The sequence below is a fragment of the Parviterribacter multiflagellatus genome, from assembly GCF_056863265.1.
Genome location: NZ_JBXPIZ010000002.1, coordinates 444,817 through 498,579, shown reverse-complemented (window position 1 = coordinate 498,579; position 53,763 = coordinate 444,817). Strand labels below are relative to the sequence as shown.

The window sequence follows — 53,763 nt, the reverse complement described above, 5'->3', positions numbered from 1 at the left end:
GCCGGCGTGCGTTGGCGCGCTCCCACCAGCCGGCCCGGTCGGTCCCGCCCGCGCGCGAGCGCGAACCCGACGCCGGACGCGCGCCGTGGAAGACTGGGCGGTGATGCAGATCCGTGCTGCCGTTCTCGAGCGCTTCGGCGAGCCGCTCGTGGTCCAGGACGTCGAGCTCGCCGCGCCGAAGCAGGGGGAGGTGCTCGTCCGCCTGCATGCCTGCGGCGTGTGCCACACCGACATGTACACCGCGTCGGGGGTCGACCCGTCGGGCTACTCGCCTTGCGTGCTCGGGCACGAGGGCGCGGGCGTGGTGGAGGCGATCGGGCCGGGCGTCGAGTCGCTCGCGGTCGGCGACCACGTCGTGACGCTCTTCTCGCCGCAGTGCGGCACGTGCGTGAACTGCCGCTCGGGCAAGACGAACATCTGCGTCGCGATCCGCGAGCAGCAGAACGCCGGCTACCTCCCCGACGGCACGACCCGGCTGTCGCGCGGCGGCGACGAGCTGCGGCACTTCATGGGCTGCTCGACCTTCGCCGAGGCGACCGTCATGGCGGAGATCTCGCTGGCGAAGGTCAGCCCCGAGGCACCGCACGAGGCGACCGCGCTGTTCGCCTGCGGCCTGTCGACCGGGCTCGGCGCGGCGATGTACCGCGCGCAGGTCGAGGAGGGCTCGACGGTCGTCGTGTTCGGCCTCGGCATGGTGGGCCTCGGCGCGGTCGCCGGCGCGCGGCTGATGGGGGCGGAGCGGATCATCGCGGTGGACCTGAGCGACGACCGGCTCGCGCACGCCAAGCACCACGGCGCGACCGACCTGTGGAAGGGCGGCGACGACGTCGTCGACCGCGTGCTGGAGGAGACCGGCGGCTACGGCGCGGACTTCACCTTCGAGGCGACCGGCAACGTCAACGTGATGCGGCAGGCGGTCGAGGCGGCGCGGATGGGCTGGGGCGTCGCGTGCATGACCGGCGTCGCGGGCAAGGGCGAGACGCTCGACATCGTCCCGCGGTACCTGATCACGGGCCGCAAGGTGATGGGCGCCTCGTTCGGCGGCGTCAAGGGGCGCGAGCAGGTCCCGCAGCTCGTCGACCGCTACCTCGCGGGCGACATCGACGTCGACAGCTTCATCTCGCATCGCATCACGTTGGACGAGGTCAACAAGGGGTTCGACCTCATGCACCACCAGGACGGCATCAGGAGCGTGATCCAGTACGCATGATCATCGAGCGCACCGAGTCCCCGCAGTGGACGTCGAACGCGTACCTCGTCGCTGACGAGGAGGGCGGCCACGCCGTGCTCATCGACGGCAACGGGGAGGTCGCGCCGCTGATGGAGAAGGCGGCGGAGCTCGGCGTCACCGTCGACGCGATCTTCATCACGCACTGGCACGGCGACCACATCGCGGGCGTCGACCAGTACATCGCGCGGTTCGAGGAGGCGGGCGTCTACGCGCACGCGTGGACCAAGGAGGCGGTGGCCGACGCGGGCCTGGTCGTCGACCACGTCGTCGCCGACGGCGACGTGCTCGAGTTCGGCGGGCTGCGGATCGAGGTGCTCGACACCCCCGGCCACACCGCCGGCCAGATCTCGCTGCTGGTCAACGGCACCGACGTCTTCACCGCCGACGTGCTCTTCAAGGGGACGGTCGGCGGGACGTTCGCGCCGGGCAACACCGGCTACGCGGACCACAAGGCGTCGGTCCTGCGGCTGGTCGACCTCCCGCCGGAGACCCGCGTGCACCCGGGTCACACGCTCCCGACGACGGCGGGGGAGGAGGCCTCCGACAACCCGTTCGTCCGCATCTGGCGCGGCGTCGACCCCGAGGGCGACGAGCGCGTGTCGGTGTGGGACCGTGAGGCGACGCTGGTGCTGTGGGCGCCCGACTACGACGGCACGAACAAGGCGTGGGTGCGCTTCCACGACTCCGGCGAGGACGGCATCGTCGGGGGCTCGCAGGTCAAGCGCTAGGCGCCGCGTGATCGCTGGCATGCCGGATCCGACTGGCTCCGGCATGTCGCGCGTGCGACCGTGGGTCGCATGGCCGACTACGACATCTCCACCGACGTGCGGTTCACCCCGCTGACGCTCATCGACGTCGACGCCGAGGCGGCCGCGCACGAGCCGTGGTTCAACGAGACGCTCACGCAGGTCAACGACGCGGTGGTCCGGCTCGGGGTGCTCGAGGGCGAGTTCCACTGGCACAAGCACGACGAGGAGGACGAGTTCTTCTTCGTCCTGACCGGCGAGCTGCTGATCGACGTGGAGGGCGAGCCCGAGCCGGCCGCGCGGCTGGGCCCGCACCAGGGCTACACGGTCCCGCGCGGGGTCGTCCACCGCACCCGCGCGCCCGTCCGCACGACGCTCCTGATGGTCGAGCCGGCGGGCGTGGTGCCGACCGGCGACTGAGGCTCGAACCGCCGCGCTTGTCACGCGCGCGCCGCACGCTAGCCTTACGGCCTGCCTGGTGGGCGTAGCTCAGCTGGTAGAGCTCCTGGTTGTGGTCCAGGCGGTCGGGGGTTCGAGTCCCCTCGCTCACCCTTCAGGTCTTGCAACGAAGCCCCGCCCGCGCGCGGGGCTTCGTCGTTCCTCAGGCGTACATCAGCGAGCCGGGCGTGTCGAGCTGCTCGCCGGTCTCCAGCAGGGTCTTGAGGCCCGAGAGGACCATCGGCCAGCCGCCGTAGAGCTCGGCGTTGGCGCCGGCGGGGAGCTGGTCGTGGGTGACGGTGAGGCGGCAGGAGGTGCCGACGGGCTCGATCTCCCACGTCACGCGCGTGGTGCCCTGTGCGCGCACGTCCTCGCTCCACAGCGCCTCGTAGGTCTGGACGAGCAGGCGCGGCGGGTCGACCTCCACGTTGGTCCCGCGCGCGAGGTCGACGACGCCCGGGACGCCGACCGTGTACTCGGAGCCCGGCGTCCACTCCGAGTGCGCCTCGGCGCCGAAGCTGTAGCGGCGGCGCTGCGCGGGGTCGGTGATCGCCTCCCACAGGCGCTCGGGCGTCGTCTTGATGAAGACCTCGAACACCGCGGTGCCGCCCGCGACCGGCGCCGTCCCGTCCGCCCAGGAGACCGTCTTGGTCTGCGTCATCGTCTCGTCCTCCAGTGTCTGCTTGAGCGCGCTGAGCGTCGCCGCCCAGGGCTCGGCGTACTTGCTCACCCACCGGTCGTGCGCGAGCCGGATCGGGACGGGGTTCAGGAAGTGCAGCTTCTCGCGGCCGCGGCGCTGCGTGACCACGAGCCGCGCCTCCTCCAGCACCTTGAGGTGCTTCATGACGCCGAACCGCGTCATGGGGAGGCGCTCCTCGAGCGCGCTGAGCGTCTGCCCGTCGCGCTCGAACAGCTCGTCCAGGAGCGCGCGGCGGGTCGGGTCGGCGAGGGCCTTGAACACGTCGTCCACGCCCTCGACGATAGGTGACCAAAAGGTCACATGTCAAGCCCGCCCGACCCGTGCGCGGCGATCAGCCCGCCACGAGGTCCGCGTACCGGCGCAGGTAGAGCGGCCAGCCGCCGTCGGCGTCGACGCCCTCGCGCACGCCCTGCCACCCGTCGAGGTGGCGGTCGAGATGGCGGTGCTCGAGCTCGACCCGCGTGCGCTGCGGGCCCTCGGCGACGAAGCGGATCTCGACCTCGCTCGTCTTCTCGAGGTCGGTCTCGATCTGCCACTGCGGGTTGATGTCCCAGCTGATGACCAGGCGGTCGGGCGGGTCGAACGCGAGCACGCGCGCCCACTGGCACTCGCTGCCGTCGACGCCGCGGTCGTACAGCCGGCCGCCGGCGCGTGGCTCGAGGACCGTCTCGGCGATGTCGACCGCGAGCAGGTTGTGCTCGCGCGGCCTGAAGTCGCCGAACTGCTCGGTGAACACGGCGAACGCCCGCTCGATCGGGGCGTCGACCGTCACGTCGTGCCGGATCGTGGTGGCGTCGGAGGTGGACGTCATGGGCTCTCCTCGTTGGTGCGCTCGACCGTCTCCTTGAAGCCCGCGAGCGCGCTGCTCCAGAACTGGTCGAGCTCGGTCCTGAGGGCGGCGAGGCCCTCGGGGTGGACGTGGTAGATGCGGCGGGTCCCGTCGGCGCGGTCGACGACGAGCCCGGCGGCCTTGAGCACCTTCAGGTGCTGGGAGACCGCGGGTCGGCTGACGGGCAGGTCCTGGGCCAGCTCGCCGACCGCGCACGGGCGCCGGACGAGGCGTCGGTAGATCGTCCGCCGGGTGCGGTCGCCGAGCGCGTCCCAGGCCTGGTCAGTGTAAGTTTGCACTAACAGTTAGTCTAGACTTATATATGCGCCGGTGTCAAGAGCATTCGTCGCGGGCTCGGTAGAGTCGCGCGCTCGATGGCCGCGAACGTGCTGCATCTCGACCCCGAAGGACCGCCGGTCGCCTCGTCCGAGGAGGACGGGCGCGCGCTGCTGGAGGAGGGCATGGCCGCAGGCGCGGAGTGGATCGCCGTGCCGGTCGAGCGGCTGGCGCCTGAGTTCTTCGCGCTGGAGACGAAGGTCGCCGGGCTGGTGCTGCAGCGGCTGCAGCTCTACGGGTTCGGGCTGGCGGTGATCGGGGACGTGAGCGCGCACACGGCCGCGTCGACGAGCTTCAAGGGGCTCGTCGTGGAGGCCGAGCGCACCCGCGGCGCGCTCGTGTTCGCGCGCGATGCAGAGGACCTCGACGCCAAGCTCGCCGCCCGCGCTGCGTAGATTCGTCCGAAATCCGCGCGGGTTTCATGCGTTTCGCCGCGGATGTCGCTACCTTCCCGGGCCGTGACCTACGTCATCGTCGGAAGCTGCATCAAGGACGACATCTGCGTCGAGGTCTGCCCGGTCGACTGCATCCACCCGAAGCCGGGGAGCCCCGACTTCGAGACGGCGGAGCAGCTGTACATCGATCCGGCGACCTGCATCGACTGCGACGCGTGCGTCGAGGCCTGCCCCGTCAACGCGATCTACGCGGAGAACGAGGTGCCGGACAAGGACAAGGACTCGATCGACCTGAACGCCTTGTTCTTCAACGAGCGGACGGTCGTCTCGTGACGCTCGCGGGCACCGATCGTCTCCGCGTCGCCATCATCGGCGCCGGCCCCGCCGGCGCGTTCACCGCTGCCCGCCTGCGCGCGCGGGGAGACCGGTTCGACATCGACCTGTTCGAGCGTCTACCGACCCCGTGGGGCCTGCTCCGCGCGGGCGTCGCGCCGGACCACGGCTCGATCAAGGCGCTCGACGAGACGTTCGACAAGGCGACGTTCGACCGCGGCTGCCGCTTCTTCGGCAACGTCGAGGTCGGCCGCGACATCAGCCACGCCGACCTGGCGCAGCGCTACCACGCGGTCGTCTACGCCACCGGCGCCCAGACCGACAAGTCGCTCGGCATCCCGGGCGAGGACCTGCCCGGCTCGCTCGCCGCGACCCGCTTCGTCGGCTGGTACAACGGCCACCCGGACTTCCGCGACCTGGAGCCGGATCTCAGCCATCCGACCGCGGTCGTGATCGGCAACGGCAACGTCGCCGCCGACGTCACGCGCGTGCTCACCCGCAGCGTCGACGAGCTGGCGCGCACCGACCTCGCCGACCACGCGCTCAAGCAGCTGCGCGAGAGCAAGGTGGAGCGCGTCATCGTGCTCGGCCGCCGCGGCCCCGCGCAGGCGGCGTTCACCAACGCCGAGCTGCGCGAGCTCGGCCGCATGGCCGGGGTCAACGTCGTCGTGCGGCCCGACGAGGCGCAGCTCGACCCGGTCTCCGCCGAGTGGCTGGAGAGCGAGGGCACCTTCACCGCCCGCCGCAACACCGAGCACCTGCAGCACTACGCGGCCAACCCGCCGCGCCCGGGCGCCGAGCGCGCGATCGAGCTGCGGTTCCTCCGCTCGCCGGTCGCGATCCACGGCGAGGGCCGCGTGCAGTCGATCGAGATCGTCACGAACGAGCTGTACCGCGACGAGAGCGGCGCCCTGCGCGCTCGTGCCATCGACGGGACGAACGAGACGATCGAGGCCGGCCTCGTGCTGCGCTCGGTCGGCTACCAGGCCGTCCCGCTGCCCGACGTGCCGTTCGACGAGCGCCGCTACGTGCTCCCGAACGACGCCGGCCGCGTCCTCGACGCGCAGTCGCGCGAGCGCATCCCCGGCGTCTACACCGTCGGCTGGATCAAGCGCGGCCCGACCGGCATCCTCGGCACGAACAAGCGCGACGCGGAGGAGACCGTGTCGTCGCTCATCGCCGACTGGGAGGCCGGTGCGCTGCCGTCGCCCAACGGCGCCGGCGACGTCGCCGAGCTGCTGCGCGATCACCCGGACCTCGTCACCGCCGACGGCTGGCGCGCGATCGACGCGCATGAGCGCGGCGCGGGCGCCGTCAGCGAGCGCCCGCGCGTGAAGCTCGCCAGCCGCGACGAGCTGCTGGAGACCGCCCGCTCGGCCTAGAAGTGGTCGGGCGTCCAGGGGAGCCGCGGCGTGCGCAGCGCCGCGGCCAGCCCCTCGGCCGCGCCGGGCGTGTGCTCGGTGAGCGCGGCGGCGTCGACGAGCTGCAGCGGCGACGTGTCGCCGAGGTAGAGCGAGCCGAGGGCGGGCGCATCGAGCGTGAGGTCGGGCGCCGTGCCCGCAGCCGCGCGGCTCGCCCGCCCGTCGCCCTCCGCGGAGGTCTCCAGCCGCCACAGGCCCTCGTCACCGAGGTCGAGGGTGAGGTCGACCGGCGCCGCCCAGCCGCGGCCCGCGACGGCCGCGGGGAGGTCGAGCACCCGCAGCCACAGCGCGTCGCCGGCCGACGCGAACGTCACCTCGCGCGGGTCGGCCAGGCGGAAGGGGAGCGGGTCGTCGAGCGGGCGATCCTTCGCGGTGACCGTGCCGACGAGGTCGACCGAGCGCACGTAGGTCCACAACGCCGCCTCGACGTCGGGGTCGCGCCCGTGCAGCTCGAGCACCTCCAGCGTCGTCGCCGGCTCCGCGCCGCGGACGCGGTAGAGCACGTAGCCGACGACCTCGCCGCCCGCCGCGCGCGCCACCACGAGCCGCTTCTCGCGCGCGCCGTCGCGGCCCTCCTCGGGGTCGTAGAGGATGTCGTCCTCCCACCACGCGCGCGAGCGCGCCGGGACGCCCGCGCGGCGTGTGCGCACGGCCGCCCACACCGGCTCCAGCAGCGGGGCGGCGCCCGCGACCGGCACGAGGTCGAGCGTGTACTCGCCCCGCGGCGGGCGGGCCAGGGCCCCGCTCCCGCCCGGCATCTCCAGCTGCGCGTGACGCGTCGCGACGCCGAACCCGAACCGTCCGTAGATGCCACCCTCGGCGGCCCACAGCGCGGCCAGCGGCTCGCCGGCCGCGCGCGCGTCGTCGAGCAGCCGGGCCATCATCCGCCGCAGGATGCCGCGGCGCCGGTGGGTGGGGAGCACGGTGATGATCGTGATGCCCGCGCACCCGAGCTCGCCGCCGCCCGGCACCGAGAGCGGCCGCGCGAACGCGCCCGACGTGCCGACCACGCGCCCGCCACCGTCGTACGCGATCGCGGTCCGCTCGCCGAGCAGCCCGATCCACTTCGCCATCGACTCGACGCTCGTCGTCTCGTGGAACGCCACGTTCATGCACGAACGCAAGTTCTCAAGGTCGCCGGCGTCCAGCGGCCGGATCTCGATCTCGTCCTGACCCATGGCGCCCGACGCTACCGGCCGCTCATGGTTCGAACCCGAGCCGCTCCCGCACGAGGAACTTCGGCACGACCATCGCCCACGCGTCCTGCACGAGCTCGGTCATCTCCGCGACGTCCAGCGCCGCGGTGCGCGCGCAGACCCAGTTGAAGCGCAGGTCGCTGGCGCGCGGCAGCAGGAACTTCTCCGGCTCGCCGCCGACGAGCCCGTCGCGCATCGCCTTGGGGAAGGCGAACCCCATGACGTCCTCCTCGCGCGAGAAGCTCAGGTAGACGATCTGCTTGACGCGGAACTTCACGCGCCCGTGGATGACGTGCTCGGTCGTGCGGGGGAGCGTGAGCGCCACGGCGCGGGCGTCGGCGACGGTGATGGGCATGGCCTACAGACGGCTGCGGAACCGGGAAGCCATCGCGGCCTCCTGCAGGTCGACCTGGTCGAGCAGCTCGCGCGCGGCCTCGTCGTCGACCTCGCCGCGGCGCATCGCCTCGACCACCGCGCGGCGCTGGCCGGCGATGACCTCGCGGGTGAGGGCGGCGAGCGCGCGGGCAGCCTCGCCGCGGGGCCGGCCGTCCTCGCCGTCGGACAGCGCGCGGGAGGCGGCCTCGCGCTGCTGCTCGATCCGCTTCTTGGCGCGCGCGAGGAAGTCCGGATCCAGGCCGGGCGGCGGGGACGCGACGAAGCGCGCGTAGACCTCGGTCGATGCCTGGGCGGCCACCCGCTCCGCCGCGCGCGCCTGCTCCTTGCGCCAGGTCGCCTCGTCGTGGTCGGCCACGCCCGTGCGGGCGATCAGCCACGGCAGCGTCGCGCCCTGCAGCAGGAGCGTCCCGACCGCGACGAGGAACGCGATGGCCTGGATCGCGGGGCCGCCGTCGAGCGCCGGCGGGATGCCGGCGGCCGCCGCGAGCGTCACCACGCCGCGCATCCCGGTCCACGAGACGACGACCATCTCGTCCTGCGTCAGCGGCTCGCGCTTGTCCTTGAGCAGGCCCGTCCCGTACGTCAGGAAGATCCACAGCGGGCGGACGAGCATCACCGCGACGAGCACCACCGCGCCCGCGCCGAAGACCGCCCACACCGACTCGCCCGCGGCCTCGACGTCGTCGATGACGAACCGCAGCTGCAGGCCCATGTACGCGAAGACGAACGCCTCCAGCAGCACGTCCAGCGCGTCCCACACCTGCCGCTCCTGCAGCCGCGTCTCGTAGCCGAACCGCACCGACATCGTGCCGATCAGGAACCCGGCGGTGACGACCGCGAGCACGCCCGACGCTTCGAGCTCCTCGGCGAGGATGTACGCCGCGAACGGCACGACGAGGCCGAGCACGGTCTCCAGCCCCGCGTCGCGCAGCGCCCGGCGGATGAGGAGCGCGACCCACGCGAGGACGAACCCGGCCGCGATCCCCACGGCCGCGCTGTAGAGGAAGAGCAGCGGTGGGCTGGAGATGAACGTGTGGCTGTCGACCACCGCCGCGACGGTCACGCTGAAGAGCGTCAGCGCCGCGGCGTCGTTGACGAGCGACTCGCCGGTGAGCACCGAGAGCACGCGGCGGCGCAGGCCCAGCTCCCGCCCGATCGACACCGCGCTGACCGCGTCGGGCGGGGCGACGACCGCGCCGAGCACGAGCGCCGCGCCGAACCCCATCCCGGGCACGACCCACGCGCCGACGAGGCCGACGAGCAGCGTCGTGACGAGGACGAGCGCGACGCCGAGGACGAGGATCGGGCCGAGCTTGCGGAAGAAGCTGACGACCGAGAAGCGGAGCGCCGCCGAGTACAGGAGCGGCGGCAGGACGACGCCGAGGACGACGTCCGAGTCGAGCTCGAGCCGCGGGACGCCGGGGATGAACGAGGCGGCGAGCGCGACGACCGTGATCACGAGCGCGGGCTGCGCCTGGCGGCGCTGCGCGTAGGCCGAGACGGCGATCGCTCCCACGATGACCAGGACCAGCTGCAGGCCGCTCATCAGCGGCAACCCTATGCTGCGGCCATGGCGTACGTCACCGCGGAGGCACGGCAGCAGCTGCTCGACACGGTCGCGCAGGCGACCGACGAGATCGGGGGCGCGCTGGCCGCGCTCGGGGAGGCGTACGAGCAGGTCGACGACCGCACCGGCGATCGGCTGGAGGAGGAGCTGTTCAAGCCCGTCCAGACCGCGTACGCGCGGGCGCGGCGGATCCACGAGGGGTTCGCCACGCGGGTCTCGCTGCCGACGCGGACGTTCGCTCCGCCGGCCTCGCACGCGCCGCGGACGCCGCGCCGCGCGGTCGAGGACGCCGTGGAGGCGGTGCAGGAGGCGGACGAGATCCTCATCGAGCTGCAGGACTCCGGCTCGCCCGTCGAAGTGGGGGACCGGGAGCTGCGCGAGGGGCTGTCCGAGCTGCGCCGGATGCTCGTCGAGGTGGACGAGCGGTCGGTCGGGTTCCTGCGGGTGCTCGGGCGGTAACGAGGCCGGTTCTGGGGAGGAACGTGCGTTCCGTCCTGGCGATGCGGCATGGTTCCGGGGGTGGGACCGACGTCTGAGGCGGGGTTCGGGCGGTCGCTGATCTGGGAAGTCGGCGAGGGGTCGTCCCTGCCCGCCTCCGGGACGGTGCTCGTGACCTCGCCGCGTACGGGCTCCGAGGCGCGCCGCGCAGGTCTCGGCGTGGTGCTCGACGGCGGTGCCTCGCTCGACGAGCAGGCGGAGGTCGCGACGGTGCTCGTCGCGCCGCCGGGCATCGACGCCGCCGAGGCCGCGGCCGATCACGTGCGCGCGCACGCGCTGCGGGCGCCGGCTGCCGGGGACCCCGGCGGGGCGCGGCGGGTGCTCTACGCATCGGCGTCCGTCGATCCGGCCGCGCTGGCCGATCCGGCCGAGCGCGAGTGGGTCGCGGAGACGTGGTCCCCGATCGACGTCGACGGCTACGTGGTCGCGCCGGAGGGCGGGTTCGACGGGTCGAGCGCGGCGGCCGAGGCGCTGTTCGGCTTCGCGCACGCGCTGCAGCGGATCGCGCTGCGGCCGGTCCTGCTGCGGGGCGTCGGCGGGCTGTGGCAGGGCGCGCTCGCGACCGGGCTGGCGGGCGCCGTGGCCGCGCCTCCCGCGGCCGACGAGCTGTACCACGGCGCGATCCTCGGCTCGGTCGGCCTCGGTCCGGAGGACGAGGTCCTGCGGCGCCGGTTGTTCTTCCGCCACGGCTGCCCGTGCGGCGCGCACCTCGAGGGCGCGGCGCCCGCCGAGCCCGACGCCGTCGCCGCGCACAACCGCTGGTGGTTCGAGCGCGAGATCGTGCAGGCCGCCGGTCTTGCGCCCGACCGCTCGACGTTCCTCCTGGCGCTTCGCGCGAACGCCGCCTTCGGGCGCCGCGAGCGCCTCGGCCTGTCGCCGCTGCCCGCGGCGTGGGCGACGCTTCTCGACACCGCCGCCGTGGCGGAGTCCGAGAGCGACGCCAGCTCCGACGCGTAGCCGCTAGGCCGCGGGCGTCGCGCCCGCGGTGAGGAGGGTGCGGAGCGCCCACTCGGTCATCGTCGCGCCCGCGAGGACGGCGGCGATCTCCCACCGGCGCGCCTGCTCGAGGTCGCCGCCGAGCAGCTCGTCGCGGTCGGGGTGCGCCGCGATGCGGTCGTTGAGGCGGGCGGGGAGCTGGAGGCGCCAGGCGAGCTCGTCCGCCGGGTCGGGCCGCCACGCGTGGGTGAGCGCGCGCAGGTAGAGCGCCGTCGCGTCGCTCAGGCGGCCCGTCGCGATCGCCTCGCCGGCGCGCGCGGTGAGCTGCGCGCTCGCGTGCGCGCCGAGCTCGCGCGCGAGGAGCCCGTGCTCGGCCGCGAGACAGCCCGCGAGGCCGAGGGGGAGCTGCGCGCGGCGCGCGCGGTCGCCGAGCACGCGGAGGGCGACGGGGGAGACGTCCCAGCTCTCGAGCCGGTCCGTCGGGCGCCCGCGATGGGGCAGCCGGTCGCGCTCGGGAGCGGGCGCGACGGCGGGGTGGGGAGCGGGTGCGGCGGCGCTCCGCGCAGGCGCCGGGGCGCCGCGCTGAGGGCGGGGACGGAGCTCGATGACGCGGGCCGTGGACATGGCTCGGCATTATTGTCCGTCTAGCGGACAGAAATGCGTGAGACGACGAGACAGCTGCTCGGCGCGATGGCCGACGAGGGGGTGGACGCGCTCGTGCGCGAGCTCCACGCGGGCCCGCGGAGCGAGTCGGAGCTGCGCGAGCGCGCCGGCCTGACGCACCGCGGGGCGCACGAGCGGCTCGCGAAGCTGAGCGCGCTGGGGGTGGTGGAGAGCGCGCTGCGCAAGCCCGCCGGCCGCGGCCGCCCGGCACGCGAGTGGTCGCTCACGCAGGCCGAGCGGATGGCCGACTTCACGCAGCGCGCGGACGCACTGGCGGAGACGCTGCCGCGCGCGCGGTGACGCGCGCGGGCGAGCCACCGCCGCGCAAGTGGATGAGGGTGCGCGGCGGTGACTCGGTTGGGTGAGCCCGGAAGGCTCTAAGCGGTGGCGACGCGCGGGGAGAGCGTGCCGGCGAGGCGCCCCGCGATCAGCTCCTCGGCCTCGGACACGATGCGCGCGACCAGCTCGCCGACCGGCGGCACGTCGTGGATCAGGCCCTGGACCTGGCCGGCGCTCCAGATGCCGAGGTCCGGATCGCCCTCCTCGTACACGAGGCGCCCGCGCGCGCCGGCGACCAGCTCGCGGACCTCCTCGAACGTCCCGCCGCGCCGCTCGATCTCCAGCACCTCCTGCGAGACCGCGTTGCGCGCGACGCGCGCGGTGTTGCGCATCGTCCGGAAGATCAGGTCGGTGGAGCGCTCGTCGTTGACGACGATCTGCTCCTTCACCCGCGCGTGGATCGGCGACTCCTCGGTGCACAGGAAGCGCGTGCCCATGTTGATCGCGTCCGCGCCGAGGGCCAGCGCCGCGACGAGGCCCCGCGCGTCCGCGAACCCACCGCTCGCGATCAGCGGGATCGTCATCACGTCCGCCGCCGCGGGGATCAGGACGAGCCCGGGCACGTCGTCCTCGCCCGGGTGCCCCGCGCACTCGAACCCGTCGATCGAGACCGCGTCGACGCCGAGCTTCTCCGCCTTCAGCGCGTGGCGCACCGACGTCGCCTTGTGGATGACCTTGATGCCCGCGGCCTTGAAGTCCGGCAGGTGGTCGATCGGGTTGGAGCCCGCCGTCTCGACGATCGGCACGCCCGCCTCGCAGATCGCCGCGCGGTACTCGTGGTACGGCGGCGGCGTGATCGCGGGGAGGATCGTCAGGTTGACCCCGAACGGCTTGTCGGTCAGCTCCCGCGTCCGCGCGATCTCGGCGCTCAGCGCCTCCGGCGTCGGCTGCGTCAGCGCGGTGAGGAACCCGAGCGCCCCCGCGTTCGCCACCGCCGCGACGAGCTCCGCGCGCCCGACCCACTGCATCCCGCCCTGGACGATGGGGTGCTCGACGCCGAAGGTCTCCGTGAAGCGCGTGGTCAGCATGGCCCGACACGATGGCCGTCGCGGGCGCCGCGCGGGTGTGGCGGCGAGCGTGGCGATCCGCACGCGAGTGTGGTGCGAAGACATGGACGTGCGCGCGGCGCCATGGCAGGCTGCCGCGGGGGTCTTCGAGGAGGAGGACGCAGTGATCGTCGACAGGCTGATCCAGGACGTGAGGGTGCTGGCTGGAGCGGGCGTGCTCGCACCGCTGCCGCCGCAGAAGGTCGTGCCGCTGCTGCGCTCGATGCGCAAGTGGGACCGCACGCTCGCGGGCGGCGCGGCGGGCGGGGCGATCCGCTGGCCGGACCGCGTCGCGGTGATCGACGACCAGGGCCAGGTCACGTACGCGGAGCTGCACCGCCGCACGACCGCGATCGCGCGCGGGCTGGCGGCGCGCGGCGTCCAGCCGAAGCAGGCGGTCGGGCTGCTCGCGCGCGACAGCCGCGGGTTCGTCGAGGCGGCGATCGCGGTGTCCAAGCTCGGCGCGGACCTCGTGCTGCTGAACACGGGCTTCTCCGGCCCGCAGCTGCGCGACGTGGCGGCACGCGAGGGGCTCGTCGCGATCATCCACGACCACGAGCTCGCCGACGTCGCCACCGCAGCCGGCGACGGCGTCCGCACGATCACGACCGAGAGCCTCACCGTCCTGGCCGCCGAGCACGCCGGCGGCGGCGAGCTGGACGCGCCCGCCGAGCCCGGGCGTCAGCGGCTCCTCACCTCCGGCACGACCGGCACCCCGAAGGGCGCGCGCCGCCCGCCGACGACGCCGATGGACGCGGTGATCGGGTTCCTCAGCCGCATCCCGGCCAAGAGCGGCGGGCGACATCTCGTCGTCGCGCCGATGTTCCACGCGTGGGGCTTCGCGCACATGGGCCTGACCGTGCTCCTCGGCTCCACGCTCGTCGTCACGCGGAAGTTCGACCCCGAGGGCACCCTGAAACTCGTCGAGCAGCACCGGCCGCGGCTGCTCGCGCTCGTCCCCGTGATGGCCCAGCGCATCCTCGCGCTGCCCGAAGCGACCCGTGCGAAGTACGACACGTCATCGCTCGAGATCGCCGCGCTGGGCGGCTCCGCGATCCCCGGCGACCTCGCCGTCCGCTTCATGGACGCGTTCGGCGACATCGCCTACAACACGTACGGCTCGACGGAGGTCGCCGTCGTCTCGATCGCCACGCCGAGCGACCTGCGCGCCGCGCCCGACACCGCGGGGCGGCCGGTCGACCGGATCGTCCTCAAGCTCCTCGACGCCGACGGCCGCGAGGTCCCGCCCGGCGAGGCCGGCCGCATCTTCGTCGGCAGCAGCGCCGCGTTCGAGGGGTACACCGGCGGGACGAGCAAGGAGATCGTCGAGGGCCTGATGGCGACCGGCGACATGGGCCGCATCGACGCGTCAGGTCGCCTGACGATCGAGGGCCGCGACGACGACATGATCGTCAGCGGCGGCGAGAACGTCTTCCCGCGCGAGGTCGAGGACGTCATCGCCGGCCTCGACGGGGTGGTGGAGGTGGCGGTGATCGGCGTGCCCGACGACGAGTTCGGCCAGCGGCTCAACGCGTACGTCGTCAGCACGGACGGGCAACCGACGGCCGACGAGGTCCGGGCCGCGGTGAAGGCCCAGCTCGCCCGCTACAAGGTGCCGCGCGACGTGGTCTTCCTCGACCAGCTCCCGCGGACGTCGACGGGGAAGATCCTCAAGCGAGCGCTGGCTCAGGCGGAGGAGCGTCAGGCTGCTCCTGCCGACCCAGCTCCGTGACCGGCGGGTCGCCGAAGATGACCTCGCGGCCGATGCGGAACCAGTTGTTCGTCGCGTTGAGCTGCCCGAGGATCCCCAGCACGAGCGTGAACGCGCGCAGCGTCACGACCTGGTTGGCGGGCAGCCGCACGTCGCCGAAGCCCTTGCGCATGTCGCCGTGCTCGAGTACGAGCCGCGTGGCGGCGTCGGGCGTCAGCCGCACGTCCTGGTCCTCCATGAACCACCACGTCGCTGCGCGGTACTTCTCCATCAGCGGCTCGACGACCTCAGGCCCGCCGGAGATCACGCCCTCGCGCCGGCTCACCTCGTAGAGCGCGTCGGCGTCCTGCGCGTAGACGGCGCGCAGCACCTCGAGCTGGACGTCGATCTCCTCCTTCGTCGAGCGCTTGAAGAAGCCGAAGTCGATGAACGCCACGCGCCCGTCGGGCAGGAAGAGCGAGTTGCCCGGGTGCGGGTCGCCGTTGAGCAGGCGGTGCCGGTACGGGCCGTTGACGTAGAAGCGGAAGAGGATCTCGCCCCAGCGCGAGCGGGTCGCGTCGTCGTCGGCGAGGATCTCCGCGAACCGCCGGCCCTCGACGAAGTCGGTGACGATGACGCGCTCGGAGCACAGCTCGGTGTGCACCGCGGGCACGACGATGAACGGGTGGCGCCGGTACTCGCGGGCGAGCGCGCGGTGGTTGCCGGCCTCCAGCTCGTAGTCGAGCTCCTCGGCGATGCGCTCGCGCAGCTCGTCGGCGACGTCCTTGGAGCCCAGGCCGGGGGAGAGGCGGTCGAGCAGCTTGAGCACGAGCCCGAGGTTCTGCAGGTCCGACCGGATGACGTCCTTGATGCCCGGGTACTGGACCTTGACCGCGACGTCCTGGCCGCTGTCGCGCAGCGTCGCGCGGTACACCTGGCCGATCGACGCGGCGGCGATCGCGTCCTCGTCGAAGTCGGAGAAGTGCTCGGTCAGCTTCCCGCCCAGGTCCTGCTCGATCACCTTCCGCATGTCCTTGAAGGGGACCGTCGGGGCTGTGTTCTGGAGCTTGGCGAGCTTGGCCTGGAACTCCTCGCGGTACGGCTCGGGGACGACGCCGACGTCGATGACGCTCAGCGTCTGGCCGAGCTTCATCGCGGCGCCCTTCATCGAGCCGAGCACCTTCACGATGCGGTCGGCGGTCTCGAGCAGCTGCTCGCCCTGCAGCTCGGCGCGCTGCTCGTCGGACTTGCCGACGCCGCGCGCCTTGACGCCGGCGGTGCGGGCGGCGTGGCCCGCGGCAAGGCCGCCCAGCCTCGCGGCGCGGCCGATGCGCGAGGACCGCGGGCTCACCCGGCCACCCCCGCGGGCACCGGCGCGGCCTCGGGCTTCGTCTTGGGCTGGAACTTCGCGTTGGCGACGTCGCCGCGCTCCAGGGCCGCCTTGCGCCACCGGATGTAGTGCGGGCCGAACTCCGCGAGCGGGCCGCGGATGAGCGGCGCGCTGGCGCGGGAGACGGCGGCCGCGGCGTCGAAGAGCCGCTGCTGCGTGGCCGTCCACGTCAGGCCGAACCGCTCGCGCAGCAGCGGCGGGAGCATGCCGACCGTGCTCAGCTCCACCTGCCGCGCCATGAGCGGGTTGCCGAGCTTCCACAGCGCGGGCGGGACGTTCGGCGGCACGTGCGGCGTGCGCAGGGAGTCGAGCACGACGTGGATCGTCGGGTTGTCGACGAGGACGTTCTCCACCACGTCGTCGTAGTACGGGCGGAAGTCGGCCCAGCGGGTCGGCAGGTCCCGCTCGCGGACGCCGATCAGCCGGCCGAGCCTCAGCCACTCGGCGTAGAAGTCCTCGGCCTCCGCGGGGCTCATCCGGCGGCCGAACTTCGCGTGGCCGTCGATGAAGGCGGAGGCGAGCGTCGCGTGGACCCAGGCGTACGCGTCGGGCTCCAGCGCGTGGTAGCGCTCGCCGTCGGGCCGCACGCCGCGGATCGTCTTGTGCATCTCCCGCACGCGCTTGCCGATCGTGCCGGCCAGGTGCGGGCCGCCGTAGATCGAGCCGTGCACGTAGTCCAGCGTGCGGTAGAGCCGGCCCCACGGGTCCTTCGTGAACATCGAGTAGTCCCCGACGCCCGCGCCGACGGTCGGGTGCGCGACCTGGAGGATGGTCGCGTAGCCGGAGGTCGCCAGCAGGCGCGCGTCACCGGCGGCGCGCCACACCGGGCCGCCCACGGACGGGACGTACCTGGCGTAGTCCTTGGGGTCTGGCAGCACCGACGGCATCGCTCGCTCCTCTTCGTTCGGTGGTACGCGCGATACGGAACTTGTACCACCTGCTGCGCGAGGTATGCGCAGCTAGGGCGCGGAGCGGCGGATGAGGAGCGCGGCGAGCAGCTCGGCCGGGCGGTCGTCGAGCGGGCGGCCGAGGAGCTGCTCGGCCGCGCGGACGCGCTTGGCGACGGTGTTCTCGTGCACGTCGAGGCGCTGCGCGGCGCGCCGCGGGGAGCCCTGCGCCTGGAGCACGGCGAGCGCGGTCGTCGCGAGGCGCTCGGTGTGCGGGTCGCGCGCGGCCAGCCCGCCCAGCTCGCGCGTGGCGAACGTGCGCGCCTGCTCGGAGTCCTTCGTGAGGAGCGCGACCAGCGCGACGTCGGCGTAGTCGACGGCGCCGGGGAGGTTGCCGAGCGTCGCGACGCGGCGCGCCTCGAGCGCCTCGGCGTGGCTGCGGCGGAAGCCCTCCAGCCCGTCGCCCGGCGTGCCCAGCGCGAGCCGGACCCCGGCGGCCTGCACGAGCGCCGCGGGCGCCAGCGAGCCGGGCGAGCACCAACCCGCGACGACCCCCGCGCCGAGCGGCACGATCAGCGCGCCGGTGCCGCCGATCGTCGCGGCGGCCGACTCCAGCAGCGCGTCGTCGGCGTCGGCCCAGACGAGGAACGCGACGTGCGGTCGGCGCAGCTCGTAGCGCAGCCGGCCGCTGGCGGTGTCGGCGTCGATCGGGCCGCCGTCGAGCAGCTCCTGCACCGTCGCGCGGCGCACGGCGTCGGCGCTGCGGACCCACCGGTCCCGCTCGACCGAGTAGTGGTCGAGCGCGCTGCCCATCAGGACCTCGCCGGTGGCGAACGTCGCGTCGGTGAACTTCTCCAGCGCGAGCGCCATCTCGCTCTCGTCGGTGATGCGGCGGCGCATCTCGTCGACCCCGAACCGCCAGAGCGCGTGCTGCACGACCCGGTACGCGTGGGCCAGCTCCGCCATCGGGACGTTGCGGCGCGCGAGCTCGCGCGCGAACGCCACGGCCTGCGGCGGCGCGACGATGCCGTCGAGGTCGAGCTGCCCCCGTGACAGCTCCGCGACGACCTGGATGTTGGCCGTCGAGGACGTCAGCGCGAGCGTGCGCAGGTCGGGATCGTCGCCCAGGAGGGCGGTCTGGCGCTCGATCTCCTCCAGCGCCAGGTCGGTGAGGGCGGCGAGGCCACGCTCGCGCATGGCCTCGTCGAGGGCGTCCTGCCAGGTCGCGACCCGCGGCATGGGGCGGCAGCCTACGCGGGTGCGGCGCCGTTCGCGCAGTGCTCGTGGCGGATGTGGCGAGCCGGGCTGTGGGGTGGTCTTCGATGTGGCCGGACCACACCGGCGGGCGCCGTCCGGCGCGCAGGATGCCGCGCGATGCGGGCGGTGGCGGCGGTGCTGCGCGAGGCGGGGAGCGACCCCGTCCTGGAGGAGGTCTCGCTCGCGGCGCCCCTGGGCCGCGAGGTCGTCGTGCGCATGGTCGCGACCGGCATCTGCCACACCGACCTGGCGGCGGCGCGCGGGCTCACGGGGCTCGCGCTGCCGGTCGTGCTCGGGCACGAGGGCGCGGGGGTGGTGTGCGCGGTCGGCGACGAGGTGACGCGCGTCGCCCCCGGCGACCACGTGGTGCTCAGCTACGACCGGTGCGAGGCGTGCGCGACGTGCGCGGCCGGGCGGTTCGCGTACTGCGAGCGGTTCAACGCGCTCAACAACGCGGGGCTGCCGACGCTGCGCGACGCGGCGGGGGACGTCGTGCACGGCGCGTTCCTGGGCCAGTCGTCGTTCGCGACGTACGCGCTGGCCTCCGAGCGCAACGCGGTGGTCGTGCCCCGCGACGTGCTGCTTGAGCCGCTCGGGCCGCTCGGGTGCTCGCTGCTGACCGGCGCGGGTGCGGTGCTGGAGGTGCTGCGGCCGGCGGAGGGCGCGTCGATCGCGGTCTTCGGCCTGGGATCGGTGGGGCTCGCGGGCGTGATGGCCGCGGCGGCGGCGGGGTGCGCTCGGGTCGTGGGCGTGGACCCGGACCCGGCGCGCCGCGCGCTGGCCGAGGAGCTCGGCGCGACCGAGACGCACGCGCCGGGCGCGCGGCTGCGCGGGCTCGAGCACGCGCTGGAAACGGTCGGGACGGAGGAGGTCGTGGGCGCCGCGCTCGGCGCGCTGCGGTCCCCGGGGACCGCCGCGACCGTCGGCTTCCGCGGCCCGCGCAACCTGATCACGGTCGACCAGGGACGGCTGCTGTTCGGCCGGACGCTGACCGGCGTGATCGAGGGCGACGCGGATCCGCACGAGCTCCTGCCGCGCCTGATCGCGCTGCACCGCGAGGGCCGGTTCCCGCTCGACCGGCTCACCACGCCATACCCGTTCGCGGAGATCGGCCGCGCGCTCGCCGACGCGCGGGCGGGCACGGTGGTGAAGCCGGTGCTCGTCTTCTAGCGGCGGGTGAGCGCGAACAGCAGCGGCGCGGGCTCGCCCTTGCGGTCCATCGACCCGACGACGGTGTCCTCGGTGACCTGGCGGAAGTGGTCGAAGATCGGGTGCCGGTCGTAGACCATCGTCGCCGTCACGACGCCGCGGTACTCGACCATCCGCAACGAGGCGGCGCCCAGCACGTCGCTCGCCTGGCGGCCGCCGAGCTCGTCGCGGACGACGATCGGGTCCACGTCGTCGCGGGAGCGGAACGTCTTGCCCGCCCACGCCAGGCCGCTCAGCTGCCCCTCGCCGGGATGGCCGGTCGGGACGATCGCGCCGTCCCACTCCCCGATCATCGCGGCCTCGGGGACGGGCGGGAGGGTGTCGTAGTAGGCGAGCACGTCGTCCACCGGCGTGCCGCCCGCGCCGATCAGCGCGCGGAGGCGGGCCAGCGGGTCGTGCGTCGTGGCGGCGGCGGGCTGGCTCATGCGGCGCGAGGTTACGCCTCGCCCGGGCCTGGGGCGGAGTGGCCGGACCACACCGCGCGGGGCGCTCTGGCGGGCGAGGCGAGCGCTACGCGCCGGGCATGCTCGAACCGGCTAGGAGGAAGAACCACAGGCCGAAGAGCACGAGCGCGGTCGCGACGCTCGTGAGCATCACGACGTCGAGGACGGTGGTCGGCTTGCCGGTGTCGCGCTCACCGCGCATCGAGCGCATCCACGGGGCGGGGCGGCGCGTCTCGGCGACGCCCTCGGAGACCACGCGCGCGTGCAGGCGGCCGAGCGTGCCGAGCAGCTTGCCGATCAGGACCATCGAGACGACGACGGCCGCCAGCACGCCGAGGTACACGCCGAAGTTCGGGGTCTGGGACTGGTAGAGCTGCGCGGCGCCCCAGAGGCAGCCGACCGGCACGACGAGCCACATGACCACGCTGCCGAGCGCCATCGCGACCACGAGCAGCCCGGCCGTGAGACGGCGCCCCGCGCGGGCGCCTTTGGCAGTGAACCTCCCGTCCATGTGACACCGATCGTTGTAGCAATTTCAGCTTGGCGCGTGCGGCAGGTAGGTTCGGCCCAGCCGTGATCCCGAGCACCCGCTACGCGCGTTCCCGCGGCGCCACGATCGCCTACCAGGTCCACGGCGACGGTCCGGTGGACATCGTCCTGCTGACCGGCTTCATGTCCAACGTCGAGACGCTGTGGGAGGAGCCCGGGCTCGCCCGGGCGTTCGACCGCATCGCGCAGTTCGCGCGGCTCATCCTGCTCGACCGGCGGGGCGTCGGGATGTCCGACCGGTTCGAGCACCCGGCGACCCGCGAGGAGGACGTCGCGGACGTCGAGGCGGTGCTCGACGCGGCGGGCTCGCCGGCCGCGGTCATCTACGGCACCGCCGGCGGGGCGCCGCACGCGATCCAGTTCGTGGTCGACCGGCCCGAGCGCGCGCGGGCGCTGATCCTGTACGCCGGGTTCGCGCGCGTGACGCGGGACGAGGACCTGCCGTGGGCGGACACGGCCGAGCAGCGGGCGGCGCGCCTGGACCGGCTCGCCGAGCACTGGGGCGAGGGGCTGAACGCGGACCTGCTCGCGCCGACCGCGGCCGACGACCCGCGCATCCGGGCGTGGTTCGCACGGCTGGAGCGGACGAGCGGCTCGCCGACGATGATGCGGCGGCTGGCGCAGTCCCTCGAGGACGTGGACGTGCGGGGGCTGCTGGAGCAGGTCGCGGTGCCCGCGCTCGTGCTGCACCGCACCGACGACGCGCTGATCGACGTGCGCCACTCGCGCGACATGGCCGCGCGCATCCCGGGCGCGCGGCTGGTCGAGCTCCCGGGCGTGGACCACCTGCTGTCCGTGGGGGACAGCGACGCGATCCACGACCAGATCGAGGAGTTCGTGACGGGGCGCCGGCGCGGCGCGCGGGTCGACCGGCGGCTCCTGACCGTGCTGTTCACCGACATCGCGGGCGGGACCGCGCGCGCGGCGCAGGTGGGCGACGGGCGCTGGCGCGACCTGCTCGCGGGCCACGACGTCGAGGTCCGCCGCCAGCTCGCGCGGTACGGCGGCCGCGAGGTCAAGACGACCGGCGACGGCTTCCTCGCGGTCTTCGACGGCCCGCCCTCGCCCGCCGTGCGCTGCGCCCGCGCGATCGTGCGCGAGTCCGCGTCGCTCGGGGTCGATGTCCGTGCGGGCCTCCACACCGGCGAGTGCGAGATCATCGGCACCGACGTCGGCGGCATGGCGGTCAACATCGCCGCGCGCGTCTGCGCCCTCGCTCGCGGCGGCGAGGCCCTCGCGTCCGGCACGACCTACGGCACCGTCGTTGGCTCGGGGCTCCCGTTCTCCGACCACGGCCACCACGCCCTCCGCGGCGTCCCCGGCCAGTGGCCCATCTTCCGCCTGCTCTAAGCCGTGCGCCGAACGACGTTCCGACCCCGGATAGCGGGGTCAAGACGTCGTTCGTCCGGCTACTGCGCGGCCCAGGGGTCGCGGCGGCGCGCGCGGGCCCAGGCGTACTTCGCGAGCAGCTCGCCCCAGTCGGCGAGGCCGCCGTAGAGGTGGCCGATCGGGCCGGTGTAGAGCCAGGCGGCGAAGCGCATCGCCCGCCACGGTACCCGCCCCGCGAGTCGAGCTCGGTGCCGCATGGGGACCGAGCTCGACGCGCGCGGGTCTACAGCTCCGCGCGTTGCGCCCGCCAGGCGCCGACCGCACCCGGGACCACCAGCCACGCGGCGAGGCCCGCGGCCGCGAGGCCGGAGGGGAGGTCGGCGGTGACCAGGTGCTCGCCGCCGAGGAGGGTCGCGACGGACAGCGGTGGGAGGAGCGCGAGGAGGGTCGCGGGGGTCGGGGCGCTGATCGCGAGCGGGAGGACGCCGAGGATCAGCCCGAGCAGGAGCGACGTCGCCTGCGTGCTCGAGAGGCCGGCCGTGCCGAGGCCGAGGGCGCCGAGCGCGAGCACGACGTTCAGCGCCAGCATCGACGGGAGCTGGCCGAGGACGTGGCCCGCGTCGATGGCGGCCTGGCCGTTGCGCAGGACGACCCCGAGCGCGACGATCACGGCCCAGTTCAGCACCACCGCGAGCACGGTCACGAGCACGACCGCCGGAACGCGCACCGCGAAGAGGACGAGCCGCGGCCGGCCGGTCGCCACGAGCAGCCGCAGGACGCCGGCGGTCCGGTCCGCGGTCCCGGCGGCGACGCCGATCGCGACCGCCGCGGCGAGGCCGACCCACTGCGCGGCCTGGAACCCGGCGTTCGCGGTCTCCGCGCCGCCCCACGCGTCGCGCGTCAGCCAGTCGAGCCCGAACGTGCACGCCGGCAGCCCGACCGCGCACACGAGGATCGTCCACACGACCCCGCGGTTGCGGCGCAGCTTGAGCAGCTCGGCGGCGATCACGCGCCCGCCTCCATCAGCGCGAGGACCCGGTCCTCCAGCCGCGCCGCACCGGGCAGGACCGCGTGCGGCACCCGATCGGCGTCGACCAGCACGCGCACGAGCGCGCGCACCGCGTCCGGGTCGTCACCGGCATCCAACGTGACCAGCACGCGGTCGCCGTCGACCTCCACCCGCGCGACCTCCGCGCGCGCGGCGAGCACCTGCGCGGCACCCGCCGCGTCGGCCACCCGCAGCTCCACCGTCGCGGCCGCGCCGCCACCGGCGAGCGTGTGCACGGGGCCCTGGGTGACCGTCCGCCCGCCCGCGACGATCGCGGCGACGTCGCACGTGCGCTCCACCTCGTCGAGCAGGTGGGAGGAGAGGATCACCGTCCGTCCCTCGTCGACGAACGACCGGACCAGCGCGCGCAGCTCGCGGATGCCGGCGGGGTCGAGGCCGTTGGCGGGCTCGTCCAGGATCAGCAGCTCCGGGTCGCACAGCAGGCACCGCGCGATCCCCAGCCGCTGGCGCATGCCGAGCGAGTAGCCGCCGACGCGGTCGTCTTCGCGCCCGGTCAACCCCACGCGCTCCAGCGCGGCGGGGATGCGCGTGGCGGCGGCGGCGTCGAGCACCGCGGCGTGGATGCGCAGGTTCTCGCGGCCGGTCATGCGGGGGTGGAACCGCGGCTCCTCGACGACTGCGCCGACGCGGCGCAGCGCGGGCCGCCGGCCGGCGGGGAGGTCCTGGTCGAGCAGGCGGATGCGGCCCGCGTCGGGGTGCGCGAGGCCGAGCAGCGCGCGGATGATCGTGGTCTTGCCCGCGCCGTTGGGCCCGAGCAGCCCGAACGCCACGCCGCGCGGGACGTCGAGGTCGATGCCGGCGAGCGCGTCCCGGCCGCGGAACCGCTTGGTGAGCCCGCGGACCTCGACCGCGAGTGAGCTTGAGGTCGTCACGCGGCTCAGCGTGAGCGGCGCCGGCTCGACCGACATCGGCCGCAGGACGGAGATGGGCTCAGTCGCGCGACGGAGATGTCGTGCCCGGCCGCACGACCCCGTGCTCGTACGCCCACACGACGGCCTGGACGCGGTCGCGCAGGTCGAGCTTGCGCAGCACCGCGCTCACGTGCGTCTTGACCGTCGCCTCGGTGAGCACGAGCGCCTCGGCGATCTCGAGGTTCGAGCGGCCGCCCGCGACGAGGCGCAGGACCTCACGCTCACGTGAGGTCAAGGCCGCGAGCGCGGCGTCGTCCTCGGGCGCGGGCGGCGCGAGGTCGCCGCCGAAGCGCTCGATCAGCCGCTGCGTCACCCGCGGCGCCAGCAGCGCCTCGCCGGACGCGACGACCTGCACGGCGCGCACGAGGTCCTCGCGGGGCGCGTCCTTGAGCAGGAACCCCGACGCACCCGCGCGCAGCGCCGCGTACACGTACTCGTCGAGGTCGAACGTCGTCAGCACGATCACCCGTCCGGCGCCCGCGGCGACGACCCGCCGCGTCGCCTCGATGCCGTCCAGCGCGCCCATCCGCACGTCCATCAGCACGACGTCAGGCCGGTGCAGCCGCGCCGCCTCGACGCCCGCGTGCCCGTCCGCGGCCTCGCCGACCACCGCGATCCCGCCCGCGGCCTCGAGGATCATCCGCAGGCCCGAGCGGATCAGGTCCTGGTCGTCGACCAGCAGGACGCGGATCACAGCGGCAGCACCGCCCGCACGACGGTCCCGTCCGCGCCGTCGACGTCGAGCGTCCCGCCGAGCAGCGCCGCGCGCTCGCGCATCCCCGCGAGGCCGAGGCCGGCCGGCGCGCCGGGGGCGATGCCCAGGCCGTCGTCGGCGACCTCGACCCGGAGCGAGCCGGAGGTCCGCGCCACGCGGACCTGCACGTGCGACGCGGCGGCGTGGCGGAGCGTGTTCGTGAGCGCCTCCTGGACGATCCGGTACGCGGACAGGTCCACCGCGGCGGGCAGGTCGGCGAGCGCCCCGTCCCGCTCGATCGCCACCTCCAGCCCCGCCGCCCGCAGCGGCGGCGCCAGCGCGTCGAGCTGCGCCAGCCCGGCCTGCGCGTGCAGCGCCCCGCCGCCGTCGCCCGCCCCGCGCATCGCCGCGAGCATCGCCCGCAGCTCGCCCATCGCCGTGCGGCCCGTGCGCTCCACCGCGGCGACCGCCTCCCGGGCGCGCGGCGGCGTCGCCGGGCCATCCAGCACGGCCCCGGCCGCCGACGCCTGCAGCGTCATCACCGACACGTTGTGCGTCACCACGTCGTGCAGCTCCCGCGCGAGCGCCTGTCGCTCCAGCAGCGCGGCCCGCGCGGCGTCCTCGTGGCGCCGCTCCTCCAGCCACCGCGCGCGCTCCTCCAGCGCCGCGGCGTACCGGCGGCGGGTCAGCAGCGCGTACCCGATCAGCCACCCGGTCGCCGCCAGCCCGAGGCAGAGCCCGAACGCGATCGTCAGCGTGACGGCGTCCGGCTCGGGCGCGATCAGCGAGGTGAGCGTCGCCGACAGCGCCACGAACGTCACCGCCGCGGCGGCCAGCGACCGGCGCGCGCCCGCGGTCCCGGCGACCGCGGCGAGCGGCAGCGTGGGGAGGAAGAGCGACAGCGACGCGGCCGCCTCGGACGACGCCGCCGCGACCAGCAGCACCACGAGCGACACGGCCCACGCGGCGAACGGCGCCCGCGACCGCAGCCCGAGCAGCGCGCACGCGACCGCCGTGGCCAGCAGCCACACGACCCCGTCGGCGAACGCGACCACGACGCCCCCGATCGCCGCGACGCCCGCCGGCCCCCAATCCCACACGAACGGCAGCCACCGCGGGGTGGAGGGCAGCTCGGGCGGCGCGAGCGGCGTGGACGCGGCGGGGGGCACGCACCTCATGATGCCCACCGCCGCGCGGGCGACGGTGGCGTGTCAGGCACGCAGCGCCGAGCTCAGCTCCCCACGCCGCAGCAGCTCGGTCGCCTCGGCCACCGGCAGCGCGCGTGAGTAGAGCCAGCCCTGCGCGGCCGCGCAGCCGCGCGCGACCAGGAACGCGTGCTGCTCCTCGGTCTCGACGCCCTCGGCCACGACCGTCATCCCGAGCGCCTCCGCCAGCCGCAGCACGGCGTCGACGACGTCGGCGTCCTGCTGCGTCTGGGGGACGCCGGCGAGGAACGCGCGGTCGAGCTTGAGCGTCGAGAAGGGGAGGTCACGCAGCCGCGCGAGCGAGGAATGACCGGTCCCGAAGTCGTCGATCGCGAGCCCGATCCCCAGCTCCGACATCGCGTGCAGCGACGCGTCGCACGCCTCGGCGCCGCCGTCGCGCATGACGGCGCTCTCCGTCAGCTCCAGCGACAGCCGCTCCCGCGGGACGCCGCACAGCGACAGCGCGGCGTCGACCTGGCCGGGCAGCAACCCGTGCTCGAGCTGGCGCGGCGACACGTTGATCGCGACGTGCGCGTCGAGCCCGGCGTCCGCCCACGCGCGCACCTGCCGGCAGGCCGCCTCCAGGACCCACGACCCGAGCTCGTCCATCATGCCCGCGTCCTCGGCGGCGGGGATGAACACGTCTGGCCGCACCGGCCCGTGCGCGCCGTCGGTCCACCGCAGCAGCGCCTCGAACATCGGCGCGCCGTCGTAGCGGCCGGGAGCGCCGGCGAGCGCCACGACCGGCTGGTAGTGCAGCTCCAGCGCGTCGGTCTCCAGCGCCCGCCGCAGCCGCGAGGTCAACGTCAGCTGCCGGCGCGCGTCGACGCCCGGCACGCGGTAGCGGCTCACCCCGCCGCGGATCCGGTGCTTGGTCTGGTCGAGCGCCTCCTCGGCGTGCTGCAGCAGCGCGAGGGCGTCGACGCCGTCCTCCGGCCACACGCCCAGCCCGGTGCTGCAGCCCAGGTGGAACTCCGTGCCGTGCAGCGCGAACGGGCGCCCGACCGCCGCGCTCACGACCTGCGCGGCGTCGGTCGGGTCGCGATCGCAGACGAGCAGGAACCGGTCCCCGCCGTGCCGCGCGACCAGCCCACCGGTCGCGATCGGCGCGAGCCGCCGCGCGACGTCGCGCAGGATCTCGTCGCCGCAGACCTGGCCGAACGACGCGTTCACGAGCCCGAAGCCGTCGAGATCGAGGCAGAGCGCGGTGAGCGGCTCGTTCTTGGGCCGCGTGGCGAGCATCTCGGCGACCCGCGTCTCCAGCAGCGCGCGCCCGGGGAGCCCGGTGAGCGGGTCGCACGTCATCGCGCGCTCCAGCCGCGCGCGGCTCGTCGCAGCGTCGGCCACCTGCTCGGCGCGCAGCTCGATCGCGGCGGACGCCGACGCGGCGAGGTCCTCCAGCACCGCGACGTCGCCCGGCTCGAACACCCGCGGCTCGGTCGCGAACGCGCACAGCGTCCCGACGACGAGGCCGTCGCGGAACCGCAGCGGCGCCCCCGCGTACGCGCGCACGCCCTCGTGGCGCACGGGCCAGTCGTCGCGGGTGATCGCCGTGCGGGTGGTGTCCGGGACCGCGACGGCCTCCCCGGACGCCACGACGTGGCGGCACAGGGCCTCGCGCGCGGGCCGCTGGTGTCCCAGCACGCGGTCGGCCAGCGCCCCGGCGGCGCTGACGAAGATCTGGTGGGCGTCGGTGAGCAGCGTGACCGCGACGAGCGGCACGTCGAGCAGTCGCGCGGTCGCGCGCGTGAGCCCGTCGAGGGACGGATGCGACGGCGCCTCGAGCAGCCCGCTCGCGTGCACGGCCGCGACGCGCGCCGGATCGTTGAGCGCAGAGACCTCCACCCCTACGTTCCTCGCCGTTTTCGCCGGATCTTGAATCGGCCGACCGGATGATCGTGCGGACGAGCTGGCGCTACAGTCCGAGCGGCATGAAGACCACCGTCACCGAGCTCCCCGAATCCCGCGTCCGCGTCGAGGCGGAGGTCCCGCCGCAGGAGGTCGCCAAGCGCGTCGAGCAGACGGCGAAGGCCCTCGGCCGCGATCTGCGCATCCCGGGCTTCCGCAAGGGCAAGGTGCCGGCGCCGGTCGTCATCCGCCGTCTGGGCCGCGAGGCCGTCCTCGACGAGACCGTTCGCTCCCAGCTCGGCCGCTGGTACGTCGACGCCGTCCAGGACGCCAAGATCGCGCCGGTCGGCGACCCGGACCTCAAGCTCGCCGACGAGCTGCCCGCCGAGGGCGAGGCGCTCACGTTCTCGATCGAGATCGGCGTGCGCCCGAAGGCCGAGCTGGGGGAGTACAAGGGCCTCGAGGTCGGCCGGCGCGAGCCGGACGCCGACGACGAGGCGGTCGACCGCGAGGTCGAGGCGCTGCGCGACCGCGCCGCCCGCCTGGAGACGGTCGAGGAGACCGCCGAGAACGGCGACTTCGTGGTCATGGACTACAAGGGCTTCCTCGACGGCGAGCCCTTCGAGGGCGGCGAGGGCCGCGACCAGCTCATCGAGCTCGGCTCGGGCCGCCTCATCCCCGGCTTCGAGGAGGGCCTCACCGGCTCCAAGGCCGGCGACGAGCTCAAGCTCGACCTCACCTTCCCCGCCGAGTACGGCGCGGAGCACCTCGCGGGGCAGGACGCCGTGTTCGAGGTGACGGTGAAGGAGGTCAAGCGCAAGCAGCTCCCCGAGCTGAACGACGACTTCGCGGTGGAGTCGGCCGGCTTCGACACGATGGAGGAGCTGCGCGGCGACATCCGCAACCGGCTCGAGGAGTCGGAGTCGACGCAGATCGAGGGCGACTACCGCCAGGCGGTGCTCGACAGCGCCGTGGCGAACGCGACCGTCGAGGTGCCCGAGGCGCTCGTCGAGGCGCGCGCCCGCGAGCTGTTCGACCAGGCCGTGCACTCGCTCGGCCACCGCGGCATCTCGAAGGACCTCTACCTGCAGATCTCCGGCAAGACCGAGGACGAGCTGATCGAGGAGGGCAAGGCGGACGCCGAGCAGGCGCTCAAGCGCGAGGCCGTCCTCACGGCGATCGTCGACGCCGAGAAGATCGACGTGTCCGACGACGAGGTCCTCGAGGCCCTCGGCGCGGAGACCGACAAGCCCAAGAAGCTGCTCGGGCAGCTCAAGAGCGATGGTCGCCTGGACCAGGTCAAGGAGGATCTCGCCGCCCGCAAGGCGGTCGACCTCCTGGTCGAGTCCGCGCAGGCGATCAGCGTCGAGCAGGCCAAGGCCGACGGCAAGCTCTACACGCCCGAGACGACCGAGGCGGAGCAGGCCGCGGACGCCTCCTAGGCGCCCGGTCCTGCCCCCTGAACTCAAGCTGGACCGGCCGCCCGCCGACCACCGGATGACAGCCCGGTGACCGTTGGTAGGCTGGCCGGAAGGATTCGCGCCTACGAGGCGAAACTGAGCGGAGGATCATGAGCCCACTCGTCCCGATGGTCGTCGAGCAGACGTCGCGTGGTGAACGCGCGTTCGACATCTACTCCCGTCTGCTCAACGAGCGGATCATCTTCCTGGGGACGCCCGTGGACGATCAGATCGCGAACTTGATCGTGGCGCAGCTGCTGCACCTCGAGTCCGAGGACCCGGACAAGGACATCTCGATCTACATCAACTCGCCCGGCGGGTCGGTGTACGCGGGTCTCGCGATCTACGACACGATGCAGTTCATCAAGCCCGACGTGCAGACGATCTGCGTCGGCATCGCGATGTCGATGGGGGCGCTCCTGCTGGCCGGCGGGGCTCCCGGGAAGCGCATGTCGCTCCCCAACTCGAAGATCCTGATCCACCAGGTCTCCTCGGGCTTCCAGGGCCAGGCCACGGATATCGAGATCCACGCCAAGGAGATCATCGACATCCGTCAGCGCCTGGATCACATCATCGCCAAGCACACCGGCCAGGACTACGAGAAGGTCCGGAAGGACACCGAGCGCGACTACTTCATGAGCGCCGACGAGGCCAAGGACTACGGCATCGTCGACCGCGTCATCGAGTCGCACTAGGCTTCCGGTTCAGGGGAACTCAACGGGGAAGAGATGGCACGGCCCACCGACAGCAACGAGCAGCTGCTCTGCAGCTTCTGCGGCAAGAGCCAGCGGCAGGTCAAGAAGCTGATCGCCGGGCCGGGCGTCTACATCTGCGACGAGTGCATCGATCTCTGCAACGAGATCATCGACGAGGAGCTCACCGCTCCGCCCTCGTTCGACCTGGAGAACCTCCCCAAGCCCCGTGAGATCTACGACGTGCTCGAGGAGTACGTCGTCGGCCAGGAGATGGCCAAGCGCGCGCTGTCGGTGGCGGTCTACAACCACTACAAGCGCGTGCAGATGATGCAGGCGGACGACTCGGACATCGAGCTCCAGAAGTCCAACATCCTGCTGCTCGGGCCGACGGGCTGCGGCAAGACGCTCTTGGCGCAGACCCTCGCCCGCATCCTCAACGTCCCGTTCGCGATCGCCGACGCCACGGCGCTGACCGAGGCCGGCTACGTCGGCGAGGACGTCGAGAACATCCTCCTGAAGCTGATCCAGGCCGCGGACTACGACGTCAAGAAGGCCGAGACCGGGATCATCTACATCGACGAGGTCGACAAGATCGCGCGCAAGGCGGACAACCCGTCTATAACGCGTGACGTGTCGGGCGAGGGCGTCCAGCAGGCGCTGCTGAAGATCCTCGAGGGCACGACCGCGTCGGTGCCGCCGCAGGGCGGGCGCAAGCACCCGCACCAGGAGTTCCTGTCGATCGACACGACGAACATCCTGTTCATCTGCGGCGGGGCGTTCGCCAACCTCGACAAGGTCATCGAGCGGCGCATCGGCCACAAGGGCGTCGGCTTCGGCGCCTCGATCGAGTCGAAGGCCGAGCGCGACAAGGGCGTCACGTTCGAGCAGTGCCTGCCGGAGGACCTCGTCAACTACGGCCTGATCCCGGAGTTCGTCGGGCGCCTGCCGGTCGTGTCGGCGATCCACCAGCTGCAGCGCGACGACCTCGTCACGATCCTGACCGAGCCGCGCAACGCGCTGACGAAGCAGTTCACGAAGTTCTTCGGCTTCGACGGGATGGAGCTCGTCTTCTCCGACGAGGCGCTGATCTCGATCTCGGATCGCGCGCTTGAGCGCGAGACGGGTGCGCGAGGCCTGCGCTCGATCCTGGAGGAGATCCTCCTCGACGTGCAGTTCGAGCTGCCGTCTCGGCGTGACGTGCGCAAGGTCGTCGTCACGAAGGAGACGGTGGAGCAGGGCCTGCCGCCGACGCTGGTGACGGAGGCCTCGCCGGACGACGGCGAGCAGCCGACGCTCCGCGAGCAGTCCGCGTAGCCGCGTGGCCGCCCCCTCGACCGTCAAGGCCATCCCGTGGCGCCTCGTCCTCGAGGTCGCCACGCTCGTCGTCACCCGCTTCCGCGAGGACCTGCCGCCGGCTGACCGCCGGCGTCTGACGGCGCTCGTGAAGAAGTCCCACGGCGACCCGCGGAAGTTGACGAAGAACGAGCGCAAGCAGCTCCTGACGCTGCTGCGCTCCGTCGACGCCGTGCGCCTCGGCCGCGACGTCTCCGCGATCGTCGGCGCGAACAAGCTGCGCCGCCGCATCGGCCGCTCCCACTAGCGCCGCGGCGGCTTGCGCCCGGCCTCGACCTCCCGTGAGGTCGAGGCCGGTCGTTGCCCTTCTGCCGCCCGGTCCGCGCGCGTCCCTTCGACCGCGCGGGCGGGCGGGCAGCTTCTAGCCGACGAGGCGCTCGGAGAGCTCCCACAGCCGGTCGGCGTTCGCGCGATCCAGCGCGTAGGGCGCGACGCCGTAGGCGCGGCCCTCGGGGCGCGCGTCCACGCGCGGCGCCTCCTGGCAGTCCTCGAAGTAGTGGCCCGTGACGCCGTCCACGAGGGGCGAGGCGGCGAGCAGCACCGACGTCGCGGCGCCCTGCTCGGGCGTCTTGAGCTGCATCCCGCTCGACTTCCAGCCGTCGATGACCTCCTCCGGCACGTAGCGCTGGAGGTTCGTGAGGATGCCGCCCGGCATCAGCGCGTTGGCGACGATGCCGTCGGCCGCCCACCGCTCCGCCGCGGCGACGGCGAAGAGGACGTTCGCGGTCTTCGACTGGCCGTAGGCGAGCCACGGGTCGTACGGGCGGAAGCTGAAGTGCGGGTCGTCGAAGATCACCGGCGAGCGCAGGTGCGCGGTGCTGCTCACCGACACGACGCGCGCGCCCTCGGCCTGCGCGAGCGACCGGTGCAGCGCCCGCGCGAGCGCGAAGTGGCCGACGTGGTTGGTGGCGAACTGCAGCTCCCAGCCGTTCGGCGTGCGCGTGCGCTCGGGGATCGCCATCACGCCTGCGTTGTTGACGAGCATGTGCAGCGGGCCGTCCCACTGCGCCGCGAACGACGCGACGGAGCTGAGGTCGGCGAGGTCGAGGCGCCCGACGTGGACGGGGCGACCCTCGGCGGACGCGGCGAGCTCCTCCGCCACGCGCGTGCCCGCGTCCGTGTCGCGGACGGCGAGCGTGACGTCGGCGCCGGCCTGCGCCAGCGCGCGGGCGGTCTCGACGCCGATGCCCGACGCGCCGCCGGTGACGATCGCGCGCTTGCCGCTCAGGTCGACGCCCGCGACGACCTCGGCGGCGGTCGTCTCGGCGTTGAACGGGATTGCGGGGGCGGGGGAGGTGGTCATGCGAGGGCCTCCTGGGTGTGGTGGTGGCTGCGCCGCGGCGGGCGGGCCGGCCGTGGGCGGTGGCTGCGGACCGCGCCGCGCGCGGGGCGCGGCGCGGGGCTGGGCGCGGGGATCGGCGTGGGCTCCGTGGTCGCGGCGGCGGCGGACGGGCCGCGCCAGGCCACGACGGGACCGGAGCCGGCGACCGGGCGCGTGAGGTACCAGCTGCTCGTCATGCGGTCGCTCCTTCAGAGAGGGTGGAAGATCTGTTTCGTACCTCCGCCCTCGCAAGCTCGGGCTTCGGTCGATGTCACAAATGGAGGTATCCTCCATTTCGTACCGACACAGTAGCACGGATTCGGAGGGGTCCTCCATTTCTGCTCCCGAGAAGCCGCTTCGCGCCGACGCGAAGCGCAACAGAGACAAGCTCCTCACTGCCGCCGGCGAGCTCTTCGCCGCGAAGGGCCCTGAGGTGTCGCTGGAGGCCGTCGCACGCGCGGCGGGCACCGGCATCGGCACGCTCTACCGCCACTTCCCCACGCGCGAGGACCTGATCGAGGCCGTCTACCGCAGCGAGGTCGACGGGCTGGCGTCTGCCGCCGACGAGCTGCTGGCCGAGCACGCGCCGGACGTGGCGCTCGAGCGGTGGATGGACCGCTACCTCGCGTACGCGGCCACCAAGCGCGGGATGGGGGAGGCGCTGCGGTCGATCGCGGCGACGTCGCCCGACCTGTTCGGCGGCACGAAGCCGCGGATGCTCGACGCGCTCGACCGCATCCTCACCGCGGGAGTCGAGGCCGGCGTGCTGCGCCCCGACGTCGAGGCCGGCGACGTGCTGCGCGCGATGAACGCGGTGTGGATGCTCCCGCCCGACACGCCGCCCGAGCAGCTGCAGACGATCTTCCGCCTCGTGCGCGACGGGCTGAAGTACGGCGCCGGGCGCGCTGGCGCGTAGACCGCCCGGTCATCCTCCAACCCCGGCTCGGGGGCCGCGTTCCTTCCGGATGTGGAGCCCTTCGAGACCGTGCTCGCGGCCGCCCGGAAGGGGGAGGACTGGGCATGGGAGCGCATCTACCGCGATCTCGCGCCGCGCGTGGCGGGGTACCTGCGCGGTCATGGCGCGGCCGATCCGGAGGACCTCGCAGGGGAGGTCCTGCTCCAGGTCGTGCGCGGGCTCGAGAGGTTCCACGGTGATGAGCACCGCTTCCGCGCGTGGGTGTTCACGATCGCGCACCGGCGCCTCGTGGACGACGTGCGGCGGCGTGCCCGGCGGCCCGTCGTGGACGTGGAGGACGGCGTGCTTGCGGCGATCGCGGGGACCGGAGGGGACGTCCACGACGACGCCGAGGCCTCGCTCGACCAGCAGCGGGTGGTCGCGGCGATGGCCGACCTGGCGCCCGATCAGCGGGCGGTGCTGCTGCTGCGGATCATCGGCGACCTGACGGTCGAGGAGATCGCGCACGCGCTGGGCAAGCGGCCGGGGGCGGTGAAGGCGCTCCAGAGACGGGCGCTTCGCCGCTTGGAGAAGGCGTACCCCTTTCCGGTCCGTCAGCGATTCAAGAGGCATGAAGACCAAGAAGACGATCGTCGCGGCCACGGTGGCCGCGCTCGCCGTGCCGGGCACGGCGCTGGCCACGGGTCCCGGCCATGACAAGCACGACGGCGACCGGGGCGGGAGCGCCGAGAGCCGCGGGCACGATCACGGCAAGCACCGCGGTCACGACAAGGAGCGCGGCGACAAGGGCGACCGCGGCTGGCGCGGTGAGCACTGGTTCAAGCACGGGCGCAAGGCGTTCGTGGTCAGCGGCACGGACGCGAGCGGCCTGACCGTCACCGACGGCAAGCTCGCCGGCGCGATCACCCTCGATCCGCAGATGGTCAGCCGTGGCGCGGCCAAGCTGCTGAACCTGACGAAGGAGCAGGTCCGCGGCGAGGACACGATCTCGTTCGGCGTCGCGGGCGACGCGGTCGAGGTCAAGTACAAGGGCCTCACGGCGACCGACGCGCTGCAGCCGACCGACCGCGTCACGGTGTTCGGCAAGGTGCGCGACGGCGTGCTCGACCTCAAGCACATCAAGGTCTGGCGCGCGACGACGACCACCCCGGCGCCGACGCCGGAGCCCGCGCCGCAGCCGGCCCCGACGCCCGCGCCGTAGCAGCGGCGACTCCCGAGGTCCGTGGCCGCGACCGAGACACCTGACGTCGACCCCGTCCTGCGGGACGCGGTGCTCCGGGCGTACGTCCGCCCGGTCGACGACGCGGTCGCGGCCCGTCACCTCGCCGCCCTCACGGCGGCGGCGAGGACGGCCCACCAGGCCAGCCCCCCGGACCGGTGGACCCGACCGCGGCGCACGCACGTGTGGCGTTCTGCGTGCGCCGCGGTCGTCGCCGTCCTCGCGCTGCCGGCGGGCCTCGCCGCGGCGGGCGTGCACCTGCCCGCCGCGGTCGACGCGCCGTACCGCGCGGTGGGGATCGACCTCCCGCACCAGCGGACCGCGCCGCCCGCCGCACGGCAGGAGCCCGCGGACGCGCGCTCCACGACGACCTCCCCCCAGCCCACCCCGGCGGACGCCCGCGCCCCCGGCGCCCGCTCGCCTGCCACCGCCACATCCGATGCTCCGGCGGCGTCCCCGCCGCGGCGCGAGTCGGACCCCACGCCGACGCGCCGCGGGAAGCCCGGTGGGGAGAGGAGGGCTCCCCGCCGGGCCGCCGCCACCCCGGCCACCCCGGCCACGCCCGCGTCCCCGTCCCCGGGGACGGGTCCCGCCACGCCTGCGACCCCCGCGACCCCGGCCACGCCCCCGGCGCGTGGGGAGCGGCGCGGCGACGAGGGCCGCGGTGCCCGCGGCGAGGCGCGCGGTCGCTCCGGCGACGGCGGCGGTGAGAAGCGCGGTGGCGGAACGCGCCGGTCGCGCCGGGGCGACGCCCCCGCCCCGCAGCGACCCCGCGGCGGCCGCGGCCGCGACCACCGCCGCGCGGAGGGCCACGACCGCTCCGGCGACCGCGGCAACCGGGGCGGCGGCGCCCCACGTGACGACGTTGGCGCGCCCGCCGTGGACGAGCGTCCGAACCCCGCCCCCGAGACGTCCAATGGGCGCATCGACGGGGTCAAGACCGACCACTGACCGTCCGTCAGTGGGGGGTGTGATCCGCACGACCTCCCTGCTCGCCGCCGCCGCGCTCGTCACGCTCCCGGCGGTCGCGCACGCCGACAAGCCCGCGAACCCCGGCCAGCACGGCCGCGACAACGCCGCCGCCAAGCAGCAGGCCGCCGTCGAGCGCGTGGCCCAGGCCGGCGCGCCGACCACCTCCGCGCAGGACGCCGAGACGACCACGCCGGAGACCGAGCCCACGGGCTCCGAGCCCACGACCGAACCGACCGCTCCCGCCAAGCCGGTCAAGCCCGCCAAGGTCAAGCGCGGCAAGGCGTTCGGCCTCGGCAAGGGCCGCTCGGTCGCGTTCACCCTCCACGGCGTCGGCCTCACCGCGCTCCCCGTCGCCGACGGCGCGCTCACCGGCCCGCTCACGCTCGACCCGACCGCGGCCAACAAGCACGCGCGCACCCTGCTCGGGCTCACCTCGGCCCAGGTCGAGGAGGAGGGCGTCACCGCGTCCTTCGGCGCCGAGGGCGACGAGGTCGCCGTCCGCCACGTCGGCCTCACCGCGGACGACGCGCTCCTGCCGACCGACGAGGTCCACGTCGCCGGCCGCGTGCGCCGCGCGCCGAAGAGCGACGCCGTGACGCTCGACGTCACCCGCATCACCGTCGTCCGCCCCGACGTGGAGGACGACACCGAGACCGAGCCCGACCAGGCCTGAGGCCGTCCGCCATCTGCCCGGGCCTAGACTCCCCGGGCACATGGCCGGACTCGAGGAACGCACCCGCTACGAGCCGTCGGAGGTCGAGCCGCGCATCAGCCGGCGCTGGCTCGACTCCGGGATCAACCACCCGGAGCCCGAAGGCACCCCCGACGAGAACTACTCCATCGCCGTGCCGCCGCCCAACGTCACGGGCGTGCTGCACATGGGGCACGCGCTCAACGGGTCGATCCAGGACGCGCTCATCCGCTGGCACCGCATGCACGGCAAGCGGGCAAAGTGGATCCTCGGCACCGACCACGCGGGCATCGCGACGCAGAAGCAGGTCGAGGCCAAGCTCGCGCGCGAGGGCAAGACCCGCACCGAGCTGGGGCGCGCGGCGTTCACCGACGAGGTCTGGAAGTGGCGCGAGGAGTACGGCGGCACGATCATCGGCCAGTTCCAGCGGCTCGGCGCGTCGCTCGACTACGAGGACGAGCGGTTCACCCTCGACGAGGGCTACGTCCAGGCCGTCCTGAAGGTCTTCGTCGACCTGTACGAGCAGGGCCTGATCTACCGCGACCACTACATGGTCAACTGGGATCCGGGCCTCGGCACCGCGGTCAGCGACCTCGAGGTGGAGGAGCGCGAGGAGACCGACACGCTCTACTCGATCCGCTACTCCGACGAGCTCGTCGTCGCGACCGTGCGGCCCGAGACGCTCCTCGGCGACACCGCCGTCGCGGTCCACCCCGACGACGAGCGCTACAAGCACCTCGTCGGTACGACCGTGACGCTGCCGCTCGTAGGCCGCGAGCTGCCGGTGATCGCGGACGAGTACGTCAAGACCGACTTCGGCACCGGCTGCCTGAAGATCACCCCGGGCCACGACCCGAACGACTTCGAGATCGGCCGCAAGCACGGCCTCCCGTCCGTCAGCGTCGTCGGCGAGGACGGCCGGATGACCGCGGAGGCAGGCGAGTTCGCGGGCCTCACCGCGCTCGAGGCGCGGGAGAAGGTCGTCGAGGCGCTCGGCGACAAGGTCGTCGCGCAGGAGCCGTACACGCACAACGTCCCGTACTCGCAGCGCTCGGGCGAGCGGATCGAGCCGCTCATCTCGCTGCAGTGGTTCATGAAGATGGACGAGCTCGCCAAGCCCGCCATCGACGCCGTGACCGAGGGCCGCATCAAGATCCACCCGCCCACGCAGCAGCGCCGGTACGTCGAGTGGCTGGAGAACATCCGCCCGTGGTGCATCTCCCGCCAGCTGTGGTGGGGGCACCAGATCCCGGTCTGGTACCGCGGGGAGGACGAGGTCCACGTCGGCACCACGGCACCCGAGGGCGACGGGTGGGAGCGCGATCCCGACGTGCTCGACACGTGGTTCTCCTCCGGCCTGTGGCCGTTCGCCACGCTCGGCTGGCCCGAGGAGACGGCGGCGCTCAAGGCGTTCTACCCGACCGACGTCCTCTCGACGGCGCGCGACATCCTCTTCCTGTGGGTCGCGCGGATGGTGATGCTGGGCCTCCGGTTCCCCGGCGACATCCCGTTCAAGGACGTCTACATCCACTCGGTCATCCAGGCGCCCGACGGCCGGCGGATGTCGAAGTCGCTCGGCACCGGCATCGACCCGATCGCGCTCATCGAGGGCGGCGAGCGCCCGCCCGTCTTCACGCAAGGCGGCGAGTTCCCCGCGTACGGCGCGGACGCCGTGCGGTTCGGCCTGCTCGCGATGTCCTCGACGCAGGACGTGCGGTTCAGCGAGGAGAAGGTCGCGCAGGGCGCCCAGCTCGCGAACAAGCTGTTCAACGCCTCGCGGCTGATCCTCCTCAACGCGCCCGGCACGGTGGAGCCCGCGGTGCGGCCGGCGACGGTCGAGGACCGCTGGATCCTCTCGCGGCTGCAGCAGGCCAAGGCCGACGCTGCCGAGCGCATCGCGGCGTTCGACTTCTCCAAGCTCGCGCTCGGGCTCTACGACTTCGTGTTCGGCGAGCTGTGCGACTGGTACCTCGAGCTCGTCAAGCCACGCCTGTACGACGGCGACGAGGACGCGCAGGCGACCGTGCTCCACGTGCTGCGCGAGACGCTCGCGCTCGCGCACCCGGTGATCCCGTTCGTCACCGAGGAGATCTGGTCGCTGCGGTGGGACTCCCAGGGCATGCTCGCCTCCGCGCAGATGCCGGGCGTCGACGACGCGCTGCGCGACCCGGCGGCGGAGACGCAGGTCGCGACCGCCATCGAGGCGATCCGCGTGCTGCGCAACTGGCGCGAGTCGATCGACTGCAAGCCGAAGGTGATCGTCCGCGCGTCGCTCGCGGGCGACGCGTACGGCGAGGCGGCGCCGCTGATCGCGCGGATGGCGCGGTTCGAGTGGGCCGACGCGAACGGCGACCAGCCCGGCGCGACGGTGCCGATCCCCGGCGGCGGCGTCGTGAACGTCCTGCCGACCGACGGCGTCGACCTCGGCGCGGCCGAGCGCAAGCGCGACGCCGAGCGCAAGCGCCTGGAGGCGGAGATCAAGCGCGCGGAGGGCAAGCTCTCCAACGAGAAGTTCGTCGCCAAGGCGCCGCCGGCGCTGGTGGAGGAGGAGCGCGCGAAGCTCGAGCGGCTGAAGGGGGAGCTCGAGGCGCTGTGACCTCCCCGCAGGTCAAGACGTCGGACGAGGCGGAGCGGTGGCTGCTCCAGCGCGAGCTGTTCGGCATGCGGTTCGGGCTGGACCGCATGCGCCGGTTGCTCACCGCGCTGGACTCGCCGCAGGACGCGTTCCGCTCGATCCACGTCGTCGGCACCAACGGGAAGTCGTCGACGGTCCGGATGACCGCGTCGATCATCCAGCACCACGGGCACCGCGTCGGCGCGTACCTGTCGCCGCACCTGGTCTCGTTCCGCGAGCGCATCCGGATCGACGACGAGGACCTGTCGGAGACCGCGTTCGCGCGCGCCGTGGACGACGTCGCGCGCGCGGCGGTGAAGGTCGACAAGGGCCTGGAGGACGGCGACCGCGTCACGCAGTTCGAGGCGCTGACCGCCGCGGCGTACCTGGAGTTCGCGCGGCGGGGCGTCGAGATCGCGGTCGTCGAGGCCGGCCTGGGCGGGCGCTGGGACGCCACCAACGTGATCCCGTCCGAGGTGCAGGTGCTGACCAACGTCGGGCTCGAGCACACGCGCTGGCTCGGGCCGACGATCCGCGACATCGCGCGCGAGAAGCTCGCGGTGGTGCGGGAGGGCGGCACGCTCGTGCTCGGCGCCGACCTCCACATCGACGCGCAGGAGCTGGCGGCCGAGACGCCCGCACGGCGGGTGGTCGTCGCGCCGCCGATGTGCGAGTCGTCGCTGGAGCTCGCGGCGCTGGGCTCCTTCCAGCGGCGCAACTTCGCGGTCGCGTGGGAGGCGGCGGAGGCGCTGCTGGGGTCGCTCGATCCCGTCGCCGTCCGCGAGGCCGCGGCCGAGGTCAAGGTGCCCGGCCGCTTCCAGGTGATCGACCGCGATCCGCTGACGATCGTCGACGGCGCGCACAACGCGGCCGGGATGCACGCGCTGGCGGAGGCGCTCGCGGACCATCGCGAGCCGTTCGTCGCGGTCGTGTCCGTCCTGGACGACAAGGATGCTGCCGCCATGCTGAGCGAGCTCCTGCCGCTGTGCGACGAGGTGATCTGCACGACGAACGCGAACCCGCGCGCGCTGCCGCCGGCGACGCTGGCGTCGCTGACCGAGCAGCTCGGCGGCCCGCCGTCGCGGCTGGAGCGCGACCCGCATCGCGCGGTGGCGCTGGCCCGCGACCTGGCCGGGCCGGACGGCGCGGTGCTCGCGACCGGCTCGATCTACCTCGTCGCGGACCTGCTGCGCCCCCTCGACCACTCCGGACCCACCTCGCGCCTGTGAACGAAGACGGACCCTCGGTCCTCGCCATGATGCTGGCCGTCGCGTTGATCGTCGCGCTGACGATCCTGATCTTCTTCGGGCTGGGCTACCTGCTCGGCCGGATGTTCCTGTGACGGTTGGTGCAGGTTCCGACGGGGCCTCCGGCTAACCTCTCCGCGATGCTCGCCGTCTTCGGGATCGAGTCCAGCGGTCTGAACCTGGCCGTCAACCTGCTGATCCTCTTCCTCGCCGTGCTGTACCTCGCGCTCGTCTACTGGACGTTCGCCGACGCGCGGCGGCGCATCGCGGATCCGATGCTGATCGGCTGCGCGACGTTGGCGGCGCTGCTCTTCCCGTTCGTGGGCGCGGTCGTCTACATGATCGTGCGCCCGCCGGAGTACCTCGAGGACATCCGCGAGCGCGAGCTCGAGATCCAGGCCGCCGAGGCCCGGATGGCGGCGCTCGACTACCAGCTCTGCCCGCACTGCGACTTCGAGGTCAAGTCCGACTTCCTGCGCTGCCCCAACTGCATGCGCAAGCTGAAGGACCCGTGCACCAACTGCGCGAAGCCGCTCGACCCCTCGTGGAAGATCTGCCCGTACTGCGAGGCCGAGATCCCGGGCGTCACCCCGGCTCCCCGCCGCTCCCGCCGCCGCCGTCAGGTGGAAGAGGAGACGGCCGCGTTCGAACCGTTCTCGGAGTAGTCCGGGACCTCTGAGGCCCCGCCGCGCGTAGGGTGCGCGGTGGAGGTCTCGACATCGACGCGTACGCGGTGACCCGGGGCCGGCCGGCGGCCGGCGCGCGGCTGCGGCCGCGGTCGGAGGCTGCGCTGGTGAAGGCCGCGCAGCGGGGGTCCGCGGAGGCACTAGAGGAGCTGTTCGCGCGGCACTGGCCGGGGCTGCACCGGTCGGCGTGGCTCGTGGTGCACGACGCGCAGGCGGCGGAGGACATCGCGCAGGAGGCGTTCCTCGCCGCGATCCACGCGCTGGACCGGTTCGACCGGCGGCGGCCGCTCGGGCCGTGGCTGCACCGCATCGCGACGAACCGCGCGATCGACCACGTCCGCGCGCGGGCGCTGCGGGCGGAGGTCGCGGTGGGAGCGGAGGCCGCCGCGCGCGACCGGCCGGAGGGGATCTCGGACGGGGTGATGGCCGCGCTCGCCAGCCTCACGCCCGAGCACCGCGCGGTCGTCGCGCTCCGCTACGTCCTGGAGTACACGCCGGGCGAGATCGCGCAGCTCCTCGTGCTCCCGCGCGGCACGGTCAACTCGCGTCTGCGCCGGGCGCTCGACGCGCTGGAGAAGGTGATCGGCGATGCGTGAGGACGAGCTGCGCGCGGCGCTCCGCGAGCTCGACCCGCCCGACGCCGAGCACGCGCGCCGCCGGGCGTGGCAGGTCTCCGCGGACGCGTTCGCCGCCCGGGAGCCACGGCGTGCGCGGCGCCGGTGGCCCGCGGCGGCAGCCGGGCTCGTCGCGGCGCTCGCGCTCGTCGTCACGCCCGCGGGCGGAGCGCTGGCCGACCTCGCCCGCGACGTCGTCGGCAACCCGCCGGCCACCGAGGAGCCGGTGCCGGAGGTCACGCGGCCCGAGCGTCTCCCCAGCGGCGTCCTGCGCCCCGGCGCCGGGCCGCTGCGCGGGTGGGAGGGCGGCACGTGGTCGCCGCGCCACCGGTTCGTCGCGGCGTGGAAGGGGCGCACGCTCGCCGCCGTCGCCCGTGACGGGCGCGTCGCGTGGCGCTTCGCGGCACCGGCGCACGTCCGCGGCGCGAGCTGGTCCCCCGAGGGCTTCCACGTCGCGTACCTCGCCGGCGGTCAGGTCCGTGTCGTTGCCGGCAACGGCCGCCGGGACCGGGCCGTGGACGTCGACGCCGCGCCGGTCGTCCCCGCGTTCCGGCCGGGGGAGCGGCGGACGCTCGCCTCGGTCCGCACCGACGGCCGTGTCGAGCTGCGCGACGTGTTCACCGGCGCGCGCACCGTCTCCGCCGGCCCCGTCGCGCGCGGCGCGCGGGAGCTCGCCTGGACCCGCGGCGGCGGCACGCTCGCGATCCGCACGAAGACCGCGGTCCGGCTCTACACGCCGGGCCGCGCCCTGACCACGCACCGCTTCGACGGCCGTCCGCGCGCGCTGACCGGCGGGCACACGATCACCGTCCTCGTCCGCGACGCGCGCCGCGGCACCAGCGAGGTCGTCGCGCTCCGCCCGCGCCGCTCGCTCCTGCGCGTCCGCGCGCACATCGCCGACATCGCGGCCACGCCGGACGGCCGCAGCGTCGTCGCCCTCTGGCCCGCCGCGCGCCAGTGGCTGGCCGTTGACACAACGCGGTGAACCGCAACCCGGCACACCTTCGACTCGGTATGCGAGTCGAAACCGTGCCGCGCGGGACCTCACGGGGTGGGCGGGGCGTAGGAGGGACATGCGCACGCTCCTGGTCTCCGCCACCGTCGTCGTCGTCGCCGCCGGCGCCGCGTCGCTCGCCTTCGCGAGCGGCGGCGCGCCGCCCTCGGACCAGACCGCCCCCGCGGCCAACACCGTCGTCGCCGTCGGCTCCGCCACGGCCGACGTCGACCGCCCGGCCCGGCTCACCAACGCCCGCATCGCGACCGCGGTGCGGCAGGCGCGGGCGGAGGCGGTCCCCGGTGCCGTCGCCGCCGCCCGCGCCGACGCGGTGCGCATGGCGCACGCGGCAGGGCTGACGCTGGGGCGCACCGTCGGGGTCGGCCACTACGACCCGCCGTACTACGGCCTCGACATCGGCCGCTTCGGGGCTGACCGCTGGTGCGGCCGGGCGAGCATGCGCCGCGGGCAGCCGTCGCGCTGGCGGTGCTTCCCACCCGCGCGGCAGACGGCGTGGGTGAAGATCACGGTCGAGGCACGCTGACGCGAGCCCGCATCTTCTAGGGTGCGCGGTCTATGTCACGCACCCTCATCCTGGTCAAGCCGGACGCGTTCGCCCGCAACCTGACGGGCGAGATCATCGCGCGGTTCGAGCGCAAGGGCCTCACGCTGGCGGCCCTGAAGAAGCTCACCGTGACGGAGGACCTCGCCAAGCAGCACTACGCGGAGCACGCTGAGCGCCCGTTCTTCGGCGAGCTCGTCGAGTTCATCACCTCCGGCCCGATCGTCGCGATGATCCTCGAGGGCAACGACGCCGTGAAGGCCGCCCGCCAGGTCATCGGCGCCACCAACCCGCTCGAGGCCACCACCGGCTCGATCCGCGGCGACTTCGCCACCGAGGTCGGCCAGAACATGGTCCATGGCTCCGACTCCGACGAGTCGGCCGACCGCGAGGCGCGGCTGTTCTTCCCGGAGCTCCACTAGTCCTCGCGTCCAGGTCGCCCCAGCGGCGGGCGATCCTGACGCAGCTCGGCGTCCCCTTCGAGGTCGTCGTCCCCGACGTGGACGAGATCGCCGAGGGGGACCCGGTCGAGGTCGCGCGCGACAACGCGCGCCTCAAGGCCGACGCGATCGCGGCGCAGCTCGACGACGGGCGGCCGATCCTCGCCACGGACACCATCGTCCGCCTCGGCGACACGATCTACGGCAAGCCACGTGACGAAGATCACGCAGCCGGCATGCTGAGCGCCCTGAGCGGTCACCGCCACGAGGTGATCTCCGGGCTCGCCATCCGCCGGAACGGCACCACCGAGACCGTCCACGCGAGCACGTTCGTGCAGTTCCGCGACGTGCAACCGCTCCTGCAGTGGTACCTGCGCACCGGAGAATGGGCCGAAAGAGCCGGTGCCTATGCGATTCAGGGCCATGGGGCGGCGTTCGTCACCGCGATCGACGGCGATTACCTCAACGTGGTGGGGCTCCCCGTGGCCGCGCTCCTCGATCTCTGGCCGGAGGTGCTCCATCTCAGTCGGTAGACTGGCCGCCGGCGCAAGACCCCCCGTCCGTGTCCACGCACGCGGCACTTTGCAGGGGGTTCGTGCCATCTCCCCCGCATCATGGGCTTCTTCAGCTACCTGACCGGATTCGGTGGCCGCGACATGGCGGTCGACCTCGGCACCGCGAACACGCTCGTGTACGTCCGCGGCCGCGGCATCGTGCTCTCCGAGCCGTCCGTCGTCGCGATCGACTCGCGCAGCGGCGAGGTCCACGCCGTCGGCATCGAGGCCAAGCGCATGCTCGGCCGCACGCCCGGGACCATCCAGGCGATCCGCCCGCTCAAGGACGGCGTCATCGCCGACTTCGACGTGACGGAGGAGATGCTCCGCCACTTCATCCAGAAGGTCCACCAGAACCGCTGGGCGCACCCGCGCGTCGTGGTCTGCGTGCCGTCCGGCGTCACGGGCGTCGAGAAGCGCGCGGTGGAGGAGGCGTGCCTCAGCGCCGGCGCGCGCCAGGCGTACCTCATCGAGGAGCCGATGGCCGCCGCGATCGGCGCCGGGCTCCCGGTCGGCGAGCCGACCGGCTCGATGGTCGTCGACATCGGCGGCGGCACGAGCGAGGTCGCCGTGATCTCGCTCGGCGGCATCGTCGTCAGCCAGTCGATCCGCGTCGGCGGCGACGAGCTCGACGAGGCGATCATCAACTACGCCAAGCGCGAGTACAAGCTGCTCATCGGCCAGCAGACGGCCGAGGAAGTGAAGCTCGAGATCGGCTCCGCCTACCCTATGGAGGAGGAGGTGCAGGCCGAGATCCGCGGACGCGACATGGTGTCCGGGCTCCCCAAGACCGTGGTCCTCACCAGCGAGGAGATCCGCGAGGCGCTCGAAGAGCCGGTCTCGCAGATCGTAAACGCGGTCAAGGAGACCCTGGACCGGACGCCGCCGGAGCTGGCGTCCGACATCATGGATCGCGGCATCATGTTGGCGGGCGGTGGCTCGCTCCTGCAGGGCCTCGACGAGAGGCTCCGGGAGGAGACCCAGATGCCCGCGCACCTCGCCGAGTCGCCGCTCACCTGCGTTGCGGTGGGCAGCGGCCGGTCGCTCGAGGAGTTCGAGGTCATCCACAGGACGAACAAGAACTCCACGCGCAACCGTCGCAAGAGCAGGTTCTAGAACTTTGGAGACGTCACCCACGTGTACGACCGGAAGACGGTTCGCCGGCGCAGAGCGGTCCTCGGACTGCTCGTTGCCTGCTCCCTGATCCTCGTCACCGCCTCCTTCGGCGATGGCCTGCGGTCGGTCGAGCGTGGGGCGCTGGAGGTCTTCGGGCCGATCCAGGACGGCGCCTCGCGGGTGCTCGAGCCGTTCCGCGACGCCTTCGGCTGGGTGGGCGACACGATCGACGCCAAGGGCGAGGTCGAGGATCTGCGCGCCGAGCGCGACGAGCTGCGGCGCCAGAGCGTCGACGCCCGCGCGGCGCTCGACGAGAACGCGCAGCTGCGCAAGCTGCTGAAGATGCCCAAGCGCGCGACCATCGACACGCAGGCGCCGGTGACGGCGCGCGTGTCGAGCCGCTCGTCCACCGTGTGGTCGTCGACCGTGCTGGTCAACAAGGGCTCGCGCGACGGCGTGCGCGAGGGCAACCCGGTCATCAACGGCGCGGGCCTCGTGGGCCGCGTGGTGCTGGTCACGGGCGGGAACGCGCGCGTGCTGCTGATCACCGACGAGGAGTCCGGCGTCTCCGCTCGCGTCGCGGAGTCGGGCACTTCCGGCATCCTGGAGACGGCCGTGGGCGATCCCGACGACCTCCGACTCGAGCCGTTCGGCCAGGACGTGAACGTCAAGGACCGGCAGACCGTGGTGACCGCCGGGACGACGAACGAGAAGTACGAGAGCCGCTTCCCGGCGGACCTGCCGATCGGCCGCGTCACGTCCGTCGACCGCGACGAGGGCACGATCCACGTCAAGCCGTTCGCGAACCTGCGCGAGCTCGACTACGTCCAGATCCTGACCGCCCCGGCGACGTGAGCCCCACCGCACAGCTCTCGATCCGCCTCGGGCTCCTCGGGCTCGTGACCGTCGTCGTGCAGACGGCGATGCTGTCGCAGCTGTCGATCTTCGGCGGCATCGCGGACATCGCGCCGCTGGTCGTGCTGTCGGCGGGCCTCCTCACCGGCGTCCTCGGCGGCGCGGTGACGGGCTTCTGGATCGGCCTGCTGGTCGACATCGCGTCGCTGCAGACGCTCGGCGTGACCTCGTTCACCTACATCGTCGTCGGCTACTTCGCCGGCCGCGTGCGCGAGACGAACCGCGACCCGGGCGCGACGTTCCTGCCGCTGATCGTCGGCGCGTTCGGCACGCTCATCGCCCTGACGCTGTTCAGCGTCCTGCAGTTCCTGCTCGGCGTCGAGTCGCCGGTGAGCCTCGAGCTGCTGCGCCAGATCATCATCACCGTCCTGCTCAACACGCTCCTCGCGCTGCCCGTGCACGCCGCGGTGCGCCGGGCGCTCGGCTCCGCCGCCGCGGACGAGCGCCGCCGCCGCAAGCGCCGCCAGCGCCCGGGCCTGTCCCCGCTGATCCAGCCATGAGCCCGATGCGCGACCTCGAGGACCGCCGGTCCCCGCTCAGCCCGCAGATGGCGGTGCGCGTCGCGATGTTCGGCGGCCTCGCGCTGGCGGTCTTCGCGATCATCTTCTTCCGCCTGTGGTTCCTGCAGGTGCTGTCGGGCGACCAGTACCTCGTGCAGGCGCGCGAGAACCGGACGCGCGACGTGCGCATCCAGGCGCCGCGCGGGGAGATCGTCGACCGCAACAACCGCAAGCTGGTGACGAACCGGCCGGCGAACGTCGTGCAGATCGAGCCGCAGGGCCTGCCGGACCAGACGATCGACGACGCGGCCGAGTGGGGCCGCGCGATGGGCGAGCGCGACGCGCGCCTGGAGCGGCTGGAGGAGCAGGCCGAGCGGGAGGCGGAGGAGAAGAACCGCAACCGCAAGAAGGGCCAGAAGCGCGTCAAGCCTGAGAAGGTCTCGCTGCCGACCATCGACCTGCCGCCCGTCGCCACCGCGGAGCTGGCCGCGCGCTACCGCCGCCTGGGCCGGCTGCTCGAGATGCGGCCGGAGACGATCCACCGGCGCGTGATCGAGCAGCTCGTGCAGCTGCCGTACTCGGCGGTGACGATCAAGGCCGACGCGCCGAACGCGGTCGTCTCGTACATCAAGGAGCGCCAGGAGCTCTTCCCGGGCGTGGACGTCGAGCGCCAGTTCCTGCGTTCGTACCCGCGCGACAACCTCGCCGCCCAGCTCGTCGGCTACGTCGGCGAGATCAACCCCGACCAGCTCAAGCAGCGCCGCAACAAGGGCGTCAAGCAGGGCACGATCATCGGCCAGGCGGGCCTCGAGTACACGTACGACCGGTACCTGCGCGGCAAGGACGGCGCGAAGATCCTGCGCGTCGACGCCAACGGCAAGTTCGTGGGGGAGGCGCTGCAGCAGCGCGACCCGACCCCGGGCCGGCAGGTGCGGCTCTCGCTCGACCTGGATCTCCAGGAGGTCGGCCAGAAGGCGCTGGGCGAGGTCGGCGGCGGCCTGCCGGGCGCGTTCGTGGCCATGAACCCGAAGAACGGCCAGGTCTACGCGATGGGCTCGTACCCGTCGTTCGACCCCTCCGTCTTCTCGAAGCCGATCTCCAACAAGACCTACGCGAGCCTGACGTCGGAGGAGAACGACGCGCCGCTCGTCAACCGCGCGATCGCGGGCGCGTATCCGTCCGGCTCGGTGTTCAAGCCGATCTCGACGCTCGCCGCACTCGACAAGGGCGTCGTCACGCCGGAGACGACGATCGCGGACACCGGCTGCATGGACATCGGCAACCGCGAGGCGTGCAACGCGAAGAAGGCCGAGTACGGCCCCGTCCAGCTGCGCCGCGCGCTCGCCGTGTCGTCCGACATCTACTGGTACAAGCTCGGCATCGAGCTGTTCCACGTGGACGGCGAGCCGCTCCAGAAGTGGGCCAAGAAGATGGGCTTCGGCCGCTCCACCGGCATCGACCTGCCCGACGAGAGCAAGGGCCTGATCCCCGGCCAGAAGTGGCGCGAGGAGATCAACAAGACCGAGCTGAAGTGCCGCAAGGGCAACGACGGCAAGCCCTGCTACGTCGTCGAGACCCGCCCGTACAACGTCGGCGACAACGCCAACCTCGCGGTCGGGCAGGGCGAGGTCGCGATCAGCCCGCTCCAGATGGCGGTCTCCTACTCCGGCCTGGTGACCGGCGGCCGCATCCCGCGCCCCCACCTTGGCCTGGAGATCCAGGACAACCAGGGCCGGCTGGTCCAGAAGGTCGACCCGGGGCCCGCGCGGCGCGTGAAGATCGACCAGTCCTGGCAGGACGCGATCATGGACGGCCTGCACCAGTCGACGATCGGCGAGGGCACGTCGGCCGAGGTCTTCTCCGGCTGGCCGCAGGACCAGCTGCCGGTGTTCGGCAAGACGGGCACGGCGGAGACGTTCGTCGACGGCGTCCCGTACGACCAGTCCTGGTACGTCGCCTACGTCAACCATCCGACGAAGCCGATCGTCATCGCGACGACCGTCGAGCGCGGCGGGTTCGGCGCCGAGAAGGCCGCCCCGATCGTGCGCCGGATGCTCGCCGAGTGGTTCGACCTCGGTGAGGACCTGGCCAAGCCCGACGCGTCCGCGGCCGAGCTGGCGGCGGCATCGGACTGATGGCCACGACGCCGATCGTCGACCCGACCGAGCGCCGCGAGGCGCCCGCGCTCGTCCCGCTCAACCTGCTGCGGATCGACCCGATCCTGTTCCTGGCCGTCATCGGCCTGGGGATCTGCTCGTACGTGGCGATCAGCGAGACGCGGATGGCCTCGACGGCCGACCGGCAGGTGCTGTTCTTCGGCATCGGGCTCGTCGTCGCGGCGCTGATCAGCCAGGTCGACTACTCCCGCCTGCGCGAGCTCAAGTGGGGGATCTACGGCTTGATGATCGCCGCGATCCTCGCGGTCGTCGTGCTCGGCGGCGACACGCGCGGATCCAGACGCGCGATCCAGACGCCGTTCTTCGAGCTGCAGACCTCGGAGCTGGGCAAGGTGCTGCTGTGCGTCTTCATGGCGGCCTTCCTGGTCGACCGCGTGCGCACGCTGCGCCAGCGGGACACGACCGCGACGGCGATGCTGCTCGCGCTCGTCCCGACGATGCTCGTGCTCGGCGGCGACCTCGGCTCCGGCATGGTCTACGTCGTCATCGCGCTCGCGGCGCTGTTCATCGCGGGCACCAAGTGGACCCACTTCGTCGGCCTCATCGCGCTCGGCCTGACGGCGATCACGCTCACGCTGGTCGTTGCGCCGAAGGTCGGCGTCGAGGTCCTCAAGCCGTACCAGGTCGACCGCCTCACCTCCTTCCTGCACCCGAGCGACGACCCGGCCGAAGCCGGCTACCAGCAGAACCAGGCGAAGATCGCCATCGGCTCCGGCGGCCGCACCGGCCGCGGGGACGAGGCGACGCAGACGTCGCTCCAGTTCCTCCCCGAGGAGCACACGGACTTCGTCTTCGCGGTCGTCTGCGAACGCTGGGGCTTCGTCGGCGCGGGCCTCGTCCTCTCCCTGTACGCGCTCCTCTGCTGGAGAGCGCTCCGCATCCTGACCATGGCCAAGAACCTCTTCGGAGCGATCATCGCCGGCGGCATCGTCGCGATCATCCTCTTCCAGGTCTTCATCAACGTCGGGATGAACATCGGGATCATGCCGATCACCGGCATCCCGCTGCCCCTCATGAGCTACGGCGGATCGTCCGTCCTCGCGACGCTCCTGGCCGTCGGCCTCTTGCAGTCCATCCACGTGCAAGCACGCACGGCACGAAAGGGACTCTTCTAGTGAAGAAGCAAGTCCTCGTCAGCGTCGACCGGGGAGAGACCCGCGTCGCGCTGCTCGAGAAGAAGAAGGACGCGAAGGACTACCGCGTCGCGGAGCTGTACCTCGAACGCCGAGGTCAGCGCTCCATCGTCGGCAACGTCTACAAGGGCAAGGTGGACAACGTCCTCCCGGGCCTGGAGGCGGCGTTCGTCGACATCGGGCTCGAGAAGAACGGGTTCCTCCACGTCGACGAGATCGTGCTGCCGGGCGTCGAGACGCCGCGGCGCGGCCGCGGGAAGGAGGGCGGCAAGAAGATCACCGACCTCCTCAAGCCCGGCCAGGAGATCGTCTGCCAGGTCGTCAAGGACCCGCTCAAGACCAAGGGCGCCCGGCTCTCGATGGAGCTCACCATCGCCGGCCGCTACATGGTCTACGCCCCGACGGGCGAGGGCGTCGGCGTCTCCAAGCGCCTCGACGACCGCGAGCGCGAGCGGCTGCGCAAGGAAGTCAAGGGCCTCGACCTGGGCGGCGGTGGCGCGATCGTCCGCACGGCGGCGCAGGGCGCCAAGCGTGTGGACTTCGAGCGCGAGCTGCTGTACCTGCACAAGCTCCACGAGGTGCTCCTCAAGCGCGCCGACGAGGCCGTCGCGCCCGCGCTGGTCTTCCAGGAGGCCGACCTCTCGGTCCGCGTCGTCCGCGACATCTTCAGCACCGACTTCGAGCGCGCCGTCGTCGACGACGAGAAGCAGCACCAGCGCCTCACGTCGTTCTTCCAGCGCACCGCGCCCGAGCTCGTCGAGAAGGTCGAGCTCTACAAGACCGTCGAGCACAACGGCCAGCCGCTCTTCGAGGAGCACGGGGTGGAGGAGGTCATCGACGGCCTCATGGACCGCCGCGTCGACCTCCCGTCCGGCGGCTACCTGATGATCGACTACGCCGAGGCGCTGACGGTCATCGACGTCAACTCCGGCTCGTTCACCGGCCGCGGCAAGGGCGCGCGGCTGGAGGACACGATCCTGCGCACGAACCTCGAGGCGGCCGAGGCGGTCGTCAACGAGCTGCGCCTGCGCGACATCGGCGGCATCATCGTCATCGACTTCATCGACATGGCGCGGGCGCGGAACCGCAACGAGGTGCTGAAGGTCCTCCGCAAGTCGCTGGAGGAGGACCGGACGAAGACGTTCACCGCCGAGATCTCCAAGCTCGGCCTCGTCGAGATGACGCGCCAGAACGTCACCGAGGGCGTGCGGGAGATCATGTCCCGCCCCTGCCCGACGTGCGACGGCGAGGGCGTCATCAAGTCCGAGGAGACGATCGCGATCGAGTTCGAGCGCCAGATGCGCGAGATCGCGGCGCAGGCCGACGCAGGCGTCGAGGCCTTCCTCGTGCAGATGAACCCGCGCGTCTCGCAGCAGTTCACCGCCGAGAACGCGCGCGTCCTGCACGAGCTCGAGGCGGAGACCGGCAAGTTCTTCCACTTCGAGGGCTCCGAGGGCCTGCCGCTCGACCACTTCGACATCACCATGGAGGGCAAGCGCTCCGAGGTGGAGGAGAAGGCGATCCCGTGGCGCGAGGGCGACGAGGTCCTCGTGAACATCGTCGAGCCGCACATGTACAACGTCGACGACGCCGTGGCGAAGATCGACGGGTACGTGATCAGCGTGACCGGCGCGGGCCCGCTGGTGGGCGAGAAGAAGCTCGTCCGGCTGACCGACGTGGGCCGCACGGCGGCGACCGCGGTGATCCTCGGCGACGACGGCGAGCCGATCAACCCGGCCAAGGACGCGGCGGGCGGCAGCTCGCGGCGGCGTGGCCGGCGTGGCGGGCGGCGGCGCTCCAAGGCGTCCGCGGCGGCCGAGTAGACCGTCGCTACACTGGACTGCTCGTATGGCCTACGCAATCGTCAAGACCGGCGGCAAGCAGTACCGCGTCGAACAGGGGCAGAAGCTGCTCGTCGAGCGCCTCTCCGCCGATGAGGGTGCGACCGTCGCACTCGAGCCCATCCTGTTCCGCGATACCGACTCCGTCTTCGACAAGGACGGCCTTGGCAAGGTGAAGGTCGAGGCCAAGGTCCTCGGTCATGAGCGCGGGCCCAAGCTCACCGTCTTCAAGTTCAAGCCCAAGCGGGGCTACAAGCGCAAGACGGGTCACCGTCAGGAGCTGACCCGCCTGGAGATCACGGGGATCACGAATGGCTCATAAGAAGGGTCTCGGCTCGTCGCGCAACGGGCGCGACTCGAACAGCAAGCGCCTCGGCGTCAAGGTGTTCGCCGGTGAGGTCGTCACCGGTGGCGAGATCATCGTGCGCCAGCGCGGCTCCCGCTTCAAGGCCGGCGAGGGCGTCGGCATGGGCCGCGACGACACGCTCTACGCGCGTGCCGCCGGCGTCGTCGACTTCAAGACCGGCTGGCGCGGGCGCGTCGTGTCGGTCCTGCCGGCCGAGGCTCCCGCCGCCGCGGGCGACTGAGCCTCACCGCCACCGCAGTTCTTCGCGAAGGCCGTCCCTCATGGGGCGGCCTTCGTCGTTCTCCGGGTAGCTTGCGGACATGTCACCCCGCACGCTCATCCGGATCTTCGCCGCCGGTCGCATCGCGATCGGCGTCGCCCTGCTGATCGCTCCCCGCCGCGTCGTCGCGCGGTGGCTGGGCCAGGACGCCGCGACGCGCGAGGCCGCGGTGATCGGCCGCGCGCTCGGCGCGCGCGACGCGGTGTTCGGCGGGATGCTGCTGCACACGGTCGACCACCCGCAGGTCGGCAGGCGCTGGACGACGACCTGCGCCGCCGTCGACGCGGTCGACGGCCTCGCATCGCTCACCACCCGCCGCGCCATCCCGGTCGGCGTCTTCGCGCTCGCGAGCGCCGGCATCCACGCCGCGCTCGCGCCCAAGCTGACGTCGGCGGAGGGCCTGTCCGACGTCGCGGCCTCCGCCACCCCCGCGCCCGCCTCCTCGCCCGAGGCCGTCGAGCCCGACGGCGCGGAGGAGGCCAAGCGCGCGATGGGCGCCCGCACGATCGGCGTGGACCCGCCCGGCGCCCACTAGGTCGGCTGCGCGGTCGGGCGGATGAGGATCTCGTTGACGTCCACGTGCGGCGGCTGCGAGACCGCGTACATCACTGCCCGGGCGATGTCCTCGGGGTCGAGCGCGCGGATCGACGGCTTGCTCTCGAAGAAGGGCGTGTCGACCATGCCGGGCTCGATCGACGTCACGCGGACGCCGGTGTCGTTGAGGTCGAGGCGCAGGCACTCGGCCATCGCCGTCACCGCGTGCTTGGTGGCGGAGTAGAGCGAGCCCGGGAGCGCGCGGCGGCCCGCGATCGACGACGTCAGCAGCAGGTGGCCCTTGGACTCCTTCAGGGCCGGGATCGCCGCGCGCGCCGTCAACGCCGGGCCGAGGACGTTCGTCAGGACCATCGTGCGCCAGTGCTCGGGCGTCTCCTCGAGCCAGCCGCGCTTGGCCCCGAAGCCCGCGTTGGCGAACACGACGTCGAGCCGCCCGAAGGCCTCCAACGTCGACGCTACGAGCCGCTCGTTGTCCTCCCACTCGGTCACGTCCGTGGGCACCACCAGGGCGCGGTCGTCGCCGCCGAGCTCGTCCGCGAGGGCGCGGAGCTTGTCCTCGCTGCGGGCGGCGAGCACGAGGCGGTGGCCGGCCTCCGCGGCCGCGCGGGCGGTCGCCGCCCCGATGCCGGTGGAGGCTCCGGTGATGAGGAACACAGGGTCGTCAGCGCGCGTCATGTCTACCTTCTGTCCAGGGTGCTCTTCGACAAAGCCAAGATCTTCGTGCAAGGCGGCGCCGGCGGCAGCGGCTGCCAGTCGTTCCGCCGTGAGGCCCACGTGCCCAAGGGCGGGCCCGACGGCGGCGACGGCGGGCACGGCGGCCGCGTGGAGCTGATCTGCGACGCCAGCCTCCGCGACCTGCAGAGCTTCAAGCGCAAGGCGCACTACAAGGCGGGCCGCGGCCGGCACGGCGAGGGCGCGCTGCGGCACGGCGCGGCGGGCGAGCACCTGATCGTCAAGGTCCCGCCCGGCACCCAGGTCACCACCGAGGACGGCGCGGTCTACGACCTCACG

Annotated in this window: 61 protein-coding genes and 1 tRNA gene (1 of these 62 only partly in view); 40 read left to right on the top strand and 22 right to left on the bottom strand. The window is 73.2% G+C overall.

The features are described 5' to 3' along the window. Positions 1–103: 103 nt before the first annotated feature. From AC1UE5_RS05940 to AC1UE5_RS05925, 4 genes are all read left to right on the top strand, one after another. On the top strand, positions 104–1,210 hold the full coding sequence (locus tag AC1UE5_RS05940; protein WP_482921160.1) for an alcohol dehydrogenase catalytic domain-containing protein: 1,107 nt from the start codon (positions 104–106) through the stop codon (positions 1,208–1,210). Further along, positions 1,207–1,959: a hydroxyacylglutathione hydrolase family protein gene (locus AC1UE5_RS05935; protein ID WP_482921159.1), complete on the top strand. Its 753-nt coding sequence runs from the start codon at positions 1,207–1,209 to the stop codon at positions 1,957–1,959. Before AC1UE5_RS05940 ends, AC1UE5_RS05935 begins: the two co-directional genes overlap by 4 nt. A 69-nt stretch (positions 1,960–2,028) precedes the next feature. Beyond that, on the top strand, positions 2,029–2,397 hold the full coding sequence (locus AC1UE5_RS05930; protein ID WP_482921158.1) for a cupin domain-containing protein: 369 nt from the start codon (positions 2,029–2,031) through the stop codon (positions 2,395–2,397). Between the two features lie 58 nt (positions 2,398–2,455). Further along, positions 2,456–2,528, top strand: a tRNA-His gene (locus AC1UE5_RS05925). Positions 2,529–2,578: 50 nt separating this feature from the next. Here the strand turns inward: AC1UE5_RS05925 and AC1UE5_RS05920 are convergent. From AC1UE5_RS05920 to AC1UE5_RS05910, 3 genes are all read right to left on the bottom strand, one after another. Then, complete coding sequence (locus tag AC1UE5_RS05920) at positions 2,579–3,385, bottom strand: ArsR/SmtB family transcription factor (RefSeq protein ID WP_482921157.1); 807 nt, start codon at positions 3,383–3,385, stop codon at positions 2,579–2,581. Between the two features lie 61 nt (positions 3,386–3,446). Further along, the gene (locus tag AC1UE5_RS05915; protein ID WP_482921156.1) at positions 3,447–3,926 is read right to left on the bottom strand and encodes an SRPBCC family protein; all 480 of its coding nucleotides are present in this window, start codon (positions 3,924–3,926) and stop codon (positions 3,447–3,449) included. After that, complete coding sequence (locus AC1UE5_RS05910; protein ID WP_482921155.1) at positions 3,923–4,243, bottom strand: ArsR/SmtB family transcription factor; 321 nt, start codon at positions 4,241–4,243, stop codon at positions 3,923–3,925. Before AC1UE5_RS05910 ends, AC1UE5_RS05915 begins: the two co-directional genes overlap by 4 nt. A gap of 75 nt (positions 4,244–4,318) precedes the next feature. Between AC1UE5_RS05910 and AC1UE5_RS05905 the strand changes: the two genes are divergently transcribed. From AC1UE5_RS05905 to AC1UE5_RS05895, 3 genes are all read left to right on the top strand, one after another. Beyond that, positions 4,319–4,675 carry a DUF4180 domain-containing protein gene (locus tag AC1UE5_RS05905; protein WP_482921154.1) on the top strand — a complete coding sequence of 119 codons (357 nt, stop codon included), beginning with the start codon at positions 4,319–4,321 and terminating at the stop codon, positions 4,673–4,675. Between the two features lie 63 nt (positions 4,676–4,738). Next, on the top strand, positions 4,739–5,008 hold the full coding sequence (locus AC1UE5_RS05900) for a 4Fe-4S dicluster domain-containing protein (RefSeq protein ID WP_482921153.1): 270 nt from the start codon (positions 4,739–4,741) through the stop codon (positions 5,006–5,008). Beyond that, positions 5,005–6,390, top strand: coding sequence for an FAD-dependent oxidoreductase (locus AC1UE5_RS05895; RefSeq protein ID WP_482921152.1), 1,386 nt, complete (start codon positions 5,005–5,007; stop codon positions 6,388–6,390). The genes AC1UE5_RS05900 and AC1UE5_RS05895 overlap by 4 nt, the downstream gene beginning before the upstream one ends. Here the strand turns inward: AC1UE5_RS05895 and AC1UE5_RS05890 are convergent. Genes AC1UE5_RS05890 through AC1UE5_RS05880 form a run of 3 tightly spaced genes read right to left on the bottom strand, consistent with a single transcriptional unit; the run spans position 6,387 to position 9,567 of the window. Further along, the gene (locus AC1UE5_RS05890) at positions 6,387–7,607 is read right to left on the bottom strand and encodes a GNAT family N-acetyltransferase (RefSeq protein ID WP_482921151.1); all 1,221 of its coding nucleotides are present in this window, start codon (positions 7,605–7,607) and stop codon (positions 6,387–6,389) included. The genes AC1UE5_RS05895 and AC1UE5_RS05890 overlap by 4 nt on opposite strands. 22 nt (positions 7,608–7,629) lie before the next feature. Continuing rightward, positions 7,630–7,980 carry an MmcQ/YjbR family DNA-binding protein gene (locus AC1UE5_RS05885; RefSeq protein ID WP_482921150.1) on the bottom strand — a complete coding sequence of 117 codons (351 nt, stop codon included), beginning with the start codon at positions 7,978–7,980 and terminating at the stop codon, positions 7,630–7,632. A gap of 3 nt (positions 7,981–7,983) precedes the next feature. Then, complete coding sequence (locus AC1UE5_RS05880; protein ID WP_482921149.1) at positions 7,984–9,567, bottom strand: cation:proton antiporter; 1,584 nt, start codon at positions 9,565–9,567, stop codon at positions 7,984–7,986. Positions 9,568–9,591: 24 nt separating this feature from the next. On the opposite strand from AC1UE5_RS05880, the gene AC1UE5_RS05875 reads away from it, so the two are divergent. Together AC1UE5_RS05875 and AC1UE5_RS05870 are read left to right on the top strand one after the other, a co-directional pair. Beyond that, the gene (locus AC1UE5_RS05875) at positions 9,592–10,047 is read left to right on the top strand and encodes a hypothetical protein (RefSeq protein WP_482921148.1); all 456 of its coding nucleotides are present in this window, start codon (positions 9,592–9,594) and stop codon (positions 10,045–10,047) included. Positions 10,048–10,107: 60 nt separating this feature from the next. Further along, positions 10,108–11,043, top strand: coding sequence for a hypothetical protein (locus AC1UE5_RS05870; protein WP_482921147.1), 936 nt, complete (start codon positions 10,108–10,110; stop codon positions 11,041–11,043). A gap of 3 nt (positions 11,044–11,046) precedes the next feature. Here the strand turns inward: AC1UE5_RS05870 and AC1UE5_RS05865 are convergent, their stop codons facing one another. Next, a complete protein-coding gene (locus tag AC1UE5_RS05865) occupies positions 11,047–11,646 on the bottom strand; it encodes a hypothetical protein (RefSeq protein WP_482921146.1) in 600 nt (199 codons plus the stop codon). Positions 11,647–11,679: 33 nt separating this feature from the next. Here AC1UE5_RS05865 and AC1UE5_RS05860 point away from each other — a divergent pair, with 33 nt between their 5' ends. Next, on the top strand, positions 11,680–11,985 hold the full coding sequence (locus AC1UE5_RS05860) for a helix-turn-helix domain-containing protein (RefSeq protein WP_482921145.1): 306 nt from the start codon (positions 11,680–11,682) through the stop codon (positions 11,983–11,985). Positions 11,986–12,062: 77 nt separating this feature from the next. Here AC1UE5_RS05860 and AC1UE5_RS05855 read toward each other — a convergent pair whose 3' ends face one another. Continuing rightward, positions 12,063–13,052: an NAD(P)H-dependent flavin oxidoreductase gene (locus tag AC1UE5_RS05855; RefSeq protein WP_482921144.1), complete on the bottom strand. Its 990-nt coding sequence runs from the start codon at positions 13,050–13,052 to the stop codon at positions 12,063–12,065. Positions 13,053–13,194: 142 nt separating this feature from the next. On the opposite strand from AC1UE5_RS05855, the gene AC1UE5_RS05850 reads away from it, so the two are divergent. Next, on the top strand, positions 13,195–14,802 hold the full coding sequence (locus AC1UE5_RS05850) for an AMP-binding protein (protein WP_482921143.1): 1,608 nt from the start codon (positions 13,195–13,197) through the stop codon (positions 14,800–14,802). Here AC1UE5_RS05850 and AC1UE5_RS05845 read toward each other — a convergent pair. From AC1UE5_RS05845 to AC1UE5_RS05835, 3 genes are all read right to left on the bottom strand, one after another. Then, complete coding sequence (locus AC1UE5_RS05845) at positions 14,741–16,111, bottom strand: ABC1 kinase family protein (RefSeq protein ID WP_482921142.1); 1,371 nt, start codon at positions 16,109–16,111, stop codon at positions 14,741–14,743. The genes AC1UE5_RS05850 and AC1UE5_RS05845 overlap by 62 nt on opposite strands. Next, positions 16,108–17,037 (bottom strand): oxygenase MpaB family protein, encoded by a 930-nt coding sequence (locus AC1UE5_RS05840; RefSeq protein ID WP_482921141.1) that lies wholly within the window; start codon positions 17,035–17,037, stop codon positions 16,108–16,110. The genes AC1UE5_RS05845 and AC1UE5_RS05840 overlap by 4 nt, the downstream gene beginning before the upstream one ends. Positions 17,038–17,109: 72 nt before the next feature. Continuing rightward, positions 17,110–18,276 (bottom strand): PucR family transcriptional regulator, encoded by a 1,167-nt coding sequence (locus AC1UE5_RS05835; RefSeq protein WP_482921140.1) that lies wholly within the window; start codon positions 18,274–18,276, stop codon positions 17,110–17,112. A 135-nt stretch (positions 18,277–18,411) separates the two neighbouring features. On the opposite strand from AC1UE5_RS05835, the gene AC1UE5_RS05830 reads away from it, so the two are divergent. Beyond that, positions 18,412–19,464 (top strand): NAD(P)-dependent alcohol dehydrogenase, encoded by a 1,053-nt coding sequence (locus AC1UE5_RS05830; protein ID WP_482921139.1) that lies wholly within the window; start codon positions 18,412–18,414, stop codon positions 19,462–19,464. Here AC1UE5_RS05830 and AC1UE5_RS05825 read toward each other — a convergent pair. Both AC1UE5_RS05825 and AC1UE5_RS05820 read right to left on the bottom strand, forming a co-directional pair. Further along, complete coding sequence (locus AC1UE5_RS05825) at positions 19,461–19,928, bottom strand: DUF4334 domain-containing protein (protein WP_482921138.1); 468 nt, start codon at positions 19,926–19,928, stop codon at positions 19,461–19,463. The two genes, AC1UE5_RS05830 and AC1UE5_RS05825, sit on opposite strands and share 4 nt — an antisense overlap. Positions 19,929–20,013: 85 nt before the next feature. Further along, positions 20,014–20,457: a hypothetical protein gene (locus tag AC1UE5_RS05820; protein WP_482921137.1), complete on the bottom strand. Its 444-nt coding sequence runs from the start codon at positions 20,455–20,457 to the stop codon at positions 20,014–20,016. A gap of 62 nt (positions 20,458–20,519) precedes the next feature. Here AC1UE5_RS05820 and AC1UE5_RS05815 point away from each other — a divergent pair, with 62 nt between their 5' ends. Then, positions 20,520–21,845 (top strand): adenylate/guanylate cyclase domain-containing protein, encoded by a 1,326-nt coding sequence (locus AC1UE5_RS05815; protein ID WP_482921136.1) that lies wholly within the window; start codon positions 20,520–20,522, stop codon positions 21,843–21,845. A gap of 59 nt (positions 21,846–21,904) precedes the next feature. Here the strand turns inward: AC1UE5_RS05815 and AC1UE5_RS05810 are convergent, their stop codons facing one another. The 6 genes from AC1UE5_RS05810 to AC1UE5_RS05785 all read right to left on the bottom strand — a co-directional run bounded on the left by AC1UE5_RS05810 (position 21,905) and on the right by AC1UE5_RS05785 (position 27,548). Continuing rightward, positions 21,905–22,036: a hypothetical protein gene (locus AC1UE5_RS05810; RefSeq protein ID WP_482921135.1), complete on the bottom strand. Its 132-nt coding sequence runs from the start codon at positions 22,034–22,036 to the stop codon at positions 21,905–21,907. A 71-nt stretch (positions 22,037–22,107) separates the two neighbouring features. After that, entirely contained in the window at positions 22,108–22,833 is a 726-nt protein-coding gene (locus AC1UE5_RS05805) for a hypothetical protein (RefSeq protein WP_482921134.1), read from the bottom strand. Next, the gene (locus tag AC1UE5_RS05800) at positions 22,830–23,801 is read right to left on the bottom strand and encodes an ABC transporter ATP-binding protein (RefSeq protein WP_482921133.1); all 972 of its coding nucleotides are present in this window, start codon (positions 23,799–23,801) and stop codon (positions 22,830–22,832) included. The genes AC1UE5_RS05805 and AC1UE5_RS05800 overlap by 4 nt, the downstream gene beginning before the upstream one ends. Positions 23,802–23,823: 22 nt before the next feature. Then, the gene (locus tag AC1UE5_RS05795) at positions 23,824–24,498 is read right to left on the bottom strand and encodes a response regulator (RefSeq protein WP_482921132.1); all 675 of its coding nucleotides are present in this window, start codon (positions 24,496–24,498) and stop codon (positions 23,824–23,826) included. Then, entirely contained in the window at positions 24,495–25,667 is a 1,173-nt protein-coding gene (locus tag AC1UE5_RS05790) for a sensor histidine kinase (protein WP_482921131.1), read from the bottom strand. Before AC1UE5_RS05790 ends, AC1UE5_RS05795 begins: the two co-directional genes overlap by 4 nt. 42 nt (positions 25,668–25,709) lie before the next feature. Next, a complete protein-coding gene (locus AC1UE5_RS05785) occupies positions 25,710–27,548 on the bottom strand; it encodes a putative bifunctional diguanylate cyclase/phosphodiesterase (RefSeq protein ID WP_482921130.1) in 1,839 nt (612 codons plus the stop codon). Positions 27,549–27,634: 86 nt separating this feature from the next. Between AC1UE5_RS05785 and tig the strand changes: the two genes are divergently transcribed. The 4 genes from tig to AC1UE5_RS05765 all read left to right on the top strand — a co-directional run bounded on the left by tig (position 27,635) and on the right by AC1UE5_RS05765 (position 31,306). Continuing rightward, the gene (tig, locus tag AC1UE5_RS05780) at positions 27,635–28,993 is read left to right on the top strand and encodes a trigger factor (protein WP_482921129.1); all 1,359 of its coding nucleotides are present in this window, start codon (positions 27,635–27,637) and stop codon (positions 28,991–28,993) included. A gap of 128 nt (positions 28,994–29,121) precedes the next feature. Then, positions 29,122–29,706, top strand: a complete 585-nt coding sequence (clpP, locus tag AC1UE5_RS05775; protein ID WP_482921128.1) for an ATP-dependent Clp endopeptidase proteolytic subunit ClpP — start codon at positions 29,122–29,124, stop codon at positions 29,704–29,706. Positions 29,707–29,739: 33 nt separating this feature from the next. Then, positions 29,740–31,020: an ATP-dependent Clp protease ATP-binding subunit ClpX gene (gene clpX, locus AC1UE5_RS05770; RefSeq protein WP_482921127.1), complete on the top strand. Its 1,281-nt coding sequence runs from the start codon at positions 29,740–29,742 to the stop codon at positions 31,018–31,020. Between the two features lie 4 nt (positions 31,021–31,024). Continuing rightward, positions 31,025–31,306: a hypothetical protein gene (locus tag AC1UE5_RS05765; protein ID WP_482921126.1), complete on the top strand. Its 282-nt coding sequence runs from the start codon at positions 31,025–31,027 to the stop codon at positions 31,304–31,306. Positions 31,307–31,420: 114 nt separating this feature from the next. Here the strand turns inward: AC1UE5_RS05765 and AC1UE5_RS05760 are convergent, their stop codons facing one another. Together AC1UE5_RS05760 and AC1UE5_RS05755 are read right to left on the bottom strand one after the other, a co-directional pair. Further along, positions 31,421–32,362, bottom strand: coding sequence for an SDR family NAD(P)-dependent oxidoreductase (locus AC1UE5_RS05760; protein ID WP_482921125.1), 942 nt, complete (start codon positions 32,360–32,362; stop codon positions 31,421–31,423). Further along, the gene (locus AC1UE5_RS05755; protein WP_482921124.1) at positions 32,359–32,577 is read right to left on the bottom strand and encodes a hypothetical protein; all 219 of its coding nucleotides are present in this window, start codon (positions 32,575–32,577) and stop codon (positions 32,359–32,361) included. Before AC1UE5_RS05755 ends, AC1UE5_RS05760 begins: the two co-directional genes overlap by 4 nt. Positions 32,578–32,648: 71 nt before the next feature. Between AC1UE5_RS05755 and AC1UE5_RS05750 the strand changes: the two genes are divergently transcribed. The 22 genes from AC1UE5_RS05750 to AC1UE5_RS05645 all read left to right on the top strand — a co-directional run bounded on the left by AC1UE5_RS05750 (position 32,649) and on the right by AC1UE5_RS05645 (position 52,732). Further along, complete coding sequence (locus tag AC1UE5_RS05750) at positions 32,649–33,296, top strand: TetR/AcrR family transcriptional regulator (protein ID WP_482921123.1); 648 nt, start codon at positions 32,649–32,651, stop codon at positions 33,294–33,296. 51 nt (positions 33,297–33,347) lie between these two features. Continuing rightward, complete coding sequence (locus tag AC1UE5_RS05745; protein ID WP_482921122.1) at positions 33,348–33,992, top strand: RNA polymerase sigma factor; 645 nt, start codon at positions 33,348–33,350, stop codon at positions 33,990–33,992. Next, positions 33,907–34,497 carry a hypothetical protein gene (locus AC1UE5_RS05740; RefSeq protein ID WP_482921121.1) on the top strand — a complete coding sequence of 197 codons (591 nt, stop codon included), beginning with the start codon at positions 33,907–33,909 and terminating at the stop codon, positions 34,495–34,497. Before AC1UE5_RS05745 ends, AC1UE5_RS05740 begins: the two co-directional genes overlap by 86 nt. 21 nt (positions 34,498–34,518) lie before the next feature. Continuing rightward, positions 34,519–35,466 carry a hypothetical protein gene (locus tag AC1UE5_RS05735; protein WP_482921120.1) on the top strand — a complete coding sequence of 316 codons (948 nt, stop codon included), beginning with the start codon at positions 34,519–34,521 and terminating at the stop codon, positions 35,464–35,466. A 19-nt stretch (positions 35,467–35,485) separates the two neighbouring features. Continuing rightward, positions 35,486–36,160 (top strand): hypothetical protein, encoded by a 675-nt coding sequence (locus AC1UE5_RS05730; RefSeq protein WP_482921119.1) that lies wholly within the window; start codon positions 35,486–35,488, stop codon positions 36,158–36,160. 40 nt (positions 36,161–36,200) lie between these two features. Continuing rightward, positions 36,201–38,774 carry a valine--tRNA ligase gene (locus AC1UE5_RS05725; RefSeq protein WP_482921118.1) on the top strand — a complete coding sequence of 858 codons (2,574 nt, stop codon included), beginning with the start codon at positions 36,201–36,203 and terminating at the stop codon, positions 38,772–38,774. Further along, on the top strand, positions 38,771–40,021 hold the full coding sequence (locus AC1UE5_RS05720; RefSeq protein WP_482921117.1) for a bifunctional folylpolyglutamate synthase/dihydrofolate synthase: 1,251 nt from the start codon (positions 38,771–38,773) through the stop codon (positions 40,019–40,021). Before AC1UE5_RS05725 ends, AC1UE5_RS05720 begins: the two co-directional genes overlap by 4 nt. A gap of 158 nt (positions 40,022–40,179) precedes the next feature. After that, positions 40,180–40,704, top strand: a complete 525-nt coding sequence (locus AC1UE5_RS05715) for a zinc ribbon domain-containing protein (RefSeq protein ID WP_482921116.1) — start codon at positions 40,180–40,182, stop codon at positions 40,702–40,704. 128 nt (positions 40,705–40,832) lie between these two features. Continuing rightward, positions 40,833–41,321 carry an RNA polymerase sigma factor gene (locus tag AC1UE5_RS05710; protein ID WP_482921115.1) on the top strand — a complete coding sequence of 163 codons (489 nt, stop codon included), beginning with the start codon at positions 40,833–40,835 and terminating at the stop codon, positions 41,319–41,321. Next, on the top strand, positions 41,314–42,324 hold the full coding sequence (locus AC1UE5_RS05705) for a WD40 repeat domain-containing protein (RefSeq protein ID WP_482921114.1): 1,011 nt from the start codon (positions 41,314–41,316) through the stop codon (positions 42,322–42,324). The genes AC1UE5_RS05710 and AC1UE5_RS05705 overlap by 8 nt, the downstream gene beginning before the upstream one ends. A gap of 88 nt (positions 42,325–42,412) precedes the next feature. Beyond that, positions 42,413–42,877, top strand: a complete 465-nt coding sequence (locus AC1UE5_RS05700) for a hypothetical protein (RefSeq protein ID WP_482921113.1) — start codon at positions 42,413–42,415, stop codon at positions 42,875–42,877. 32 nt (positions 42,878–42,909) lie between these two features. Beyond that, complete coding sequence (gene ndk, locus AC1UE5_RS05695) at positions 42,910–43,317, top strand: nucleoside-diphosphate kinase (protein WP_482921112.1); 408 nt, start codon at positions 42,910–42,912, stop codon at positions 43,315–43,317. 32 nt (positions 43,318–43,349) lie between these two features. Beyond that, a complete protein-coding gene (locus AC1UE5_RS05690) occupies positions 43,350–43,868 on the top strand; it encodes a Maf family protein (RefSeq protein ID WP_482921498.1) in 519 nt (172 codons plus the stop codon). Positions 43,869–43,949: 81 nt separating this feature from the next. Next, complete coding sequence (locus AC1UE5_RS05685) at positions 43,950–45,005, top strand: rod shape-determining protein (RefSeq protein WP_482921111.1); 1,056 nt, start codon at positions 43,950–43,952, stop codon at positions 45,003–45,005. A 21-nt stretch (positions 45,006–45,026) separates the two neighbouring features. Next, the gene (gene mreC, locus AC1UE5_RS05680; protein ID WP_482921110.1) at positions 45,027–45,860 is read left to right on the top strand and encodes a rod shape-determining protein MreC; all 834 of its coding nucleotides are present in this window, start codon (positions 45,027–45,029) and stop codon (positions 45,858–45,860) included. Continuing rightward, entirely contained in the window at positions 45,857–46,420 is a 564-nt protein-coding gene (mreD, locus tag AC1UE5_RS05675; RefSeq protein ID WP_482921109.1) for a rod shape-determining protein MreD, read from the top strand. Before mreC ends, mreD begins: the two co-directional genes overlap by 4 nt. Further along, entirely contained in the window at positions 46,417–48,555 is a 2,139-nt protein-coding gene (locus tag AC1UE5_RS05670) for a penicillin-binding transpeptidase domain-containing protein (protein WP_482921108.1), read from the top strand. Before mreD ends, AC1UE5_RS05670 begins: the two co-directional genes overlap by 4 nt. After that, positions 48,555–49,712 carry an FtsW/RodA/SpoVE family cell cycle protein gene (locus AC1UE5_RS05665; RefSeq protein ID WP_482921107.1) on the top strand — a complete coding sequence of 386 codons (1,158 nt, stop codon included), beginning with the start codon at positions 48,555–48,557 and terminating at the stop codon, positions 49,710–49,712. Before AC1UE5_RS05670 ends, AC1UE5_RS05665 begins: the two co-directional genes overlap by 1 nt. Next, positions 49,712–51,553, top strand: a complete 1,842-nt coding sequence (locus tag AC1UE5_RS05660) for an Rne/Rng family ribonuclease (protein WP_482921106.1) — start codon at positions 49,712–49,714, stop codon at positions 51,551–51,553. Before AC1UE5_RS05665 ends, AC1UE5_RS05660 begins: the two co-directional genes overlap by 1 nt. A gap of 25 nt (positions 51,554–51,578) precedes the next feature. After that, a complete protein-coding gene (rplU, locus tag AC1UE5_RS05655) occupies positions 51,579–51,893 on the top strand; it encodes a 50S ribosomal protein L21 (RefSeq protein WP_482921105.1) in 315 nt (104 codons plus the stop codon). Continuing rightward, positions 51,883–52,158 (top strand): 50S ribosomal protein L27, encoded by a 276-nt coding sequence (gene rpmA, locus AC1UE5_RS05650; protein WP_482921104.1) that lies wholly within the window; start codon positions 51,883–51,885, stop codon positions 52,156–52,158. Before rplU ends, rpmA begins: the two co-directional genes overlap by 11 nt. 79 nt (positions 52,159–52,237) lie before the next feature. Continuing rightward, complete coding sequence (locus AC1UE5_RS05645; RefSeq protein ID WP_482921103.1) at positions 52,238–52,732, top strand: hypothetical protein; 495 nt, start codon at positions 52,238–52,240, stop codon at positions 52,730–52,732. Here the strand turns inward: AC1UE5_RS05645 and AC1UE5_RS05640 are convergent. Then, positions 52,729–53,427 carry an SDR family oxidoreductase gene (locus tag AC1UE5_RS05640; RefSeq protein ID WP_482921102.1) on the bottom strand — a complete coding sequence of 233 codons (699 nt, stop codon included), beginning with the start codon at positions 53,425–53,427 and terminating at the stop codon, positions 52,729–52,731. The two genes, AC1UE5_RS05645 and AC1UE5_RS05640, sit on opposite strands and share 4 nt — an antisense overlap. A gap of 18 nt (positions 53,428–53,445) precedes the next feature. Here AC1UE5_RS05640 and obgE point away from each other — a divergent pair, with 18 nt between their 5' ends. Then, positions 53,446–53,763, top strand: the 5' end (the start) of a protein-coding gene (obgE, locus tag AC1UE5_RS05635) for a GTPase ObgE (protein ID WP_482921101.1). The gene runs 999 nt beyond the window's last position; only the first 318 of its 1,317 coding nucleotides appear in the window; it begins with the start codon at positions 53,446–53,448; its stop codon lies beyond the right edge, outside the window.

What these genes read in the sequence shown, in the direction of transcription:
- AC1UE5_RS05940 (WP_482921160.1), top strand. Translation starts at nt 104, where the DNA reads ATGCAGATCCGTGCTGCCGTTCTCGAGCGCTTCGGCGAGCCGCTCGTG.
- AC1UE5_RS05935 (WP_482921159.1), top strand. Translation starts at nt 1,207, where the DNA reads ATGATCATCGAGCGCACCGAGTCCCCGCAGTGGACGTCGAACGCGTAC.
- AC1UE5_RS05930 (WP_482921158.1), top strand. Translation starts at nt 2,029, where the DNA reads ATGGCCGACTACGACATCTCCACCGACGTGCGGTTCACCCCGCTGACG.
- AC1UE5_RS05915 (WP_482921156.1), bottom strand. Translation starts at nt 3,926, where the DNA reads ATGACGTCCACCTCCGACGCCACCACGATCCGGCACGACGTGACGGTC.
- AC1UE5_RS05905 (WP_482921154.1), top strand. Translation starts at nt 4,319, where the DNA reads ATGGCCGCGAACGTGCTGCATCTCGACCCCGAAGGACCGCCGGTCGCC.
- AC1UE5_RS05890 (WP_482921151.1), bottom strand. Translation starts at nt 7,607, where the DNA reads ATGGGTCAGGACGAGATCGAGATCCGGCCGCTGGACGCCGGCGACCTT.
- AC1UE5_RS05885 (WP_482921150.1), bottom strand. Translation starts at nt 7,980, where the DNA reads ATGCCCATCACCGTCGCCGACGCCCGCGCCGTGGCGCTCACGCTCCCC.
- AC1UE5_RS05880 (WP_482921149.1), bottom strand. Translation starts at nt 9,567, where the DNA reads ATGAGCGGCCTGCAGCTGGTCCTGGTCATCGTGGGAGCGATCGCCGTC.
- AC1UE5_RS05875 (WP_482921148.1), top strand. Translation starts at nt 9,592, where the DNA reads ATGGCGTACGTCACCGCGGAGGCACGGCAGCAGCTGCTCGACACGGTC.
- AC1UE5_RS05865 (WP_482921146.1), bottom strand. Translation starts at nt 11,646, where the DNA reads ATGTCCACGGCCCGCGTCATCGAGCTCCGTCCCCGCCCTCAGCGCGGC.
- AC1UE5_RS05860 (WP_482921145.1), top strand. Translation starts at nt 11,680, where the DNA reads ATGCGTGAGACGACGAGACAGCTGCTCGGCGCGATGGCCGACGAGGGG.
- AC1UE5_RS05855 (WP_482921144.1), bottom strand. Translation starts at nt 13,052, where the DNA reads ATGCTGACCACGCGCTTCACGGAGACCTTCGGCGTCGAGCACCCCATC.
- AC1UE5_RS05840 (WP_482921141.1), bottom strand. Translation starts at nt 17,037, where the DNA reads ATGCCGTCGGTGCTGCCAGACCCCAAGGACTACGCCAGGTACGTCCCG.
- AC1UE5_RS05835 (WP_482921140.1), bottom strand. Translation starts at nt 18,276, where the DNA reads ATGCCGCGGGTCGCGACCTGGCAGGACGCCCTCGACGAGGCCATGCGC.
- AC1UE5_RS05830 (WP_482921139.1), top strand. Translation starts at nt 18,412, where the DNA reads ATGCGGGCGGTGGCGGCGGTGCTGCGCGAGGCGGGGAGCGACCCCGTC.
- AC1UE5_RS05825 (WP_482921138.1), bottom strand. Translation starts at nt 19,928, where the DNA reads ATGAGCCAGCCCGCCGCCGCCACGACGCACGACCCGCTGGCCCGCCTC.
- AC1UE5_RS05820 (WP_482921137.1), bottom strand. Translation starts at nt 20,457, where the DNA reads ATGGACGGGAGGTTCACTGCCAAAGGCGCCCGCGCGGGGCGCCGTCTC.
- AC1UE5_RS05810 (WP_482921135.1), bottom strand. Translation starts at nt 22,036, where the DNA reads ATGCGCTTCGCCGCCTGGCTCTACACCGGCCCGATCGGCCACCTCTAC.
- AC1UE5_RS05800 (WP_482921133.1), bottom strand. Translation starts at nt 23,801, where the DNA reads ATGTCGGTCGAGCCGGCGCCGCTCACGCTGAGCCGCGTGACGACCTCA.
- tig (WP_482921129.1), top strand. Translation starts at nt 27,635, where the DNA reads ATGAAGACCACCGTCACCGAGCTCCCCGAATCCCGCGTCCGCGTCGAG.
- clpP (WP_482921128.1), top strand. Translation starts at nt 29,122, where the DNA reads ATGAGCCCACTCGTCCCGATGGTCGTCGAGCAGACGTCGCGTGGTGAA.
- clpX (WP_482921127.1), top strand. Translation starts at nt 29,740, where the DNA reads ATGGCACGGCCCACCGACAGCAACGAGCAGCTGCTCTGCAGCTTCTGC.
- AC1UE5_RS05760 (WP_482921125.1), bottom strand. Translation starts at nt 32,362, where the DNA reads ATGACCACCTCCCCCGCCCCCGCAATCCCGTTCAACGCCGAGACGACC.
- AC1UE5_RS05755 (WP_482921124.1), bottom strand. Translation starts at nt 32,577, where the DNA reads ATGACGAGCAGCTGGTACCTCACGCGCCCGGTCGCCGGCTCCGGTCCC.
- AC1UE5_RS05750 (WP_482921123.1), top strand. Translation starts at nt 32,649, where the DNA reads ATGTCACAAATGGAGGTATCCTCCATTTCGTACCGACACAGTAGCACG.
- AC1UE5_RS05740 (WP_482921121.1), top strand. Translation starts at nt 33,907, where the DNA reads ATGAAGACCAAGAAGACGATCGTCGCGGCCACGGTGGCCGCGCTCGCC.
- AC1UE5_RS05725 (WP_482921118.1), top strand. Translation starts at nt 36,201, where the DNA reads ATGGCCGGACTCGAGGAACGCACCCGCTACGAGCCGTCGGAGGTCGAG.
- AC1UE5_RS05715 (WP_482921116.1), top strand. Translation starts at nt 40,180, where the DNA reads ATGCTCGCCGTCTTCGGGATCGAGTCCAGCGGTCTGAACCTGGCCGTC.
- AC1UE5_RS05705 (WP_482921114.1), top strand. Translation starts at nt 41,314, where the DNA reads ATGCGTGAGGACGAGCTGCGCGCGGCGCTCCGCGAGCTCGACCCGCCC.
- AC1UE5_RS05700 (WP_482921113.1), top strand. Translation starts at nt 42,413, where the DNA reads ATGCGCACGCTCCTGGTCTCCGCCACCGTCGTCGTCGTCGCCGCCGGC.
- ndk (WP_482921112.1), top strand. Translation starts at nt 42,910, where the DNA reads ATGTCACGCACCCTCATCCTGGTCAAGCCGGACGCGTTCGCCCGCAAC.
- AC1UE5_RS05685 (WP_482921111.1), top strand. Translation starts at nt 43,950, where the DNA reads ATGGGCTTCTTCAGCTACCTGACCGGATTCGGTGGCCGCGACATGGCG.
- AC1UE5_RS05670 (WP_482921108.1), top strand. Translation starts at nt 46,417, where the DNA reads ATGAGCCCGATGCGCGACCTCGAGGACCGCCGGTCCCCGCTCAGCCCG.
- AC1UE5_RS05665 (WP_482921107.1), top strand. Translation starts at nt 48,555, where the DNA reads ATGGCCACGACGCCGATCGTCGACCCGACCGAGCGCCGCGAGGCGCCC.
- rplU (WP_482921105.1), top strand. Translation starts at nt 51,579, where the DNA reads ATGGCCTACGCAATCGTCAAGACCGGCGGCAAGCAGTACCGCGTCGAA.
- rpmA (WP_482921104.1), top strand. Translation starts at nt 51,883, where the DNA reads ATGGCTCATAAGAAGGGTCTCGGCTCGTCGCGCAACGGGCGCGACTCG.
- AC1UE5_RS05645 (WP_482921103.1), top strand. Translation starts at nt 52,238, where the DNA reads ATGTCACCCCGCACGCTCATCCGGATCTTCGCCGCCGGTCGCATCGCG.
- AC1UE5_RS05640 (WP_482921102.1), bottom strand. Translation starts at nt 53,427, where the DNA reads ATGACGCGCGCTGACGACCCTGTGTTCCTCATCACCGGAGCCTCCACC.